The organism is Kangsaoukella pontilimi (assembly GCF_009830125.1).
GTDB classification, from domain to species: domain Bacteria; phylum Pseudomonadota; class Alphaproteobacteria; order Rhodobacterales; family Rhodobacteraceae; genus Kangsaoukella; species Kangsaoukella pontilimi.
The window spans coordinates 387785-442718 of record NZ_WUPT01000001.1 but is presented as its reverse complement, the minus strand read 5'-3'; the positions used below and the strand labels follow the sequence as shown (position 1 = coordinate 442718).

The 54934-nt window shown below is 64.5% G+C and carries 58 protein-coding genes (2 of these 58 cut by a window edge); 29 read left to right on the top strand and 29 right to left on the bottom strand.

The window, feature by feature from the left end; all coding sequences use genetic code 11:
• Positions 1 to 25 carry the 5' portion of a DMT family transporter gene (locus tag GQ651_RS02300; RefSeq protein WP_160762597.1) on the bottom strand. It extends 980 nt beyond the left edge of the window, so the window shows 25 of its 1005 coding nt (coding positions 1-25); it begins with the start codon at positions 23 to 25; its stop codon lies beyond the left edge, outside the window.
• 249 nt (positions 26 to 274) lie between these two features.
• Positions 275 to 1039, bottom strand: coding sequence for a cytochrome c family protein (locus GQ651_RS02295; RefSeq protein ID WP_160762596.1), 765 nt, complete (start codon positions 1037 to 1039; stop codon positions 275 to 277).
• A 61-nt stretch (positions 1040 to 1100) separates the two neighbouring features.
• Between GQ651_RS02295 and GQ651_RS02290 the strand changes: the two genes are divergently transcribed.
• The 7 genes from GQ651_RS02290 to GQ651_RS02260 are packed head-to-tail and all read left to right on the top strand — an operon-like array spanning position 1101 to position 5550.
• Positions 1101 to 1313 carry a DUF6494 family protein gene (locus tag GQ651_RS02290; protein WP_160762595.1) on the top strand — a complete coding sequence of 71 codons (213 nt, stop codon included), beginning with the start codon at positions 1101 to 1103 and terminating at the stop codon, positions 1311 to 1313.
• Entirely contained in the window at positions 1273 to 2421 is a 1149-nt protein-coding gene (locus GQ651_RS02285) for an Mrp/NBP35 family ATP-binding protein (protein WP_160762594.1), read from the top strand. Before GQ651_RS02290 ends, GQ651_RS02285 begins: the two co-directional genes overlap by 41 nt.
• Positions 2418 to 3128, top strand: coding sequence for a biotin/lipoate--protein ligase family protein (locus GQ651_RS02280; protein WP_319637291.1), 711 nt, complete (start codon positions 2418 to 2420; stop codon positions 3126 to 3128). Before GQ651_RS02285 ends, GQ651_RS02280 begins: the two co-directional genes overlap by 4 nt.
• 2 nt (positions 3129 to 3130) lie before the next feature.
• Complete coding sequence (locus GQ651_RS02275) at positions 3131 to 3496, top strand: hypothetical protein (protein WP_160762593.1); 366 nt, start codon at positions 3131 to 3133, stop codon at positions 3494 to 3496.
• A gap of 37 nt (positions 3497 to 3533) precedes the next feature.
• The gene (locus tag GQ651_RS02270; protein ID WP_160762592.1) at positions 3534 to 4004 is read left to right on the top strand and encodes a DUF6505 family protein; all 471 of its coding nucleotides are present in this window, start codon (positions 3534 to 3536) and stop codon (positions 4002 to 4004) included.
• Positions 4005 to 4047: 43 nt separating this feature from the next.
• Positions 4048 to 5004, top strand: a complete 957-nt coding sequence (locus tag GQ651_RS02265) for an NAD(P)-dependent oxidoreductase (RefSeq protein ID WP_160762591.1) — start codon at positions 4048 to 4050, stop codon at positions 5002 to 5004.
• Between the two features lie 3 nt (positions 5005 to 5007).
• Positions 5008 to 5550: a pseudouridine synthase gene (locus tag GQ651_RS02260; RefSeq protein ID WP_160762590.1), complete on the top strand. Its 543-nt coding sequence runs from the start codon at positions 5008 to 5010 to the stop codon at positions 5548 to 5550.
• A gap of 264 nt (positions 5551 to 5814) precedes the next feature.
• Here the strand turns inward: GQ651_RS02260 and GQ651_RS02255 are convergent, their stop codons facing one another.
• The 3 genes from GQ651_RS02255 to GQ651_RS02245 form a co-directional block, all read right to left on the bottom strand.
• A complete protein-coding gene (locus GQ651_RS02255; RefSeq protein WP_160762589.1) occupies positions 5815 to 7332 on the bottom strand; it encodes an NAD(P)(+) transhydrogenase (Re/Si-specific) subunit beta in 1518 nt (505 codons plus the stop codon).
• Positions 7333 to 7349: 17 nt separating this feature from the next.
• Positions 7350 to 8921, bottom strand: coding sequence for a Re/Si-specific NAD(P)(+) transhydrogenase subunit alpha (locus tag GQ651_RS02250; protein ID WP_160762588.1), 1572 nt, complete (start codon positions 8919 to 8921; stop codon positions 7350 to 7352).
• A gap of 106 nt (positions 8922 to 9027) precedes the next feature.
• Entirely contained in the window at positions 9028 to 9459 is a 432-nt protein-coding gene (locus tag GQ651_RS02245; protein ID WP_160762587.1) for a methyltransferase family protein, read from the bottom strand.
• 77 nt (positions 9460 to 9536) lie between these two features.
• On the opposite strand from GQ651_RS02245, the gene kynU reads away from it, so the two are divergent.
• Both kynU and GQ651_RS02235 read left to right on the top strand, forming a co-directional pair.
• Positions 9537 to 10730, top strand: a complete 1194-nt coding sequence (gene kynU, locus GQ651_RS02240) for a kynureninase (protein WP_160762586.1) — start codon at positions 9537 to 9539, stop codon at positions 10728 to 10730.
• Entirely contained in the window at positions 10727 to 11206 is a 480-nt protein-coding gene (locus GQ651_RS02235) for a GNAT family N-acetyltransferase (protein ID WP_160762585.1), read from the top strand. Before kynU ends, GQ651_RS02235 begins: the two co-directional genes overlap by 4 nt.
• On the opposite strand, the gene GQ651_RS02230 is transcribed toward GQ651_RS02235, so the two are convergent.
• From GQ651_RS02230 to GQ651_RS02200, 7 genes are all read right to left on the bottom strand, one after another.
• Positions 11179 to 11871, bottom strand: coding sequence for a D-lyxose/D-mannose family sugar isomerase (locus tag GQ651_RS02230; RefSeq protein ID WP_160762584.1), 693 nt, complete (start codon positions 11869 to 11871; stop codon positions 11179 to 11181). The genes GQ651_RS02235 and GQ651_RS02230 overlap by 28 nt on opposite strands.
• Before the next feature lie 31 nt (positions 11872 to 11902).
• The gene (locus GQ651_RS02225) at positions 11903 to 12445 is read right to left on the bottom strand and encodes a flavodoxin domain-containing protein (protein ID WP_160762583.1); all 543 of its coding nucleotides are present in this window, start codon (positions 12443 to 12445) and stop codon (positions 11903 to 11905) included.
• 70 nt (positions 12446 to 12515) lie between these two features.
• Positions 12516 to 13292 carry a gamma-glutamyl-gamma-aminobutyrate hydrolase family protein gene (locus GQ651_RS02220; RefSeq protein WP_160762582.1) on the bottom strand — a complete coding sequence of 259 codons (777 nt, stop codon included), beginning with the start codon at positions 13290 to 13292 and terminating at the stop codon, positions 12516 to 12518.
• Between the two features lie 132 nt (positions 13293 to 13424).
• A complete protein-coding gene (locus tag GQ651_RS02215) occupies positions 13425 to 13853 on the bottom strand; it encodes a GlcG/HbpS family heme-binding protein (RefSeq protein ID WP_160762581.1) in 429 nt (142 codons plus the stop codon).
• Positions 13854 to 13871: 18 nt separating this feature from the next.
• Positions 13872 to 16022 (bottom strand): malate synthase G, encoded by a 2151-nt coding sequence (locus tag GQ651_RS02210; protein ID WP_160763915.1) that lies wholly within the window; start codon positions 16020 to 16022, stop codon positions 13872 to 13874.
• Between the two features lie 114 nt (positions 16023 to 16136).
• A complete protein-coding gene (locus GQ651_RS02205; protein ID WP_160762580.1) occupies positions 16137 to 16283 on the bottom strand; it encodes a DUF2256 domain-containing protein in 147 nt (48 codons plus the stop codon).
• A 70-nt stretch (positions 16284 to 16353) separates the two neighbouring features.
• Entirely contained in the window at positions 16354 to 16560 is a 207-nt protein-coding gene (locus tag GQ651_RS02200) for a hypothetical protein (RefSeq protein WP_160762579.1), read from the bottom strand.
• 83 nt (positions 16561 to 16643) lie between these two features.
• Here GQ651_RS02200 and pepN point away from each other — a divergent pair, with 83 nt between their 5' ends.
• The 3 genes from pepN to GQ651_RS02185 all read left to right on the top strand — a co-directional run bounded on the left by pepN (position 16644) and on the right by GQ651_RS02185 (position 21628).
• A complete protein-coding gene (gene pepN / locus GQ651_RS02195; protein ID WP_227257935.1) occupies positions 16644 to 19229 on the top strand; it encodes an aminopeptidase N in 2586 nt (861 codons plus the stop codon).
• A gap of 213 nt (positions 19230 to 19442) precedes the next feature.
• Complete coding sequence (locus tag GQ651_RS02190) at positions 19443 to 20303, top strand: lysophospholipid acyltransferase family protein (RefSeq protein WP_160762578.1); 861 nt, start codon at positions 19443 to 19445, stop codon at positions 20301 to 20303.
• Between the two features lie 83 nt (positions 20304 to 20386).
• The gene (locus GQ651_RS02185) at positions 20387 to 21628 is read left to right on the top strand and encodes a hypothetical protein (protein WP_160762577.1); all 1242 of its coding nucleotides are present in this window, start codon (positions 20387 to 20389) and stop codon (positions 21626 to 21628) included.
• 2 nt (positions 21629 to 21630) lie between these two features.
• On the opposite strand, the gene GQ651_RS02180 is transcribed toward GQ651_RS02185, so the two are convergent.
• The 3 genes from GQ651_RS02180 to GQ651_RS02170 form a co-directional block, all read right to left on the bottom strand.
• The gene (locus tag GQ651_RS02180; protein ID WP_160762576.1) at positions 21631 to 22338 is read right to left on the bottom strand and encodes a transglycosylase SLT domain-containing protein; all 708 of its coding nucleotides are present in this window, start codon (positions 22336 to 22338) and stop codon (positions 21631 to 21633) included.
• Positions 22335 to 22937 (bottom strand): transglycosylase SLT domain-containing protein, encoded by a 603-nt coding sequence (locus GQ651_RS02175; protein ID WP_160762575.1) that lies wholly within the window; start codon positions 22935 to 22937, stop codon positions 22335 to 22337. Before GQ651_RS02175 ends, GQ651_RS02180 begins: the two co-directional genes overlap by 4 nt.
• 102 nt (positions 22938 to 23039) lie before the next feature.
• Positions 23040 to 23600 carry a type 1 glutamine amidotransferase domain-containing protein gene (locus GQ651_RS02170; RefSeq protein WP_160762574.1) on the bottom strand — a complete coding sequence of 187 codons (561 nt, stop codon included), beginning with the start codon at positions 23598 to 23600 and terminating at the stop codon, positions 23040 to 23042.
• Between the two features lie 130 nt (positions 23601 to 23730).
• Between GQ651_RS02170 and gatB the strand changes: the two genes are divergently transcribed.
• A complete protein-coding gene (gene gatB, locus GQ651_RS02165; RefSeq protein ID WP_160762573.1) occupies positions 23731 to 25242 on the top strand; it encodes an Asp-tRNA(Asn)/Glu-tRNA(Gln) amidotransferase subunit GatB in 1512 nt (503 codons plus the stop codon).
• A 207-nt stretch (positions 25243 to 25449) separates the two neighbouring features.
• On the opposite strand, the gene GQ651_RS02160 is transcribed toward gatB, so the two are convergent.
• The gene (locus GQ651_RS02160) at positions 25450 to 26040 is read right to left on the bottom strand and encodes a VPLPA-CTERM sorting domain-containing protein (RefSeq protein ID WP_160762572.1); all 591 of its coding nucleotides are present in this window, start codon (positions 26038 to 26040) and stop codon (positions 25450 to 25452) included.
• A 338-nt stretch (positions 26041 to 26378) separates the two neighbouring features.
• Here GQ651_RS02160 and GQ651_RS19005 point away from each other — a divergent pair, with 338 nt between their 5' ends.
• The gene (locus tag GQ651_RS19005) at positions 26379 to 26732 is read left to right on the top strand and encodes a DUF4177 domain-containing protein (protein WP_160762571.1); all 354 of its coding nucleotides are present in this window, start codon (positions 26379 to 26381) and stop codon (positions 26730 to 26732) included.
• Here GQ651_RS19005 and GQ651_RS02150 read toward each other — a convergent pair.
• Positions 26729 to 26986 (bottom strand): BolA family protein, encoded by a 258-nt coding sequence (locus GQ651_RS02150; protein ID WP_160762570.1) that lies wholly within the window; start codon positions 26984 to 26986, stop codon positions 26729 to 26731. The two genes, GQ651_RS19005 and GQ651_RS02150, sit on opposite strands and share 4 nt — an antisense overlap.
• 72 nt (positions 26987 to 27058) lie before the next feature.
• On the opposite strand from GQ651_RS02150, the gene GQ651_RS02145 reads away from it, so the two are divergent.
• Both GQ651_RS02145 and GQ651_RS02140 read left to right on the top strand, forming a co-directional pair.
• Positions 27059 to 27691 (top strand): DnaJ domain-containing protein, encoded by a 633-nt coding sequence (locus GQ651_RS02145; RefSeq protein WP_160762569.1) that lies wholly within the window; start codon positions 27059 to 27061, stop codon positions 27689 to 27691.
• Between the two features lie 156 nt (positions 27692 to 27847).
• Positions 27848 to 30061, top strand: coding sequence for a methyl-accepting chemotaxis protein (locus GQ651_RS02140; RefSeq protein ID WP_160762568.1), 2214 nt, complete (start codon positions 27848 to 27850; stop codon positions 30059 to 30061).
• Positions 30062 to 30110: 49 nt separating this feature from the next.
• Here GQ651_RS02140 and msrB read toward each other — a convergent pair whose 3' ends face one another.
• Positions 30111 to 30572, bottom strand: coding sequence for a peptide-methionine (R)-S-oxide reductase MsrB (msrB, locus tag GQ651_RS02135; protein WP_160762567.1), 462 nt, complete (start codon positions 30570 to 30572; stop codon positions 30111 to 30113).
• Positions 30573 to 30922: 350 nt separating this feature from the next.
• Between msrB and cobS the strand changes: the two genes are divergently transcribed.
• From cobS to GQ651_RS02115, 4 genes are read left to right on the top strand one after another with little or no spacing between them, the layout of a single operon-like run.
• A complete protein-coding gene (gene cobS / locus GQ651_RS02130; RefSeq protein WP_160762566.1) occupies positions 30923 to 31909 on the top strand; it encodes a cobaltochelatase subunit CobS in 987 nt (328 codons plus the stop codon).
• A 16-nt stretch (positions 31910 to 31925) separates the two neighbouring features.
• Complete coding sequence (cobT, locus tag GQ651_RS02125; RefSeq protein ID WP_160762565.1) at positions 31926 to 33800, top strand: cobaltochelatase subunit CobT; 1875 nt, start codon at positions 31926 to 31928, stop codon at positions 33798 to 33800.
• Positions 33801 to 33812: 12 nt separating this feature from the next.
• Positions 33813 to 35597, top strand: coding sequence for an aminopeptidase P family protein (locus tag GQ651_RS02120; RefSeq protein WP_160762564.1), 1785 nt, complete (start codon positions 33813 to 33815; stop codon positions 35595 to 35597).
• Positions 35598 to 35646: 49 nt separating this feature from the next.
• Positions 35647 to 35991, top strand: coding sequence for a DUF427 domain-containing protein (locus GQ651_RS02115; protein ID WP_160762563.1), 345 nt, complete (start codon positions 35647 to 35649; stop codon positions 35989 to 35991).
• A 75-nt stretch (positions 35992 to 36066) separates the two neighbouring features.
• Here GQ651_RS02115 and GQ651_RS02110 read toward each other — a convergent pair whose 3' ends face one another.
• The gene (locus GQ651_RS02110; RefSeq protein WP_406565441.1) at positions 36067 to 37734 is read right to left on the bottom strand and encodes a chloride channel protein; all 1668 of its coding nucleotides are present in this window, start codon (positions 37732 to 37734) and stop codon (positions 36067 to 36069) included.
• 209 nt (positions 37735 to 37943) lie between these two features.
• Here GQ651_RS02110 and GQ651_RS02105 point away from each other — a divergent pair, with 209 nt between their 5' ends.
• The 5 genes from GQ651_RS02105 (at position 37944) to GQ651_RS02085 (ending at position 43605) form a co-directional block, all read left to right on the top strand.
• Positions 37944 to 38393, top strand: coding sequence for an SgcJ/EcaC family oxidoreductase (locus tag GQ651_RS02105; RefSeq protein WP_160762562.1), 450 nt, complete (start codon positions 37944 to 37946; stop codon positions 38391 to 38393).
• 108 nt (positions 38394 to 38501) lie between these two features.
• Positions 38502 to 39719 (top strand): bifunctional alpha/beta hydrolase/OsmC family protein, encoded by a 1218-nt coding sequence (locus tag GQ651_RS02100; RefSeq protein ID WP_160762561.1) that lies wholly within the window; start codon positions 38502 to 38504, stop codon positions 39717 to 39719.
• A gap of 92 nt (positions 39720 to 39811) precedes the next feature.
• The gene (deoC, locus tag GQ651_RS02095; RefSeq protein WP_160762560.1) at positions 39812 to 40834 is read left to right on the top strand and encodes a deoxyribose-phosphate aldolase; all 1023 of its coding nucleotides are present in this window, start codon (positions 39812 to 39814) and stop codon (positions 40832 to 40834) included.
• 27 nt (positions 40835 to 40861) lie between these two features.
• Complete coding sequence (locus GQ651_RS02090) at positions 40862 to 43198, top strand: aldehyde dehydrogenase family protein (protein ID WP_160762559.1); 2337 nt, start codon at positions 40862 to 40864, stop codon at positions 43196 to 43198.
• Between the two features lie 44 nt (positions 43199 to 43242).
• A complete protein-coding gene (locus GQ651_RS02085; protein WP_160762558.1) occupies positions 43243 to 43605 on the top strand; it encodes a DoxX family protein in 363 nt (120 codons plus the stop codon).
• A gap of 52 nt (positions 43606 to 43657) precedes the next feature.
• Here the strand turns inward: GQ651_RS02085 and GQ651_RS02080 are convergent, their stop codons facing one another.
• The 6 genes from GQ651_RS02080 to GQ651_RS02055 all read right to left on the bottom strand — a co-directional run bounded on the left by GQ651_RS02080 (position 43658) and on the right by GQ651_RS02055 (position 49908).
• Entirely contained in the window at positions 43658 to 44116 is a 459-nt protein-coding gene (locus GQ651_RS02080; RefSeq protein ID WP_160762557.1) for an Hsp20 family protein, read from the bottom strand.
• A gap of 144 nt (positions 44117 to 44260) precedes the next feature.
• Positions 44261 to 44932 (bottom strand): trypsin-like serine peptidase, encoded by a 672-nt coding sequence (locus GQ651_RS02075; RefSeq protein WP_160762556.1) that lies wholly within the window; start codon positions 44930 to 44932, stop codon positions 44261 to 44263.
• Positions 44933 to 44964: 32 nt separating this feature from the next.
• Positions 44965 to 45819 (bottom strand): trypsin-like serine peptidase, encoded by an 855-nt coding sequence (locus GQ651_RS02070; RefSeq protein WP_160762555.1) that lies wholly within the window; start codon positions 45817 to 45819, stop codon positions 44965 to 44967.
• A 69-nt stretch (positions 45820 to 45888) separates the two neighbouring features.
• Positions 45889 to 47244 carry a glycolate oxidase subunit GlcF gene (gene glcF, locus GQ651_RS02065; protein ID WP_160762554.1) on the bottom strand — a complete coding sequence of 452 codons (1356 nt, stop codon included), beginning with the start codon at positions 47242 to 47244 and terminating at the stop codon, positions 45889 to 45891.
• Positions 47244 to 48386, bottom strand: coding sequence for an FAD-binding protein (locus GQ651_RS02060; protein WP_160762553.1), 1143 nt, complete (start codon positions 48384 to 48386; stop codon positions 47244 to 47246). Before GQ651_RS02060 ends, glcF begins: the two co-directional genes overlap by 1 nt.
• Before the next feature lie 76 nt (positions 48387 to 48462).
• A complete protein-coding gene (locus GQ651_RS02055) occupies positions 48463 to 49908 on the bottom strand; it encodes an FAD-linked oxidase C-terminal domain-containing protein (RefSeq protein WP_160762552.1) in 1446 nt (481 codons plus the stop codon).
• A gap of 103 nt (positions 49909 to 50011) precedes the next feature.
• Between GQ651_RS02055 and GQ651_RS02050 the strand changes: the two genes are divergently transcribed.
• A complete protein-coding gene (locus tag GQ651_RS02050) occupies positions 50012 to 50380 on the top strand; it encodes a hypothetical protein (RefSeq protein WP_160762551.1) in 369 nt (122 codons plus the stop codon).
• Here GQ651_RS02050 and GQ651_RS02045 read toward each other — a convergent pair.
• Positions 50377 to 51354: a sensor histidine kinase gene (locus GQ651_RS02045; RefSeq protein ID WP_160762550.1), complete on the bottom strand. Its 978-nt coding sequence runs from the start codon at positions 51352 to 51354 to the stop codon at positions 50377 to 50379. The two genes, GQ651_RS02050 and GQ651_RS02045, sit on opposite strands and share 4 nt — an antisense overlap.
• Positions 51339 to 52037: a response regulator transcription factor gene (locus tag GQ651_RS02040; RefSeq protein ID WP_160762549.1), complete on the bottom strand. Its 699-nt coding sequence runs from the start codon at positions 52035 to 52037 to the stop codon at positions 51339 to 51341. The genes GQ651_RS02045 and GQ651_RS02040 overlap by 16 nt, the downstream gene beginning before the upstream one ends.
• 191 nt (positions 52038 to 52228) lie before the next feature.
• Between GQ651_RS02040 and hisB the strand changes: the two genes are divergently transcribed.
• Both hisB and hisH read left to right on the top strand, forming a co-directional pair.
• Positions 52229 to 52816, top strand: a complete 588-nt coding sequence (hisB, locus tag GQ651_RS02035) for an imidazoleglycerol-phosphate dehydratase HisB (RefSeq protein WP_160762548.1) — start codon at positions 52229 to 52231, stop codon at positions 52814 to 52816.
• 41 nt (positions 52817 to 52857) lie between these two features.
• Entirely contained in the window at positions 52858 to 53496 is a 639-nt protein-coding gene (hisH, locus tag GQ651_RS02030) for an imidazole glycerol phosphate synthase subunit HisH (protein WP_160762547.1), read from the top strand.
• Here the strand turns inward: hisH and GQ651_RS02025 are convergent.
• Both GQ651_RS02025 and GQ651_RS02020 read right to left on the bottom strand, forming a co-directional pair.
• The gene (locus tag GQ651_RS02025) at positions 53493 to 53924 is read right to left on the bottom strand and encodes a hypothetical protein (RefSeq protein ID WP_160762546.1); all 432 of its coding nucleotides are present in this window, start codon (positions 53922 to 53924) and stop codon (positions 53493 to 53495) included. The genes hisH and GQ651_RS02025 overlap by 4 nt on opposite strands.
• Positions 53891 to 54280 carry a DUF2147 domain-containing protein gene (locus GQ651_RS02020; RefSeq protein WP_160762545.1) on the bottom strand — a complete coding sequence of 130 codons (390 nt, stop codon included), beginning with the start codon at positions 54278 to 54280 and terminating at the stop codon, positions 53891 to 53893. The genes GQ651_RS02025 and GQ651_RS02020 overlap by 34 nt, the downstream gene beginning before the upstream one ends.
• Before the next feature lie 143 nt (positions 54281 to 54423).
• Here GQ651_RS02020 and hisA point away from each other — a divergent pair, with 143 nt between their 5' ends.
• On the top strand, positions 54424 to 54934 hold the 5' portion of the coding sequence (hisA, locus tag GQ651_RS02015) for a 1-(5-phosphoribosyl)-5-[(5-phosphoribosylamino)methylideneamino]imidazole-4-carboxamide isomerase (RefSeq protein ID WP_160762544.1). The gene runs 209 nt beyond the window's last position; 511 of the gene's 720 nt are visible here — the first part of the coding sequence; its start codon is at positions 54424 to 54426; its stop codon lies off the right edge, out of view.

Sequence of the window (54934 nt, the reverse complement as noted above, 5' to 3'; positions counted from 1 at the left end):
TGATATTCGAACTGGAAAGTGGCATCTCGAGGCTCGCTGTTCTTCTCCAACCGCATTGCGGGCTTTCCCGTCGGGGTCAAGTCCTTCCGGCCGTTTCGAACATCACACAAACGGCTGCTCCGAACCGGCGCGACGCTGGGGCTCCGCCCCGGCCCTCCGGGCCTCCCAGGAGTATTTCAGAACAGAAGAAGGACAATTTGATTCAAATTTTCGCTTCGCCTGTTCGTAAATATCCCGGGGTGAATTGGCCGAAGGCCAAGAGGGGCAGCGCCCCTCAGTTGGACTGCACCGGCCGCCCGAGATCCTTGGGCTCGATCGTGGCAACGAAGGCGGTAATCGCTTCGACATCCTCGAGAGTGATCTCCACCTTGGCGACATGCACCTGCCGGTTCGGATCGAAGGGTTCGGTCACGCCTTCCACCTGCGTGAAGGACGGGTGTGGATTGTGGACGTAGAAGGCGCGGAAGAGTTCCGACCAGTTGCCCCGCGCCCTGAGTGCCGCAAAAGAGGGCGAAGACCCGATTCCGCCCATCCGGTTCCGGCTGTCGACCACGTGGCAACGCCCGCAGTGGAGCAGCGCCAGATCGCTGCCTGCACGCGTATCGCCGTCGAAAACCTCTTCCTCTTGCACAACCTTGACCACAATTTCGGTGAAAAACATCTGCCGCCCCTCGGGTGCGAAACTCTCGACAGCCGCCTGTCCCGGCGCGGAGTTCAGCCAGCCGAGAAAGGTTTCACCGCGCGGATCGCTCCCGGCGTCCAGGAGATAATCGGCGCCCCCTGCGTCGCGGAAGACGAATGCTCCGTCCCCGCCGGACGAGAGGCGCATGTCGGCAGGTCCCTCTGCGACGGCCGTCACGCGGATACGGTGCTTGAATCCGAAGCGCGGGAGGATCTGCTTGTCGAAGCCAAGCGCGATCAGCGCCTCCGGCATCTCGAGCGTCAGGTCGGCCGATTGCGCAGACGCGGGCGCCGGCGCCAGAATAAGGGCCGCGAGAAACGCGATGATCGCCCCGAATGGGATCTTGAACCTCGTCATGCGCCCTGAGAGTATCCGCGCCGGTCGGCGCGTGGCAAGCGCCACAAGGGAGGAGACCAACATGAGCGACGACGCATTCAACATGAGCCTCAGGAAATTCCTGAAGACCGTTGGCGTGACATCTCAGCGCGAGATCGAGGACGCGGTCCGCGCCGTGGCCGAAGCGGGCGACCTGCCGGCGGGCGCGGTCCGGGCAAAGGTCGTACTCAGCATTGACGCGCTCGGCCTGACTCATGAGGTCACGGGCGATATCGACATGCCGGGAGACAGCTGACGTGGCCACCGAAGACGCCGTCCGGGCGGCACTCGCCCGCATCGTCGATCCATCAAGCGGCACGGATCTGATCTCGGCCGACCGGGTGCGGTCGCTCTCGGTCAAGGATGGCAGGGTTAGCTTCGTGATCGAGGTCGACGCCACGCGGGGCGGCGCCATGGAGCCAATCCGGCAGGCCGCCGAAGCCGCCGTCAAGGCACTGGACGGTATCGAGAGCGTGACCGCCGTCATGACGGCGCATTCCGCAGCGGGTCAGGCACCGAAAGCGCCAGCGGCCAAGGGGCCGATCCCCGATCTCGGGCTGAAGGACTTCACGCCGAAACCGAAGGAACCCGATAAACCGGCAAAACTGCCCGGCGTCTCGCACGTGGTCGCGATCTCCAGCGGCAAGGGCGGTGTGGGCAAGTCGACCGTGTCGTCCAACCTCGCAGTGGCACTCGCGGGGCGCGGGCTGCGCGTGGGGCTTCTGGACGCCGATGTCTACGGCCCGTCGCAACCGCGCATGCTTGGCATTTCCGGGCGGCCCTCGGCCGCGGGCAACACGATCCTGCCGCTTCGGAACCATGGCGTGACGGTCATGTCGCTTGGCCTTATGGTTGAGGAGGACGAGGCGCTGGTCTGGCGCGGGCCGATGCTGATGGGCGCGCTGCAGCAGATGCTGGCGCAAGTGCAGTGGGGCACGCTCGACGTGCTTCTGGTGGACCTGCCGCCCGGCACCGGTGACGTGCAGATGACGCTCTGCCAGAAGACCGACGTGGCCGGTGCGGTCGTCGTTTCGACCCCGCAAGACATCGCCCTGATCGACGCGCGGAAAGGAATCGACATGTTCCGCCGCATGGGCACGCCGATCCTCGGTCTGGTCGAGAACATGTCGTCCTTCGTCTGCGACGGTTGCGGGAAAGAGCACCACCCATTCGGCCACGGCGGCGCGCGTGCCGATGCCGAAAGACTGGGCGTGCCGTTTCTGGGAGAAATCCCGCTTCACCTCGGCATCCGTATGGCCAGCGACGGCGGCGCCCCCATCGTGGCGCAGAAACCCGATAGCGAAGAAGCCGCTCCTTTCTGGGCGCTGGCCGACCGCCTGATCGAAGCGGGTGTCGCGCGGTGACCGACCAGCCGGGGCAGATCGTCTTTCCGCCGCTACTGACCGGCATCGCCGTCGCGGGCGACCCGGTAGCGGCGGCGCGCGAGTCGGTCGCAATTGAGGTCGAACCGGGATCGGTCTTCTACGGCACCGACGCGACCCGTCTCGAGGCGGCGATCGTCCTCGCGCCGGAAGAAGCTCTGGCCGACGCCCTGCCCGTCGCTTTCGCGGTGGCACTCGGGCTGAATGATGCCATCGGTGCCCTCGCCCCGCCCGAGGTGGCGCTGCACCTGGTCTGGCCGGACCGCATCAGGATCAACGGCGCGCTTTGCGGGCGGATGCGTGCCTTTGCCTCGACCGGCGATCCCAAGGAAGAGCCAGACTGGCTGATCGTCGCGCTCGACGTACCGCTTCTGACCGCAAGCGGCGTCGAGCCGGGAGAGACCCCGGACGAGACCTGTCTCTACGAGGAAGGCTGCGGCGACATCACCTCGCATGACCTGACCGACGCCTGGGCACGGCATATGATGAACTGGCTGCACATCTTCCTGACCGAAGGCTTTGCGCCCCTCCACGAGGAATGGCGCGCCAAGGCACATGGGCTGGGCACGGAGGTCACCTATCCCGAGCACGGCACCTTCATCGGTCTGGACGAAAAGGGCGGGATGCTCCTGAAGCGGGAAAGCGGCGAAACCGCTCTCGTCCCTCTCACGCGGCTTCTCGCCGTCTGACCATGACGCCCGCGCTGATCTATGCCCTGGCCGCCATCGGCCCCATCCTGGTTCAGCTCGCCCTCGTCCTTGGCGCACCATGGGGCCACCTGACCATGGGCGGGCGCTGGCCCGGGACGCTGCCGCCACGCATCCGCCCTTTAGCCGGCCTGCAGGCGCTGCTGCTCATCGCGATGACGACCATCGTGCTGAACCAAGCCGGTGTGACGGATTTCGGCTGGCCCGCGTGGGCGATCTGGCCGGTGCTGGCGATCACACTTCTCAGCACGGTCGCAAACTTCGCCACGCCCTCGCGGATGGAGCGGCTGCTCTGGGGTCCGATGACGGTCCTGATGTCGCTGTCGCTCATCTGGATGCTCTTCCTCTGACTTGCGCGCGCCCCGAATGCCGGGAATAGTCGCTTCCATGAATTTCGCCCGCGTCATCCGTCTCGACGATACCGACGACAACGTCTTCGAACGCCCCGCCGAAGCCGGCGAATGGGCGATCCCCGGGTCGTTCGAGTTCTCGAACTGGGAAGAGGCCGACCTGACCGGCAAGGCACGACAGGCCTTCGCCCATGGCTGGCTGGGCCTTGAGAGTTTCGGGCGCGCCTCGGTGGTCGCCGTAGCCCCGATCACCGAGGCCGAGGAGCATGCGCTGACCGAACGTCTCGCCGCCTATTTCGTCGAAGCCTGGGGCGCGCCCCATATCGACGCCGCCCGCCCCGTCGCCGCCGAGGAAATACGCCACATGGCCGAGATGTGCTCGGAGCAGGCGCAGAACGCGCTCATGGTGATCGAGCGGGAATTGACCGATGCGGGCGTGAAGGAACGCTTCCGCATCATTCCGCCGCAAGGCGCCTCGCTCGAAGCCTTCGCCGTGCATGGCGACTGACCGGCGCGGGCGCGGGCGTGGCGACCTTCCGAAGGAGACAGCAATGAAGGTCGGTTTCATCGGTCTCGGCAATGTCGGCGCAAAGCTCGCGGGAAGTCTTCTGAGGAACGGCATCGACCTGACCGTCCATGATCTGGATGCGTCCGCCGTGGCTGGTTTTTCCGAGAAAGGCGCCGCCACCACGGTTAGCCCCGCCGCTCTGGCAGCAAGGGTCGATACCGTCATCACCTGCCTCCCCTCGCCCGCCGCCTGCCGGGCGGTGGTGACCGGGCCGGACGGGCTGATCGAAACACTCGGCCCCGGCAAGACCTGGATTGAGATGTCCACAACCGACGCCGCCGAGATGGCCAGCCTTGCCGAAACCGTTCGGGCGACCGGCGCGGATGTGGCCGAATGCCCCGTCTCCGGCGGCTGTCACCGGGCGGCGACCGGCAATATCTCGATCTTCGCCGGAACCGACCGCGCGACCTTCGAGCGTATCCTGCCCCTCCTGACAATACTGGGCCGGCGCGTCCTCCACACAGGCGGGATCGGCACCGCGTCCAAGCTCAAGGTGATGACCAACTACCTCGCCACCGCTAACCTGCTCAGCCTTTGCGAGGCGCTCGCCGTCATGGGGGCCGAGGGGCTGGACCTCGCCACCACCTACGAGGCGATCCGCATCTCGTCCGGGACCAGCTTTGTCCACGAGACCGAGAGCCAGCTCATCCTGAACGGCTCGCGAAAGATCGACTTCACCATGGACCTCGTCCTCAAGGATATCGGTCTGTTTCAGGCGCTGGCCGATGCCTCCGGCGTGCCGCTCGACCTTTCGCCCAAGCTGATCGAGATCTTCGAGGACGGCGCCCGCCGCTACGGTCCGCGCGCGCAGTCCGACGACATCGTGAGGCGGCTGGAAGACGCCACGGGCCTGTCGATCACCGCCCCCGGCTTTCCCGCCGAACTGGTCGATGACGAACCCGAAGAGCGCGGGGCCGAGGTCACGCCTGCCCGAGGCTAGGCCATGGCCCGCGTCATCCTCTTCAACAAGCCGATGGGCGTGCTGACGCAGTTCACGGATGCCAAATCCCCGACCGAGCGCCCCACCCTGTCCGGCTTCGGTCTGCCCCCCGGCGTTTACGCGGCAGGGCGGCTGGACCGCGACAGCGAAGGGCTTCTGATCCTGACCGATGACGGGCGGCTTCAGGCGCGTATCGCCAGCCCCCGCGCCCGGACAGAGAAGACCTACCTCGTCCAGGTAGAGGGCGATCCCAACGACGCCGACCTTGCGCTGCTCCGCAAGGGCGTCACGCTCAAGGACGGCCCGACCCGCCCGGCGCAGGTCCGGCTCATCGACCCTCCCGACCTCTGGGACCGCGACCCGCCCGTGCGCTTTCGCAAATCCGTCCCGGACCGCTGGCTCGAGATCACGATCACCGAAGGCCGGAACCGGCAGGTGCGCCGGATGACCGCCGCCATCGGCCTGCCGACGCTGCGCCTTGTCCGCTGGCGCGTCGGCATCTGGACGCTTGACGGTCTTCAGCCGGGGGCGTGGCGGGAGGCTTGAACGCGGGGCGACACATTGGGTGTCACCCATCCATCACCGCCCCGACCATACCCGGACCAATCTCCGGGCGCGTCTCCTCCAGGGCTCCGCCCATTCGCACCTCGAAAGGTCCACTGGACCTTTCGCCACCTTCGGCGGACCGGTGCTCATTCTTCTTGGTTCAAATACTCGCCCGCGCGGCAGCGCATAAAGGAAAGGGCCGCTGCGTCAGCAGCGGCCCCACCGCGACGGGCGCAGCCCGGCGCAATCCCTCGTTGACAAGCCTCAGTCGAGCTTGGGCAGAAGACTGTCCACCGACGCCTTCGCGTCGCCGTAGAACATCCGCGTATTGTCCTTGTAGAAGAGCGGGTTCTCGATACCGGAATACCCGGTCCCCTGACCGCGCTTCGAGACGAAGACCTGCTTTGCCTTCCAGACTTCCAGAACGGGCATCCCCGCGATGGGCGAATTCGGATCGTCCTGCGCCGCCGGGTTCACGATGTCGTTCGAGCCGATGACGATGACCACATCCGTGGACGGAAAGTCCTCGTTGATCTCGTCCATTTCCAGAACGATGTCGTAAGGCACCTTCGCCTCGGCCAGCAGCACGTTCATGTGCCCCGGCAGACGACCCGCAACGGGGTGGATCGCGAAACGTACTTCCTTGCCCGCCGCGCGCAGTTTCTTGGTCATCTCGCTGACCGCCTGCTGAGCCTGCGCCACGGCCATGCCGTAGCCCGGCACGATGATGATGCTGTCGGCCTCGTTCAGCGCACTCGCCACGCCGTCGGCGTCGATGGCAATCTGCTCGCCCTCGACCGCCGCCTGAGGACCGCTCGAGCCGCCAAAGCCGCCCAGGATCACGCTGACGAAGGACCGGTTCATGGCCTTGCACATGATGTAGGACAGGATCGCACCCGACGAGCCCACCAGCGCGCCCACAACGATCAGGAGGTCGTTGCCCAGCGAGAAGCCGATGGCCGCCGCCGCCCAGCCCGAATAGCTGTTCAGCATCGAGACGACGACGGGCATGTCCGCGCCGCCGATACCCATGATCAGGTGATAGCCGATGAAGAGCGCAAGGATCGCCAGCAGGATCAGCGTCCAGCTGCCCGCACCCGACAGGTACATCACGAGGAACAGGACGGACAGCGCCGCCGCGGCCGCGTTCAGGATGTGACCGCCGGGCAGCTTCTTGGCGGCCGTGTCGATCTTGAAGGGCAACAGGCTCGAATTGCCCGAGAGCTTGCCATAGGCCACGACCGAGCCGGTGAAGGTCACCGCACCGATCCAGATGCCAAGGGCCAGTTCGACCCGCAGGATCGAGATTTCGACGCTCGATTTCTTGGCGACAAGCTGACCGAAGGACGACAGCCCGTCATGCACCTCTTTCGGCAGACCGATGGCGGTATAGCCGTCGGGTCCGACCGCGCCCAGCACCTGACCGTTCTGCGCGTAGATGTCCGAGATGAAGTTGATCATGATGTCGGCGTTGAAACCGACAAAGACCGCCGCCAGACCGACGAGCGAGTGCATGATGGCGACAAGCTCGGGCATCTGGGTCATCTCGACCCGAGTGGCAAGCTGGTAGCCGACCACGCCACCGGCGGCGATCAGAATGATGGACAGCCACCAGAGCCCGGCGCCCGGACCGATGAGCGTCGCCAGAACGGCGATCGCCATGCCGACGATCCCGTACCAGACGGCGCGTTTCGCGCTTTCCTGGCCCGAAAGACCGCCAAGGGAGAGGATGAAGAGAACCGCAGCGACAACGTAGGCGGCGGTGGTGAAACCGAATTCCATGTCTCAGCCCCCCTAAATCAAGATTTCTGGAACATGGCGAGCATCCGCCGTGTCACAAGGAAGCCGCCGAAGATGTTCACGCCGGCCATGAGGACCGCGAGCAGCGACAGGATGACGATCAGCACCGAGGACGAGCCGATCTGGATGAGCGCGCCGAGGATGATGATCGAGGAAATCGCGTTCGTGACGGCCATCAGCGGCGTGTGCAGCGAATGCGAGACGTTCCAGATCACCTGGAAGCCCACGAAAACGGCCAGAACGAAGACGATGAAGTGCTGCATGAAGCTCGCCGGTGCGACAAGGCCCACGGCCAGAAGCAGCGCCCCGCCAAGGGCCAGAAGGCCCACCTGGGTCTGGGTCTGCTTCTTGAACGCGGCCACCTCGGCGGCGCGTTTCTCTTCCGGCGTAAGCTCTTTCGGCTTTTCCTTCTTGGGCTGGGCCGCGATGGCCTGCGTCTTTGGCGGTGGGGGAGGCCACGTGATTTCGCCCGCATGGGTCACCGTCGCGCCCCGGATGACATCGTCTTCCATATTGTGGACGACCTGACCGTCCTTCTCAGGCGTCAGGTCGGTCATCATGTGACGGATGTTGGTGGAGTAGAGAAGCGACGACTGCGTCGCCATCCGGCTCGGGAAATCGGTATAGCCGACGATGGTGACGCCGTTGTCGGTGACGATCTTCTCGTCCTTGACGGTCAGTTCGCAGTTGCCGCCACGCTCGGCGGCAAGGTCGACGATGACCGAGCCGGGCTTCATCATCTCGACCATGTCCTTGGTCCAGAGCACCGGCGCATCCCGGTTCGGGATAAGGGCGGTCGTGATGACGATGTCCATGTCGGGCGCAAGCTCGCGGAACTTCGCAAGTTGGGCTTCACGGAATTCCGGGCTCGACGGGGCGGCGTAGCCACCCGTGGCGGCGCCGTCCTGACTGGCTTCCTCGAATTCCAGATAGACGAACTCGGCGCCCATCGACTCGATCTGTTCGGCCACTTCGGGGCGTACGTCGAAGGCGAGCGTGATCGCGCCCAGAGAGGTCGACGTGCCGATGGCGGCCAGACCGGCAACACCGGCGCCGACGATCAGTACCTTGGCCGGCGGCACCTTGCCCGCGGCAGTCACCTGACCGGTGAAGAAGCGGCCGAAGTTGTTGCCCGCTTCGATCACAGCGCGGTAGCCCGCGATATTCGCCATGGACGACAGCGCGTCCATCTTCTGCGCGCGGCTGATGCGGGGCACCATGTCCATGGCGATGACGTTGGCCTTCTGGTCCTTTGCGGTGTTCAGAAGCGCCTCGTTCGACGCAGGCCAGAAGAACGAGATAAGCGTCTGCCCCTCGCGGAGCGTCTTGGTCTCGTCCTCTGTGGGCGGCTGCACCTTGGCGACGACATCCGCCTCGGACCAGAGCCGCGCGGTATCGACAACCTCGACGCCCGCTGCGGCATAGGCGCTGTCGTCGAAACCCGCCGCTGCACCCGCACCTGCCTCGATCAGGCAGTCATATCCGAGTTTCTGAAGTTCCTTCGCGCTCGCCGGCGTCATCGCCACGCGCGCTTCCCCTGCCGCAAGTTCCTTGGGCGTTCCGATCTTCATGGGCATCCCCCGTGCTCTGTCCGGTCTTCGACCGTCTTGTTCGGGGGGCTATCTACCGGGCGAAATTATCTTTCACAAGCAAGTGACGAATTGCATACAATTGTATTCAGAACCAGCGTCGCGTTGCACGTGTGTAGGCTTCGAACTCTTCGCCGAATTTCTCAGCCATTCGGGCCTCTTCCGGCAAAATGAAGCGCCGTTCGAGGACGAGAAACAGCACGGGCAGCGACAATATGCCCGGAATGCTGCCCGTCCAGATGGCCACCCCGGCAAGGATCAGCACATCCGCGAGGTAAATAGGGTTCCGCGACTGGGCGTAGACACCCGTGGTGACCAGCGACTCCGGCGTCTGGTGAGGCACGATCGTCGTGCGGTGCTTCCTGAACTCGGCCGCCGCCGCAAGGGTCAGAACCAACCCGCTCGCGATCAGCGTCCAGCCGAGGGTCGTGGCCACATGCCCCCATCCCGGCCCTGTATAGATCGACAAGAGAACGAAGGCGGCCAGCCAAACGGGGGGATAATCGAGTGTCTTTTTCATAGGCGCCACTATTCCCGTGGCGGCAACGACTGTCCACGGGGATTGACCTTTGCTCGGGCGCGCGCGACCACACGGCCATGACCGATTTCGCAAAGACTCGCGCCTTCTTCGATCTGCCCGAGGGGATCATCTATCTGGATGGCAACTCGCTCGGTCCGCTGCCCTCCGCCGTGCCTGTCAGGCTGGATCATGTGATGCGCCTTGAATGGGGCGAAATGGTCATCACAGGCTGGAACCGCGCGGGCTGGATCGACATGCCGCGCCGTGTGGGCGACCGGATCGCGCGGCTGATCGGCGCAGCACCGGGAACGGTAGTGGTTGGCGACACACTCTCGATCAAGGTCTATCAGGCACTGGCTTCGGCGCTCGACCTTCGCCCGGACCGCCGCAAGATCGTGAGCGATTCCGGCAACTTCCCCACCGACCTTTACATGGCCGAAGGTTTGATCCGCAGCCTCGATCGCGGTCATGAACTGAGCCTCTCCGCGCCTGAGAACCTTGAGGCGGCCATCGACGAAGACACCGCCGCGCTTCTGGTGACCGAGGTGGATTATCGCACCGGACGCCGCCACGACATGGCTCGGCTGATCGCGAAGGCCCACCAGAAGGGCGCGCTGGTCATCTGGGATCTGGCCCACTCCGCGGGGGCGTTCCCCGTGGACGTCTCGGGGCTGGGCGCGGATTTCGCGGTGGGCTGCACCTACAAGTATCTGAACGCCGGCCCCGGCGCGCCCGCGTTCATCTATGTCGCGCCCGAGCTGGCGGACCGCGTCACTCCCGCCCTCTCGGGCTGGATGGGTCACGAAGCGCCCTTCGCCTTCGACCTCGATTATCGCGCGGGACATGGCATCGACCGGATGCGCGTCGGCACACCCCCGATTCTGCAGATCGCGGCACTCGATGCGGCGCTGGACGTCTGGGACGAGGTCGACCTTGCCGATGTGCGTGCGCAATCGGTCGCGCTGTCGGAGCGCTTCATCGCCGGGGTCGAGGCCGCCTGCCCCGATCTGACGCTTGCCTCGCCCCGCGACCCTGCCCGGCGCGGCAGCCAAGTCGCCTTCCGCTTCGAACATGGCTACGCCGCCATGCAGGCGATGATCGCCCGTGGCGTGATCGGAGACTTTCGCGCCCCCGACATCATGCGATTCGGGATCACGCCCCTTTACGTGGGCGCTGACGAGATCGACCGCGCGGTCGGCATCCTGGCCGAGATCATGGCGACGCGTGCCTGGGACGAGCCAGCCTATCACCGGCGCGAGGCGGTGACGTGATCCGGCCCTGGACGGCCGATGACACTGAACCAAGCTATGCCGTGTACGTGGATGCCGTCCTCAACGGCGCGGCCGGGCATTACACCGAGGCGCAGCGCCGCGCATGGGTGCCGTCCGAGCGGATGGAGGACTGGTGGCAACCGCGTCTGGCCGCCGACATCGCCTGGGTGTCCGAGGATGAGGACGGTCTGACCGGCGTGATCGCCATGCAGCCCGGCGGGCATCTCGATCTGTTCTTCGTGGTGCCACGCGCGCGGGGCGACGGGACCGCGACCGCCCTCTACGACCGCTTCCTGTCGGAGGTCAGAACGCGTGGCATCGGCTGCCTGACAACCCATGCCAGCGATTACCTGAAACCGTTTCTGGAGCGGCGCGGCTGGCGCACCGTCGAAGAGGAACTTGTCGACCGGTTCGGCGTCACGATCCGCCGGTGGGCGATGGCGCTTGATCAGGTGCCTGGAAGCCAGGTGTCATAGTCGCTGACCAAAAGATGGGTGGGTGCCACGTCCTCTTCGATGGCGGCGAAACGCCCGATCGGCTCGCGGAAGATGTTGTCGGTGACATCGTCATTGACGGTCGAGACCTCACCGATGAGCACGTCGCCCCCCTCACCCCAGAAGGCGTGCCAGTCTCCCGGCATCAGCGTGATGCTCTCGCCCGGCTCGAACAGGATCACCTCGCCCGGTGCATAGTCCCGCGCGATCCCGTCGCAGAGAACGGTGCCGCCCCGGTCCTCGGCACAGTTTCCGTCATCGTCCGAGCCGAAAAGCTGGATCGCCATGGTGGCACCGCCCCGGTTGATGATGTCCTCGGACTTGATCACATGGGTGTGCATCGGGCTGAGCTGATCCTGCCGGCTGATGAGCAGCTTCTCGGCATAGACCATGCCGCGCCCGCGTTCGAGGTCGGCAAGGCTGCCGTTCCGAAGCGTGAAGAGGAACAGCCCCATCCGGTCGAAATCGCCCTCACCGTAATCCGTGATGTCCCAGCCCATGCGCGCATCGATGACGCGGCGCGCGCGGTCTGCATTCGCCTTGAATTCGTCCGGGCTCCAGTTGGCGAAGGGCGGCAGAGTAAAGCCATGGCTGCGGATCATGTCATCCGCTGCCGCCATGATGTCATTGACCGTCGATCTTTTCATAATGCCGCCGCCTCACGTCCTGGTTCTGTCACTAGGTGCCAGCAGACAGGCCCGCCGTCCAGTCCCCGACCTTAGCCGCGACAGAATCCCAATCGGTATATTCCTTGTCTTCGCCCGGTACGGCCTCGGGGTCTTTCTTGGCTTCGATCCAGCGAAGCGCCCAATATTTCACAAAGCTGTAGTGCGCGTAGCGGAAGGCACCGGCCACATGCTCGACCCGGCCGGGGTGAAAGCCTGTTGCCTCGGTGAAGCGTCCCACGATGGCCGCAAGCTCTTCCCAGTCCTCCGCGGAATTTCCGGCTGCTCCGAGCGAGACCGAGATGAACAGCGTCGGCATGGCATTCAACGTGACCGCTCTGTGGCGCGCGAATTCCACCATGCTGTCCTGATACTGACCCACATGCACCGACGCGGCCAGAATGACCCCGTCGTAAGGCAACAGATCCATGTCAAAGGCGGCGTCGGCGGACAGCAAAGCCGTCTGGTGCCCGGCACGGATCAGTTCGGATTGAATGAATTGGCTAATCTTGAGGGTCTGTCCCTCGGTCGATGCAAAGACGATGGCAATACGCATGCTTTATTCCCTCCTTGTGAATGGAAGGACTTTGGCAGCGCCCGAGGCTGCGGGCCTTGATCCTGCGCAATCAGGCAGTCTTGAGCGCAACGGGGCGTTGCCCGGCCTGCCATGAGCGGAGCGCGGTGCCGAAAGCCTCGAAAAGCGGACGTGACACGGGATCGCAGGCGGCGCGATATTCCGGGTGCCACTGCACTCCCAATGTAAAGCCGGGCGCGTCCTCGACATAAATCGCCTCGGGCGTGCCATCGGGAGCATATCCGTCGATGACGACGCGCGGCCCCTTTTCCTTGATGCCCTGCCCGTGGAGCGTATTGGTGCGCACGACGCTCTTGCCCATGATCCGGTGGAACACGCCGCCCTCAGTGAAGGTCACATCATGGCGGAGCTCGAACTTCTCCTCCAAAGTCCCGTCGGGCGGCATCCGGTGGTTCATCCGACCCGGCAGGTCCCGGATTTCAGGGTAAAGAGAGCCCCCCATGGCGACGTTCAGTTCCTGGAAACCCCGGCAGATCGCAAGAATGGGCTGCCCACGCTCGACGCAGGAGCGGATCAGCGGCAGCACAAGCCGATCCCGGTTCCGGTCCATGGCCCCATGGGCCTCGGTATATTCCTCGCCATATTCCTCCGGGTGGACGTTCGGCCGCCCGCCGGTGAAGAGGAAGCCGTCGCAAACTCGTGTCAGGTCTTCGATATCCACAAGCGCAGGGTCCGACGGCACAATGAGCGGCACTGCATCACAGACGTCGCGCACCGCTTCGCTGTTCATGCGGCCGCCCGCATGGGTCTCGTACTGATCGTTGATCAGATGATGATTGCCGATGATGCCGACGACGGGACGAGCCATGGATTCGCGCTCCTTTCCGCCATGAATATAACGGTTCAGGCGGGAAATGGACGCCCCCCGAATGCACAAGCGGCTGTGCGGATGCGCAGAAAGCGCAGTCCGCAATCAGACACCTGTGCAAATGCCTCTTTCTCAGGCCTCGCCGACCAGCCCGGCGGACTCGACACCGGCCATGCCGGCGATCGCGTCATTGTCCGATGTATCGCCGGTGACACCGACGGCCCCCATGACGCGGCCCTGCTTGTCCCGGATCAAGATACCGCCCGGCACGGGGATCACCTTGCCGTCATAGGCACCGTTGAGCGCCGTCACGAAATAGGCCTGCGCCTCGGCCCTTGCATGGAGCGCGCTGCCCGACATGCCGGTCATCACCACGCCATAGGCCTTGCCGCGCGCGATTTCGAACCGGCCGGGGGAGGCACCGTCCTCGCGCTCGAAGGCCTTCACATGACCGCCCGCGTCCAGAACCACCACCGAAAGCGGCTTCAGCTCCATTTCACGGCCTTTCTTCAGCGTGGCCCGAATGATCGAGCGCGCCTTCGACATCGAAATTTCCGCCATATCCCCGTCTCCCTTTGCTCAGAGGCTCGCCTTCAGTTCCAGCCGCCGCCGGTGCAGCACCGGCTCGGTATAGCCCGAGGGCTGATGACGCCCCTCGAAGACAAGGTCGCGGGCCGCCTGAAAGGCGATGCCGTCGAACTCCGGCGCCATCGAACGATAGGCCGGATCGCCCGCGTTCTGGCTGTCCACCTTTTCGGCCATGCGCTTCATGATCTCCATGACCTCGTCCTTAGAGACGACATCATGGTGCAGCCAGTTGGCGATATGCTGGGCCGAGATACGGCAGGTCGCGCGATCCTCCATCAGGCCCACGTCGTTGATGTCCGGCACCTTGGAACAGCCGACGCCCTGATCGATCCAGCGCACGACATATCCGAGGATACCCTGCGCGTTGTTCTCGACCTCGCGGATGATCTGATCCTTGCTCCACTTCTGGAATGTCGCCAGCGGGATATCGAGAAGCCCGTCCACATGGGCGCGACGACCGGCAGCCTTTAGCGCCTTCTGGACGGCAAAGACGTCGACCTTGTGGTAATGCAGCGCATGAAGCGTCGCCGCCGTGGGCGACGGCACCCAGGCACAATTCGCGCCGGCCTGCGGATGCTCGATCTTGGCCTGAAGCATGGCCGCCATCTTGTCGGGCATGGCCCACATGCCCTTGCCGATCTGCGCCTTGCCGGACAGGCCGCATTCCAGCCCGATATCGACGTTCCGGTTTTCGTAGGCGGTGATCCACGCTTTGCGCTTGATCCAGTCCTTGCGGCTGAACGGCCCGGCCTCCATCGATGTGTGGATCTCGTCGCCGGTCCGGTCGAGGAAGCCTGTGTTGATGAAGGCCACGCGATGCTTGGCGGCGCGGATGCATTCCTTGAGATTGACCGAGGTGCGGCGCTCTTCGTCCATGATGCCCAGCTTCACGGTGTATTGCGGCAGGCCGAACGCCTTTTCCACGGCGGTAAAGATCTCGTCCGCGAAGGCGACCTCTTCCGGCCCGTGCATCTTGGGCTTCACCACATAGACCGACCCGGTCGCCGAATTGCGCGGGCCGCCATCCTTGGCAAGGTCATGCATCGCGATCAGCGTGGTGACGATCGCGTCCATCAGCCCTTCGAAGACTTCGTCGCCGTCGCGGGTCAGGATCGCCGGGTTGGTCATCAGGTGCCCCACATTGCGCACCAGCATCAGCGCCCGCCCCTTCAGGACCGCATCGCTGCCATCGGGAGCGGTGTAGGTCATGTCGGGGTTCAGGCTGCGCGTGACTGTCTCGCCACCCTTCTGGAACGTGTCGGTCAGATCGCCCTTCATCAGGCCAAGCCAGTTACGATAGGCCAGAACCTTGTCCTCGGCATCGACACAGGCGACCGAGTCCTCGCAATCCATGATGGCCGAGACCGCCGCTTCGAGCCGCACATCGGCCAGACCGGCCTGATCACGGCTTCCGATGGGATGCGTCCGGTCGAAAATCAGTTCCACATGCAGGCCGTGGTTGCGGAGAATGACGGCGTCGGGCGCCTTGGGGTGGCCGCGATAGCCCACGAATTTCGACGGATCGACCAGCGGCTGGTCGTCCACCAGAAGCTGCTCCTTGTTCACGTAATAGCGGCGCGCGTCGGCGTGGCTGGTGCCTTCCAGCGGGAAGGCCTCGTCCAGGAAGACGCGGGCCCGCGCCACGACGCGGGCGCCACGGCCACGGTTGTAGGGCCCGCTCGGCTGTTTCCCATCCGTGGCGTCGGTCCCGTAGAGCGCGTCGTAGAGACTTCCCCAGCGGGCGTTCGCGGCGTTCAGCGCGTAGCGCGCATTGGTGATCGGCACGACAAGCTGCGGGCCGGGAACCGAGGCGAATTCGGGGTCCGTGTCCTTGGTTTCGATCTCGAAAGCGTCACCTTCAGGCACGAGATACCCGATCTCGTACAGAAACGCCTTGTAGGCCTCGTGATCATGCGGCTGGTTCCGGTGCCGGATGTGCCATTCATCGATCGCCTTTTGCAGGGTCTCTCGCTTTTCAAGGAGCGCACGGTTGCGCGGCCCGAAGTCGTGCGCGAGCCCACTGAGCGCGGCCCAGAAATCAGCGGCGCTGACCCCGGTGCCCGGAAGTGCCTCGGTCTCGATGAAATCGGCCAGAACCGGCGCGACGCGCAGGCCCTCTTTCTCGGTCATGTCCATGCTCATGTCGCCCACTGTGTGCCATTGTATTCCGTCGCGCGGCAAACTAGTGCCGCGCGGGCTCAAGGACAAGCCTGCGTGGTAAAGGAAATTGACCAATATTGGCGCAAAAAGCGCCTGTCAGACCGGTTTTCCGGATTTAGAGCGTCGGCAACGCTCGGAACAGTAGCGCACCTTGTCCCAGACCTTTTCCCATTTCTTCCGCCATGCAAAGGGCTTGCCGCAGGTCGCGCAGAGCTTGGTCGGAAGGTGCGGTTTCTTGTGCATCGGTCGTTTCCGTACAAAAAAAGCGCCCGGACGGGGTCCGGGCGCCGACACTCACTAAAATACTGTGGTTTCAGCCGTCGCTTTCAACGGTTGCGCCGAGTCCGGGCACAACTTCGACCTGCGGGTCGGTCTCTTCGGGCGTGTTGCCGTTGGCTGCAAGCCAAACGACGAGGCCCAGAAGGAGGACGCCAGCAAAGGCAGCCACGAGGCCCATCCCGGCAAGCGGGGTCCTGTGACGTTCGGTCTGTTTTTCGACATTGGTATCGGGTGCCGACATGAGCGGTATCCTTTCCTTGTCTCGCTTCGTGTTCGGGGGGACAACGTGTGGAAACCGAACTGGTTCCGAATAGGTCGCCACGGATGAAAAGTTTGAAAGATACAGCCCCACGCACAACGCGCCTCGCCGACTACCGGCCATTCGGGTGGCGGGTGACGGAGGTCCACCTCACATTCCGCCTCGCGCCCGGCGCCACGCGGGTCCTGTCGCGCATCCGCTTCGCACCGCTTGACCATGCGCCCGCGCGGATGACGCTCGATGGCGAGGGGCTGACCCTGATATCCGCGCTGATCGACGGCGCGCCGGTCTCGCCTGACCTGACCACGGACGGCCTCACCGTCGATGTCCCGCCCGCGCCTTTCCTGTGGGAGGCCGAGGTCGAGATCGCGCCCGAGGGCAACACCGCGCTTGAAGGGCTCTATATGTCGGGCGGCATTTACTGCACCCAGTGCGAGGCCGAGGGGTTCCGGCGCATCACCTATTACCCCGACCGCCCCGATGTCATGGCTCCCTTCACCGTGCGGATCGAGAGCGATCTTCCCGTCCTTCTGTCGAACGGCAACCCCACGGGCTCTGGCCCCGGTTTTGCGGAATGGCACGACCCATGGCCGAAGCCGTCCTACCTGTTCGCGCTCGTCGCGGGTAATCTCGTTGCCACGTCGGCCAGTTTTCAAACCGCCGAGGGGCGCGACGTGGAGCTCAACGTCTGGGTCAGACCGGGCGACGAGGGGCGCACCGGCTACGCGCTCGACAGTCTGATCCGCTCGATGCGGTGGGACGAAGACCGCTTCGGCCGGGTCTATGATCTGGACGTGTTCAACATCGTCGCGGTGGACGACTTCAACGCGGGCGCGATGGAGAACAAGGGGCTGAACATCTTCAACTCGAAATACGTACTGGCCAGCCCAGAGACCGCGACCGACCGCGACTTCGAGGGGATCGAGGCCGTTGTCGCACACGAGTACTTTCACAACTGGACCGGCAACCGGATCACCTGCCGCGACTGGTTCCAGCTTTGCCTGAAAGAGGGGCTGACGGTCTATCGCGACCAGGAATTCACCTCCGATATGCGAAGCCGCGCCGTCAAACGGATCGAAGATGCGCTGCTCCTTCGCGCCGCGCAGTTCCGCGAGGATGCGGGGCCTCTGGCGCACCCGCCGCGACCCGACACCTATGTCGAGATCAACAACTTCTACACTGTCACCGTCTACGAGAAAGGCGCCGAAGTCGTGCGGATGCTGGCGAGCGTTCTGGGGCCCGAGACATTCGCGACCGGGTTGGAACTGTATTTCGCGCGCCATGACGGCCACGCCGCGACGATCGAGGAGTTTTTCGCCTGTTTTCAGGAGGTCGCGGGCGACACGCTGGACGGCTTCGCGCGCTGGTGGACCGAAGCCGGAACGCCCCGTGTGACAGTCTCGCGCCATTGGGACGGTGAGACGCTGACGCTGAGTGTGCGGCAGGAGACACTGGGCGGGCCCCGATGGATTCCGCTTGCCGTTGGCCTTCTGGGACCGGATGGCGAAGAGATTGCGCCAACCACCCTTCTCACCCTGAAAGACACCGAAGCGCATTGGCGATACGTGCCATCGACCGCAACGTGGGAGACGTGCAGCGCCCCGAACGGTCAGCCCAAGACCGATGGAGCTCCCCTCCCCTCGATCAATCGCGGCTTCAGCGCGCCGGTTCTTCTGGAGGCGGGGATGACGGATGCCGAGCGTCGGCTGATCTTCGGCCACGACACGGACCCGTTCAATCGCTGGGACGCCGGGCGCCAACTGATCCGCGCAGGCTTCATCGGGCTGGTGACCGAAGATCGTGAGCCCGACCCCGAGACGCTTGCCGCCATGGGCCGCGCGGTTCGGGACGATGCGCTTGACCCGGCGTTTCGCGCGCTTGTGATGGGGCTGCCCTCGGATGACGACATCGCGCAGACGCTGGCAGAGGCCGGACGCACGCCGGACCCCGACCTGATCGAGACCGGGCGGGAGCGTCTCCGCGAGGCGATTGCCGCGCTTCTGGCAGGTGACCTGAGGCGTCTATACGCCGACCTTGCCCCGGTCGGGCCCTACCGCCCGGATGCGGACGGCGCCGGGCGGCGGGCACTTCGATGCGCCGCTCTGTCCTGCCTGTCGGTCGTCGACGGCCCGGATGCAGCGCGGGCACTTTATTCGCAGGCAGATAACATGACCGAACGCCTCGCCGCGCTGTCTGTTCTGCTCCGCCTTGGGGCCGCCGAAGACGCGCTGGCGGATTTCCACGCGCGGTGGTCGAGGACGCCGGATGTGCTCGACAAGTGGTTCGCCCTTCAGGTCGGTTCGGTCAAAGGATCGCGCGCCGTGGAAACCGCTCTGCGCCTGACCCGGCACCCGGATTTCGACTGGCGGAGACCGAACCGCGTGCGCTCGGTCCTGGGCACGATGCTGCGCCACCACGCCGGGTTCCACAGCGCCGATGGCGCCGGCTACAAGGTCGCTGCCGACTGGATCGTCCGGCTTGACCCCGCCAATCCGCAGCTTGCCGCCGGTCTCACCAGCCCGTTCCAGACATGGCGGCGCTATGACGGCGACCGGCAGGGCATGATGCGGGATGCGCTTGAGCGAATCGCCTCGGCTGACGGGTTGAGTCGGGACACGAGCGAGATGGTGGGCCGCATCCTCGGAGGCTGAAGCGGCCTCGGGGTCAGCGCTGCGCAGCGCGACCATATCAGCTTTGCACCGCAAGGCCCCGTCAGCAGGCGCTTTTTCCACGCCAGGAACCCAGGTGCGGGGCCAGACGTTATTGGATCATCGGCAGAATTGCGCCGTGACGCATGAGGCACCCCGCGTTGGGTGGTAGACTGCCGTCATAAAACGATTGCGCTCGGTTTGTAGAGGTTGGGTATGAAAGAGCGTCTCGATCCCCTGATTGAAGAACGGGCCCCTTGGCTCTTCGGCACAGAACCCGGAATGCGCAGCTTGCGCGAAGGGCTGATGGGCCTTTTGGGTTATGAACGGACATTGGAGCTGGGGCGGCTTTACAAGGACTGGCCGACCGACCGGATCATGCACCATGTCGCCGGCCTTCTGGCACGGAATGTCGACGTCAGCGGCCTGGAGCACATTCCCCGGAACGGCCCCGCCCTGATCGTGGCGAACCACCCGACCGGCATCGCCGACGGCATCATGCTGCATCACGCGATCTGGCCCCTTCGACCCGACCTCTTCATCTATGCCAATTCCGACATTCTGAGGCTTCTGCCCCAGTTCGAAAGCCTGATCGCACCGGTCGAATGGCGACCCGAGAAACGCAGCCGCGCGAAAACCCGCGAAACAATGGAATATACACGAAAAGCCATTGAAAACGGCCGCTTGGGTGTCATTTTCCCATCCGGACGGCTGGCGAAACGGCGCGGCCTCGGCCTGCACGAGCGGGACTGGATGCCGTCTGCCGCGATGATCGCACGGAAATACGACCTGCCCGTCATCCCGGTGAATATCCGGGCGCGAAACTCTGCGCTCTTCTACCTTTTCGACCGCATACACCCGACGCTGAGGGACATCACGCTCTTCCACGAGACCCTGAACAAGGACCGTCAACCCTATCGTCTGACCGTGGGCGAGCCCGTTTCGGCCTCGGCCCTTCCAGCGAAATCCGAAGAAGGTATCGAGCTTCTGAAACGCACGACGCTGGCTCTTGGCGGCCGCCACGCCCCCGCTGTATCGCTTGTTCAGAACACGCGCATGCCCACTTGGGCACGCTGAAATCTGGCTTAAAGAACAGCAGACTGCCATAAAGTTGCCGAAAAAGACGTGAAAATGGCGTTAACCACCAGTGTGAGCGCGCCATGGCAACCGAGTTCATAAACGAATCGATATCCACCCTGACCTCGACACTGTCGGGGCCGGTCGTCGCTGCATTTTCGCTCACGCTTCTCGGCGCCCTGGCCGTCGGTCGCGTGAAGGAGTTGCGCCACCAGAGCGAGGCCGCAGAACGCCGTGACGCCATGAACGCGCTTCCCCGCGAATTGCTTCTGCCCGTGGTGCACCGCGACCCCGACCACCTTGCCCGCGCTGGGATCATCGACAGTATCAGCACACTGGTCATTGCCGGCGATTGGCAGGAATTGTCTGCACGTATCTCCAGATGGGAGGCTCGCCTTGAGGCGACGCCGGGTGGCGGACGCTATCATGACATTGCCATCGAAACCTGTCTCGCCGGACTTCAGAACCTCATCGACGAGGGCTCGCGGAAAAGCGTCGAAGACCTTGAGAAGGCGGAAATCTCGGTGGAGCGGTTTGTCGAGCGGCACCGCGAGACGCCCGATGATCATATCCTGGCCGTTCTGGCCGCGCGTGCGCATATGTGCGTGGCTGAAACCTGCAGCGCCGATTTCTGGCCGTCGTCCGAACGCGCCGCGGCATGGCGCCGGATGGCGCATCACTACCTCAGGGCCGAAGCCATTCTGTCCGACTATGACCCGGTGGCTTACATGTCGCCGCTTCTGGGCGGAACGATCTATCGCCTCGCCCTTGGAATGCCCGATGGCGGCGCGCGGCTCAGGCCGGCGTTCGAGGACTGGATCGATCTCGACCCGACCGATCCGGCCATCTATGCCCAGCATGGCGGCAACCTTCTGCCCGAACGCTTCGGCACGAGTGACGAGATCCGGCTCGAGGCGCTAAAGGCCGAGCGCCGCACGCGCGAAACCATCGGCAAGGGCGGGTATGCGCTATTCGCGATCCCGGTGATTGAGGCGGATGAAACGACCCGCCTTCTCTTCGAAGACGACATCCTTGCCGCCGGCCTGATGGACCTGGCACGCCTTTCGGGCACCCAGGCCGAGGTCAACTGGGCCGCCGCCTGTCTGGCGCGCGAAGCGCAGCACGGGTCCGAAGAGCGTCAGGCGATCATGGCCTCGGCCTTTGACGCGCTGGTCAAACGGCATCTGGGCGTGATCTATCCCCGGCTCTGGCACCAGCCCCTGCAGGATATCCGCGCCCGGCTGAAAAGCGTCTTCGACGCAGATCCGACCGGCCCCAAGCAATTCGTCGAGGTCACCACCAGCCGCCCGCGCGTGGCGGCCTGAGGCTATTCGGCTGAGGCCACGGGGCGTGCGGGAGGCCGTACCTCTTCAAGGCGGCGGCAATAGGTCTGCCGGCTGGTATAACGCTTCATGTCCCGCTGCATCCAAGGCGTCCGGATCGGACCCCAATCGGCGGCGACACCGCGCCAGCGCGTGTCCTTCACCGATATCGCCTCGTCACGCGGAACGGTGATGGCCATGATCCGGACCGCGCAATTCAGGTTGGCCGACGCGCGTTTCAGCCCCTCGCCCGTCTGCACACGGCAATCGCGGAACTCGGCTGTGGGCGGATAGATCTGCAAAAGCCCGAACCACCGCCCGTTGCCGCCGACCGCGCGTGGATTCCACGTACTTTCATAACGCGACAACGTGGACAAAAGCCCCACCCAGAAGGCCGCCCGGTCTTCGGGACCGTTCTCGGAATAGGCTGGGCACCACTCTCCGATATCGCGCGGCACCGTCTCGATCAGCGGCTGGCCGTGAGTCTCGACTGCCGAGAGCGCAACGCGCGTCCAAAGCTCGCCATTGCCCCGGTGCTCCCAGCGGGCGCGCGGCACGGACATCTCTCGATAGGGTGGCCGATCCGTGGCGACGGGGGCCGCCAGCGCCTCGGCCTCTGCCGCCTCCGGGAGGGCGCCCGGCTGCGTTTCCGCCAAGAGCGCACCCGCAGTCGCGAGCAAGGCCACGAGGGCGGCTGAAACGACGCGGGTCATTCGGTGCAGAAGGGCTGTGCCCGCGTACGGGCCTTGATATCCTCGCGTTTCCGCGACTGGTGGAACGGCCCCCAATCCGCCGCGACGCCGCGCATTCCGGCTGAGATGACGCCGTCACGCGGAACCGTCACCGCCATGATCCTGAGACCGCAGGCAAGGTTCGCCGCGCCGACCTTCAGCTCGGACGACGTCTGCGCCTGACAGCCGTAGCCGCGCGCCGTACCGGGAGAAATCTGCAAGAGGCCATGCCAGCGGCCGTCACCGCCCGACACATCGGGCCGCCACGTGCTTTCGTGCCGCGACAGAGCCGACAGAAGCGCGACCCAGAAGGCCTTGCGCTCGTCGCGCGTGGCGGTTTGGTAGCCGGGACAATAGGCATCGATATCCGCGGGCACCATGTCGGGAAGTGCCGCCCCGTGGGTGTCGAGGGCGACGAGCGCGGCGCGCGTCCAGCGCTCGGCATTGGGCGAGACGTCCCAGCCGACCTGAGGCCGGACGGCAGCCGCTTTCTCGGGCACTGTGACCTCCGGCGCGTCGCGACCGCAGGAGAATACGAACAGAACAATGGCGGCGGCGCCAAACAGTCCAATACGGGCCATGATTTCCTTCACGTGACTCGCCCCCGCGTCCAAAGAGCAAAGCACGAAAAACGCCCCGCGGCCAAGCCCGGGGCGTTTCATCAGTCGGTCAGGGTGGCGGATTTACGCCGCAGAGCGATAGTGCCGGCCCTCTTCCACCTCTTCGATGATCTTCGCCACGAAGGCGTCGAGGTCGTCGGGATTACGGCTGGTGATGATGCCCTCGTCGGCGACGACCGGCTCATCAACCCACTTCGCGCCGGCATTGATCATGTCGATCTTGATCGAGTGGTAGGACGTCATCTGGCGACCATCGGCAGCCTCAGCCTCGATCAGAAGCCAAGGCGCGTGGCAGACGGCTGCGACGATCTTGCCGGTTTCCAGGAACTCACGGATGAATTTAACCGCGTCCTTATTGGCGCGCAGCAGGTCCGGATTGATCTGACCGCCCGGAAGCACTAGCGCGGTGTAGTCGGCCACAAGCGCCTGATCGAGCGTCTTGTCGACAGGCACCGTGTTGCCCCAGTCGTCGCCGTCCCACCCCTTGATCTGACCGTCCTCGGGCGAGATCACGTGAACTTCGGCGCCGGCGTCGCGCAGCTTTTTCAGCGGCACTTCCAGCTCGGACTGTTCGAAGCCATGGGTCGAAAGAATGGCGATTTTCGCATCATTTATCTTCGTCATTGTATTCTCCTTACTCGTTCACACAGTTCACTGACCCAATGGTTTCGCGCTGGACTTGTTCCGAACGATCAGCCTTGCGGGGTGCGGCTGGAGCGCCTAGAAACCGCACGGATATTGCGGAGCCGAACCCATGCTGGATCTGACCTACGAGTCCCCGAAACCGAAGACCATCGCCGGCGCGACCGGCGATTGGGAGCTTGTGATCGGGCTTGAGGTTCACGCGCAGGTCGCCTCCCAGGCCAAGCTCTTTTCCGGCGCCTCTACGACGTTCGGTGCCGAGCCGAATTCGAATGTCTCCTTTGTGGACGCGGCGATGCCGGGCATGCTTCCCGTCATTAACGAATTCTGCGTGGCACAGGCGGTGCGTACGGGGCTCGGGCTGAAGGCGGCGATCAATCTCTGGTCTGCCTTTGACCGGAAGAACTACTTTTATCCCGACCTGCCGCAGGGTTATCAGATCAGCCAGCTTTACCATCCCATCGTGGGTGAGGGCGAAGTGCTGGTGGACATGGGGCCGGGCGTGGCGCGCATGGTTCGGATCGAGCGCATCCACCTAGAACAGGATGCCGGCAAGTCGATCCACGACATGGACCCGCATATGTCCTTCGTGGACCTGAACCGGACGGGCGTCGCGCTGATGGAGATCGTCAGCCGCCCCGATATCCGCGGCCCGGAAGAGGCCGCCGCCTATGTCGGCAAGCTGCGCCAGATCATGCGCTATCTCGGCACCTGCGACGGCAACATGCAGAACGGCAACCTGAGGGCGGACGTGAACGTTTCGGTGTGCCGTCCGGGGGATTACGAGAAATATCAGGCCACGCAGGATTTCAGCCATCTCGGCACGCGCTGCGAGATCAAGAACATGAACTCGATGCGCTTCATCCAGCAGGCCATCGAATACGAGGCGCGCCGTCAGATCGCCCTGATCGAAGACGGCAAGGAAGTGGTGCAGGAAACCCGACTCTACGACCCCGACAAGGGCGAGACGCGGTCGATGCGTTCGAAGGAAGAGGCGCATGATTACCGCTACTTCCCCTGCCCCGACCTTCTGCCACTCGAGATCGAGCAGGGCTGGGTCGACGATATCGCGGCCTCGCTGCCTGAACTGCCGGACGCCAAGCGGGAACGCTTCGTGACCGATTACGGCATGACCGAATACGACGCGAGCGTTCTGACCGCCGAGGTGGAAAGCGCCGCGTTCTTCGAAGAAGTGGCCAGGGGCCGCGACGGAAAGCTCGCCGCCAACTGGGTCATCAACGAACTCTTCGGGCGGCTGAAGAAGGAAGACCTGTCCATCGCGGACAGCCCCGTGTCGGCGGCGCAGCTTGGCGGCATCATCGAGTTGATCGGCAAGGGTGACATCTCGGGCAAGATCGCCAAGGACCTGTTCGAGATCGTCTGGACCGAAGGCGGCGACCCGGCGGCCATCGTCGAAGAGCGCGGCATGAAGCAGGTGACGGATACCGGCGCCATCGAGGCCGAAGTGGACCGTGTGATCGCCGAGAACCCGGCTCAGGTCGAAAAGGCCAAGTCGAACCCGAAGCTGGCAGGCTGGTTCGTCGGTCAGGTGATGAAGGCGACCGGCGGCAAGGCGAACCCCAAAGCGGTCAACGATCTGGTCGCGGCCAAGTTGGGCCTGTGACGGCTGTTTGAGCCGGGACGGGGCGCGTCCACCTATTTCACCGTTTTTATGATATGCTTGGCTCGGGCTGCGTCACGCGGTCGGGCTGCGCATTGTCGCGCGTGTCATCTGACAATGATGTGCACGGAACACACCTGATATTCAGACATGCGGAAAGGCGGCCCCGACTGGGACCGCCTTCCGTGTGAGGTACAGGTAAGCGCTAGCTTACGACTTCTTCCGGCGGCGCATCATGGCGAGACCGCCAAGACCACCGAGGAGAAGGAAACCAGCAGCCGGGACCGGAACAGCGGTCGCGGTCACGGTGAAGTCGATGAACGGACCGATGTCGTCATCGGTGTTGTTGAAGATGCCGTCCCATTCGAAGGCATATTCCACCGATTCACCCGCACCCAGCGAGAAGGTACGGTTAAGGTCCACGTTGTCCACGACGCCGAAAGACGTTGACGTTCCGTCGAACCAAACGTCGATGCCGCCGGTGAAGCCGTAGTTACGCGGCGACTGATCGATGTTGCCATCCACAAAGGTCACCTGAGCGTCCGTAGACGTGGTGTTCTGCAGAAGGAACGTGATCGTTCCCGGACCGTCAGCAATGTCGATCGCTCCGACACCATCATCGGCGTAAAAACGAGCGGCGAAGGTCGCGCCATCGGTAACTTCAATCACGTTGTTGCCGATGAAGTAGCCGTCGCCGCCCTCGTCGACACCATTTTCGATGATGCTCACCGATGCAGCAGAAGCCGCGAACGGCAGAAGAGCCGCAACGCTCGCGCCAAAAATAAATTTCTTAAGGTTCATGATAACCCCCTTTACCTCACAGTTTACTCGTAACCCAAACGGATGAACTCCACTCAGGCTCCCTCCGAAGGTAGCGGCTTTGGCCGGGTTTCGCCACAAAAATTAACGAATTCCGTCATATTTTTCGGACACTTCAGGAACAACTGCGCTCGAAAGGCGGTATTGTTTCCTATTGGTCGCCAATTCGGGCAAGGATCGCCACTTTTCCCGGCAATGTGTGAACAGGTCGTAAATGGTGGTCGGACGGACAACCGGAGCACGAATCGTGTTCTTTCCACTGTTCAGACTTTTCGCGGCAGCCTAAAACACCCCGAGGGTATGCGATCAAGGAGCGACAGGTGCAGGCATTCGAATACAAGGTCGTCCCCGCCCCCGACCGGGGCAAGAAGGCGAAGGGCGTGAAGACGACCGAAGACCGGTTTGCGCTGGCGCTGACGGAGAAACTGAACGAGATGGCCGCGGAGGGCTGGGACTACGTGCGCGCTGAAACGCTGCCTTGTGAGGAACGGAAGGGGCTGACCGGCACCGTCACGACAGAGCAGAACGTCCTGATCTTCCGTCGCCGGGCACATGGCAGCGAGCGCGTTGTGTCGACACCCCTCTCCCTTGGCGAGGCACCCGCGGCGCCGACGGGGCGGCGCGAGCCGGCCGTCTCGCGACCAACGGCGCCGATGGCAGAGCCCGGCGCCTAAGCTTCGATTTCTATGGCGAGCGCGTGGATGCGTGCCACCAGGTCCTTGCCGAGTGCTGCGTGGATCGAGCGGTGCCTTTCGATGCGCGACATGCCTTCGAAACTGTCCGAAGCGATCCGCACCCGAAAGTGGCTCTGCCCACCTTCCTGATACCCGGCATGCCCGCGGTGCTGCTCACTTTCATCAATGATTTCAAGACTTTTTGGCTCCAGACCCGCCTCGAGCCGTTCCCGCATCATATCTGCCACCAGCATTTTTTCGCCCTGCCCTCTTCAATCTTGCCGCCGAGACGGTAAACTCGCGGGTCCGAGTCGGAAAGGCCCCCTGTGATGAAAGAAGATCCCTTCGGTTTCGATATCCGCGTTTCATCGGACAAGAAGAAGCGGTCGCGCACACGCCGCGGCATGTCCGGCGCCTTCGAGACGTCCACGCGGGTCTGCGAGCATCCGGGCTGTCAGGAGACGGGACAGTATCGCGCACCGAAATCCCCCGATGACCTCGAAGAATTCTACTGGTTCTGCAAGGACCACGTTCGCGAGTACAATTTGAAGTGGAATTTCTTCCAGGGCTCCACCGAAGAAGAATTCGCCGATCGCATGGACAAGGACCGCGTCTGGGAGCGCGAAACGAAGCCTTTCGGCAAGCGCGGCGACGAACAGCGGGCCTGGGCACGCCTCGGCGTCGACGACCCGCACCAAATCCTGGGTGAGAACGCGACGCGGAACCCCGGCAAGGGCATTACAGGGACCCGCCGCCTGCCCTCGACAGAAAGGCGCGCGCTCGACATTCTCGAGGCTAAGGATCACTGGACCAAGGCCGAGATCCGCAAATCCTACAAGGCGCTCATCAAGGTCCTGCACCCCGACATGAACGGCGGCGACCGGAGCCACGAAGAGCAGCTGTCGGAAGTCGTCTGGGCCTGGGACCAGATCAAGGATAGCCGGAACTTCCAGACCTGAGTTCATGCAACAGTAACCGCTTGTGCCGTAGCAGTCTCGCGACTGATACGGAGTTGCTGCATGTCGGGATGGACAATTCAGAAGCAAATCAAGGCTTTGGCCGGAATCGGGCTGGGAATCGTATTGCTTCTTTCCCTGATCGCCCTGGTCTCAGCAATGAGGCTGTCCACCTTGTTTCAGGACCTTAACGGCTCGTCGCGATCCGTGGCTCATGCGAACACGATCCTTGAGGATGCCATCGAAACCGTCGCAGCCGGGCGGGAATACATGCTTGTCCCGTCTGAAGAAGCGCATGACGCCGTTCATGCAGAGGTCGCGGAAATCCGTGATTTGCTGGCACTTCTGAGAGAAGAAGGTTCGGGCGCCGATGTCTTCGGAAATATCGAGGAGCTTCTTAGCAGTCTGGACGCCGTCGAGGGTACGTTCGACCGCGTGATCGCCGCACAGGAACAGGTGGAATCCGCGTCGGCGCGCATGGACGCCGCCGGTCTCGCCACCCGTGCACAGCTTTCGGCTCTCATGGAATCATCTTTCGAGAACAGCGATGCCGGCGGCGCATTCTATGCCGGCCGTGCGCAGGAGAGACTGCTTCTGGCGCGTTTCTACATGAAGGAGTTTCTGCTGTCGGGTCTTGAAGAGGATTTCGAGGAGGCGGAGAGCTGGCAAAAGGCCGCCACGACCGAGCTGGCACGCCTCGACTTCATCATTTTCGCCGAGGACCGCAAGGCAATGGCGAACGAGGCCAAGGCGAAACTTGCCGAGTTCTGGGCGGCTTCTCTGGATGTGCGCGCCGCGCATGCCGCCCGGGTGGCGGATCAGAATGAATTCCTTGCCCTCGGTGAAGGTGTCGAGCTGCTGGTCGAGCGCGCCGCCGATGCCCTGACGTTGGAACAGACTAATGTCGCATCGGCGGGCGTAGGCCAGGCGCGGACGACGATGGTCCTTCTCGGCATCGCGGTCGCAATTTCCATCGGCACACTGATCTTCTTTAGTCGCCAGATCAGTGCGCTGATCGTCTCTGGGCTTGAATCGGCGATGGGGGACATGCGGAGTCTTGCTGGCGGCAATCTCGATCTGGAAATCGGGCGCAAGGACGAGGAAACCGAGCTGGGCGAGATGGCGCGCACGCTTGAGACGTTCCGGCAGACCGCCAAGAAGTCACAGAGACTCGCCGAAGAGGCGAGGGCCCGCGAGGTTCAGGAGGCCGAACAGGAGCGCGCACGCCAGAAGTCCGAGAGCGAGGCACGCGCCGCCCAGCGCGAGGCGCGGGAGCGGGAGCGCAAGGAAATCATGGCCTCCCTTGCCGACCGGCTGGGGAGTGTCGCAATGGCCGCCTCTCGGGGGGATTTCTCGAAACGTGTGTCCGGTTCTTTCGGCGACCCCGATCTCGACAGCGTGGCCCGTGCCATGAACGAGATGATGGAAAAGGTCGAGCGTGGCGTGACCGATACTGCGCGCGTGCTGGACGGGCTCTCGAAGGGGGACCTGACGGCGCGCATGATGGGCGGCCACGAGGGCGTGTTTGCCAAGCTTGAGAAAACCCTTGGCGAGACCTGCGCGACACTGTCGGAAATGGTTGGCGAAATCCTCGATCAATGCGAGGAAATCGGCGTAAACACCGAAGAAATGCGCAATCAGGCGGGTAATCTGGCAAAGAGGGCCGAAACTCAGGCCGCCGCGTTGGAGGAAACCGCGGCCGCTATGGAAGAGATGGCGGCGACCGCCTCGTCCAGTGCGGAAACAGCCAGCGACGCGACGAATGTCAGCCGGCGCGCGCTCAGCAGCGTCGCCGAAGCCGGAACAGTGGTGTCATCGGCCGTCGAAGCGATGGGCGACATCCGCTCGGCCTCGGACCGCATCGAAGAGATCGTCTCGGTGATCGACGGGATTGCCTTCCAGACCAATCTTCTGGCTCTCAACGCGTCTGTCGAGGCCGCGCGCGCCGGAAGCGCGGGCAAGGGCTTTGCCGTCGTTGCGACCGAGGTCCGCGCATTGGCGCAACGCTCGAGCGAAGCGTCGAAGGATATCAAGGAATTGATCGAACAAAGCGCGGCACAGGTGGCGCGCGGTGTGGGGCTTGTGGAAAAGACCGGTGTCACACTTGAGGACATCGTGGCCAGCGTGCGCGAGATGGGCGACACGATGGAAGGGCTGACGTCGGCCGCGCGGGAACAAGCCGTGGGCGCCCGCGAAGTGACGGGCGCAGTGACCCAGATGGATACGATCACGCAGCAGAACGCCGCTTTGGCCGACACGAGCCGCGCATCCGCTTCGCAACTTAACGACAAGGCCCTGGCTCTCAAGGCGCTTGTCGAACGTTTTACCTTGTCGAAGGATCAGAATTCACGCGCGCCGATCGCAGCCGAGTAACGGGACCGACCTGTCGGTTCGCCCGATCCCGAGAGCCTTCTCCAGGCCGTCAGGCAGCCTGAAAGATCAAAGCGACGCCGTTCAGACAATGACGTTTCCCGGTAGGCTGCGGACCATCGTCGAAAACATGGCCGAAATGGCTGCCGCAGCGCCGGCAGTGCACTTCGGTCCGGACGCGCAGAAACTTACGGTCTGGTTTTGTCCCGATTGCGCCCGGCAGCGATTGCCAGAAAGACGGCCAGCCTGTCCCGCTGTCGTATTTATGCTCAGACGAATAGACGGGCAGATTGCATCCTTTGCACCGATAGACGCCTGCGGCGTATTGCTTGTCGAGCGGACTAGACCGCGGTTTTTCCGTCCCCTCCTCGCGCATCACCTTGTATTCGAGAGCGGTCAGCTTCTGCCTCCATTCACGCTCGCTTCGCTCAATCTCAAAGCTTTCCGCCCATGCCGGACGCAGCGCGACGACGGAAAGAGCCGCACTGGACAAAAGGAAGTCGCGTCTTTTCATGGCTCATCTTTCTTCTCGAGTGAACGACTACTGCTGTCCTAGCGAAAAGCGCGATCACCGCGAAAACACGTTCCTGCGATCTCTCACGCCGCGCGCGCCGCACGTTCGCAAGTCACCCGCGATTGCGGGAAATTGATGCGCATTGTTCACATAGTCGCGACAAATGGCTGCGAATTGGGTGAAATGCTTGGCCGGTCCTTCCGTTTGCGCGACAAAGTCTCCGGACATTGCCGCGACGGTGCCGTTGCCTGCCGGGTCGTTTGGCACCTGCCGGGCTTGAACAAGCATTGATTCTCGTGCAGGCACGCGCGAAAGCCGCGCGCGAGCGCAATTGATGGTAGGGGTTTGATATGGATTTCAGGCGCATCGACATTGACGCCAAGCCGTCCGAGGAAATCGACGTCCGCGAGGTGTTCGGTATCGACTCGGACATGAAGGTGCGCGGCTTCTACGAGCGCAACGAGCGCGTGCCCGAGATCGACACCACCTACAAGTTCGACCCCGACACCACGCTCGCCATCCTCGCCGGGTTTCAATACAACCGCCGCGTCCTGATTCAGGGCTATCACGGCACCGGCAAGTCGACCCATATCGAACAGGTCGCGGCCCGGCTGAACTGGCCCTGCGTGCGCGTCAACCTAGACAGCCACATCAGCCGGATCGACCTGATCGGCAAGGACCAGATCAAGATCGACAAGGGCATCCAGTTCACCGAGTTTCAGGAAGGCATCCTGCCCTGGGCGCTGAGAAACCCGACCGCCATAGTCTTCGACGAATATGACGCGGGCCGCGCGGACGTGATGTTCGTGATCCAGCGGGTTCTGGAAGTGGACGGCAAGCTGACGCTGCTGGATCAGAACGAAGTCATTGATCCGCATCCCTATTTCCGCCTTTTTGCGACAGCGAACACGGTCGGTCTGGGTGACACGACGGGCCTGTATCACGGCACGCAGCAGATCAACCAGGCCCAGATGGACCGCTGGTCGCTGGTGGCGACGCTCAACTACCTGAGCCACGATGCCGAAGCTGCGATCATCCTGTCCAAGGCGCCGCACTACAACACCGAGAAGGGCCGCAAGATCATCAGCCAGATGGTCAGCGTGGCCGATCTGACGCGCAAGGCGTTCATGTCCGGCGATCTGTCCACGGTGATGAGCCCGCGGACTGTGATCTCCTGGGCGCAGAACGCCGAGGTGTTCCGCGATGTGGGTTATGCGTTCCGGCTGTCCTTCCTGAACAAGTGCGACGAGCTCGAGCGGCAGACGGTCGCCGAGTTCTATCAGCGCTGCTTCGACGAGGAACTGCCCGAAAGCGCCGCAAGCCTGACGCTGGCCTGAGGGGGACGGGAGCGCCATGGCGCAGAACGACAACCCCGCAGACCCGTTCAAGAAGGCGCTGGCCGACGCGACCAAGGTCCTTGCCGAGGATCCCGATCTCGCGGTCAGCTATTCTGTCGATCCGCCGGGGATGTCGGGCGAAAGCGTGCGCCTGCCGCAGATCACACGCCGCATGACCCGCGAAGAGGTCATGCTGGCCCGCGGGACTGCGGACAGTTTCGCGCTTCGCCGCAAATATCACGACGAGAACACGTTCCGCCGCTACGCACCCGAGGGCCAGATGGCCCGCGACATCTACGAGGCCATGGAAATGGCCCGATGCGAGGCGGTGGGTGCCCGCGACATGCCCGGCACGGCCGGCAATATCGACGCCAAGATCGCGCATGAAGCCGCGCGGCGCGGCTATGCCCAGATCAAGGACGCCTCCGAGGCGCCACTTGCGGTTGCCGCAGGCTATCTGGTCCGGCACCTCGCCACGGGCAGGCCGCCGCCGCCGGGCGCCGACAATGTCATGGAGCTCTGGCGCGGATTCATAGAGGAACAGGCCGGCGGCACGCTGGACGGGCTGAAGGCGGCGCTGGCCGACCAGTCGAATTTCGCGCGCTTCACGCGCCAGGTCATCACCGATCTCGGCTATGGCGACCAGATCGGCGACGACCCCGATCAGGATGACCCGGACGCAGACGAAGACGCCGAGGATCAGGCCGAAGAGCAGGAGAATCCCGACGCGCAGGGCAACGAGGACGGACAGTCCGAGGACGCCTCCGAGGCCTCGGCGGAGCAGAGCCAGGATGCGCAGGACGACCAGTCCCAGGCGCAGGTGTCGATGGACGACCTTGCCGACACGGAACTCGGCGAAGAGGCAGAGATGCCCGACGGCGATGCGGAAATGGACATGCCTCCGCCGATGCCGATCAGCGACGCCGACCCGAACTATACCGTCTACAACGCTGAATTCGATGAGGAAATCAAGGCCGAAGACCTTGCAGAACCGGCCGAGCTGGAACGGCTCCGCGCATATCTCGACCAACAGCTCGATCCGCTGAAGGGCGCGGTCGGACGGCTTGCCAACAAGCTGCAACGCCGTCTTCTGGCGCAGCAGAACCGCAGTTGGCTGTTCGACATGGACGAAGGCATTCTGGACGCCGCCCGCCTTGCGCGCATCGTCGCGAACCCTACCGTGCCGCTCGCCTACAAGCAGGAAAAGGATACCGAGTTCCGCGACACCGTGGTCACGCTGCTTCTGGACAATTCCGGCTCGATGCGCGGACGGCCGATTTCGATCGCTGCGATCTGCGCCGACATCCTTGCCCGCACGCTCGAGCGCTGCAACGTCAAGGTCGAGATCCTCGGCTTCACCACACGCGCGTGGAAGGGCGGGCAGGCCCGCGAGAAATGGCTTCAGGACGGGCGCCCACAGTTGCCGGGCCGCCTGAACGACCTTCGCCACATCATCTATAAATCCGCCGACGCGCCGTGGCGCCGGGCGCGTCCCAATCTGGGTCTGATGATGAAAGAGGGGCTGCTTAAAGAGAACATCGACGGCGAGGCCCTGGAATGGGCGCATCGCCGGCTGACGAACCGCCGCGAGGCGCGCAAGATCCTCATGGTGATCTCGGACGGCGCGCCGGTCGACGATTCAACCTTGTCGGTCAACCCCGCGAATTTCCTCGAAAAACACCTGCGCGACGTTATCCGCATGGTCGAGCGCAAGAAGGCCGTCGAACTGATCGCAATCGGCATTGGCCACGACGTCACGCGTTACTACCAGCACGCCGTCACAATCACGGATGTCGAGCAACTTGCCGGCGCGATGACCGAGCAGCTGGCAGCGCTTTTCGAGTCCGACCCGAACAAACGCCGCCGCGCCATGATGCGCCGGACCGGCTAAACGGGGCCGCGCGTGTTTCAGAGCTTTACGGCGACAACCTCTCCCGATCAGGGACCTCGGCGGCTCGCGCGCCTTAGGGAGGCCATGGCCGAGGCCGGTGTCGATGCCTTCATGGTGCCCCGCGCCGACGCGCATCAGGGCGAATATGTCGCCCCCTGCGACGAGCGGCTGGCATGGTTGACGGGCTTTACGGGCTCGGCCGGTTTCGCGATCGTGACGGGGGACACGGCCGGCGTCTTCGTGGATGGCCGCTACCGTGTTCAAGTCCGTGCACAGGTGGCCGATGTCTTCACACCCGTCGACTGGCCTGAAACAAAGCCCGGCCCCTGGCTTCTCGAACACCTGGCCGATGGCGCGGTGCTGGGCATCGACCCGTGGCTTCATACCCGTGACGAGATCGACCGACTTGAGCAGGCTCTAAAGGGCCGGATCACGATCCGCCCGGTAGAGAACCTCGTCGACCGCATCTGGCCCGACCGCCCCGCCCCGCCTGTGGGCAAGGTACGCAGCCTGACCACCGAACAGACCGGCGAGGGCTCGGTCTCGAAGCGCGAGCGGCTGGCGAAGGTGCTGAAGGACGCCGGCGAGCGGGCCGCGGTGCTGACCCTGCCCGACAGCATCTCTTGGCTCCTGAACATTCGGGGCAGCGACATTCCCCGCAACCCGGTGGTACAGGCTTTTGCCATCCTGCATGACAGCGCGCGCGTGTCGCTCTTTCTCGATCCGGAAAAGGTCGCGCCCCTTGGCCCCGACCCGTCCATCGACGTGGCGCCCACGTCGGATTTCGAACCCGCGCTCCGCGCACTGAACGGTCCGGTCCGCGTTGACCGAAGCTCGGCCCCCCTTGCTGTCTCGCACGCGCTGAACGAGGCCGGCATCGACATCGCCTGGGATCAAGACCCCTGCATCCTGCCGAAGGCGCAAAAGACCGAGGCCGAAATCGCGGGCACGCGCGAGGCGCATTTGCGCGATGCCGCCGCGATGATCGAATTCCTCGCCTGGCTCGACACCGAAGCGCCCCAAGGCGGCGTGACGGAAATCGACGCGGCCAAGGCTCTCGAAGGCTTTCGGCGCCAGACCAACGCGCTTCTCGATATCTCCTTCGACACGATTTCGGGCGCGGGTCCGAACGGCGCCATCGTGCATTACCGCGTCACCGAAGGCACCAATCGCCCGCTCAAGCCGGGCGAGCTCTACCTCGTGGATTCGGGCGGGCAGTATCTGGACGGGACCACCGACATAACCCGCACCGTTGCCATCGGCCCCGTGCCGGACGCGGCGCGAGACCCGTTCACCCGCGTCCTTCAGGGCATGATCGCCATCTCGACCGCCCGCTTCCCTAAGGGCGTCGCGGGCCAGCACCTCGATGCGCTGGCGCGGGCGCCGCTCTGGAGGGCGGGACTGGACTATGATCATGGCACCGGACATGGCGTGGGTGTTTATCTGAATGTCCACGAGGGGCCGCAGCGCCTGTCCCGCATCTCGGATGTGGCGCTGGAGCCCGGCATGATCCTGTCGAACGAGCCGGGCTACTACCGTGAAGGCGCGTTCGGCATCCGGCTGGAAAACCTGATCGTGGTGAAAAAGGCCGAGCCCCTTGGCGACAAGCGCGACCATCTCGACTTCGAGACGCTGACCTGGGTACCCATAGACACGCGGCTCGTGATCCCGGACATGCTGGCCCCGTGGGAGCGGGACTGGCTGAACGCCTACCACGCCGAGGTGGTCGAACGGGTCGCCCCCCGCCTGTCCGATTCTGCGCGAAACTGGCTTCTCGCCGCCGCCCGCCCTATCTGATAGACGGAGCACAAAGGCGTCAGCCTCATTCCCAATTCAGGAGACCGTCATGGCCGACCATATCAAGATCCGCCCCGCCACAGGCACCTGGTCCGTCCGCGCCGGCGGCGCCGTCCTTGGCGAAAGCGATAACGCGCTGGAACTGACCGAAGGCAGTTATCCGTCCGTGATCTACTTCCCCCGTGAAGACATCGCGATGGAGTTTCTCGACAAGACGGACCACTCCACCACCTGCCCCCATAAGGGCGAGGCGAGTTATTACTCGATCGTCACCAAATCCACGACGCTCGAAAACGCCGTCTGGAGCTACGAGACCCCCAAGGACGCCGTCTCGGACATCGCCGGGCACCTTGCCTTCTACACGGGCGACCTCGTCACCGTCGAAGAAATCTGACCGGGTTTCTTCTGTTCGCAAATACACCGGGGGAGGCTCCGCCAGGAGCCGGGGGCGGAGCCCCCATTCCATCCGTCAGCTATGCTCTTCCGCCGCCGTCGCCGCCAAGGCACGATTATAAGCGCGCAGCGCATCAACGTGGAACAGCGCCCCGTGGATCTGCGGCGGCTCGCCTTCGGCGCCCATGGTGACGACGGGCAGGAACTGGCGGTTGGTTGTCTCGAAGACCGGCAAGGCGGTCTCCAGCGTCGCGTTCCGCTCGACCCAGTGCCCCGCCTCGATCGCCGCCCAGATCGCGTCATCGGGTGCCGCGCGCGGATCGTCCGGCGTCCGCATCACGTTGGCCACGCGGAACATCGCCAGAAGATAAGCCTGCGGTCCTTTTGACAGGTGGATATTTCGCCTCTCAAGCTGCGTCAGGAAGAAGGACCGGTCCACAAGACGCGACGCCACCGAGGTTGAAAGCGATACCGCCACCATCACCGCCAGCCCCGTCTGCCAGTCGCCGGTCAGTTCGAAGACGATCAGCGTGGTCGAGATCGGCGCGCCCAGAACCGCGGCCGCCACCGCGCCCATGCCTGCAAGGGCGTAGAGCGTCTCGGAGCCAGACACGTCGGGGAAGATACTGGTCGCCACCTGCCCGAATGCCAGCCCCAGAAGTGCGCCCACCATGAGAGAGGGTGAAAAGACCCCGCCCCCCATCCGGCCCGCCATCGTGATGGCAACGGCGGCCACCTTGAGCACGCAGAAGACGACCGCTTCGTGCAGAACAAGCGAGCCCGTCAGCGCGGCGGATGTCGTCTCGTAGCCGACGCCGATGATATGCGGAAACCAGATCGCCAGCGCGCCCAGCATCGCACCCGCGATTGCCGGGCGGACGAAGCGCGGCATTCCGGTCCGGCGCCGGACATAGCTGCCAAGGTCGTCGGCCCAGAAGATCGTCCGCATCATCAGCACCGCGACCAGCCCCGAAACAAGACCCAGGATCAGGAAGGCCGGAAGCTCGACATAGAAGGCAAGCGCGCCTTCTTCGACCAGCGTGAACTCGGTCACGCCGCCGAATTCCAGCCGGTTGATGACGGTGCCCGCCGCACTGGCGATGACGATGGGCGCGAAGGCGTGGACCGCGAAATGCCTCAGCACCACTTCGAGCGCGAAAAGCGCCCCGGCGATCGGCGCGTTGAACGATGCCGACACCGCCGCCGCAACAGCGCAGCCCAACAGGTCTCGGCCCGTGATCCCGTCGGCCCGCATCCTGTCGGACACCCAGGTCGAGATCACTGCCGCCAAGTGCACGACCGGCCCTTCCCGTCCCGTCGATCCACCGGTTCCGAGCGTGATCATCGACGCCGCCGCCGAGGCCAGCCCGGCCTTGCCCTCGACCCGGCCGTTGTTCAGCGCTGCGCCTGCGATGACGTCGGCCACCGAGCGCACCTTCCCGTCATCGGTGAAGCGGTTCAGGATCAGCCCGACCACCAGCCCCCCGCAGATCGGAATGATCAGGATCAGGTACCAGGGCAGCGTCTCGGCGAAGGAATGGATCAGCCGGACGTCGTCCGTTCCGTAAAGAGTTTCCTGCAGGAAGTTGATTCCCTTGCGGAAAAACAAGGCCGCAAAGCCAGCGGCGACACCGATCACGAGGGCGATGAACCAGAACTGTATCTTGCCCGGGCCGTCCCTGCGCAGGACGTGCCAGACGTCCCCGCAGCGCATCAGAAGCGCGGTCGCCTGTTCCCTCAGCATCGCGTGTCGGGGGCGTTCATGGCCTGATCCCGTGGCGTCCACCGTTTTCCTTGCCCGACCGGACCCGCCATGCCCGGCCAGACCCCGCGCCGCCCGTCCGAGGCACGGTCTCTAAGTCCTGTTAGGTCACCGATATGGCAAGGAAAAGGGCGAAATCCCTGTGGCGCCGGGATAAGGTCAGGGTTGTGTCCTCACCGCCGGAGTCTCCGATGCCCGTATCCGACCCGAAAGAGTTTCCCGCCGCCTTCCGCGACGCGTGGATGGCCCGCGACGGTGACGCCATCGGCGCGCTTTTCGACGAGGACGCCGATTTCGTGAACGTGGTGGGTATCTGGTGGGAGGATCGCCCCGCCATCGCCCGCGCCCACGGCTATGCACTGAAGAGCTTCTTTTCCGAGACCCGACTGACCCTCGGCCGCGTGAAGGTCCGGCAGCTCGGGGCCGATCATGCACTTGTCCACGCGCGTCTTAGGCTGAGCGGCCAGCGCGCCCCAGACGGCAGCGTGGCCGAGAGCAGAAGCACGATCCTGAGCTTCGTTCTGGCCCGGCATGACGACGGCTGGCTGGGCGTCTCGGCGCAGAACACCGACATCGTGCCGGGCGCCGAGACCCTCCGCGCCGGTCCGGACGGTCTGACGCCCGAAGACTACCGCCGCTGACCCGCCCCTCTCGGCGCGTCACGCTCGCGTGACAAAGCTGTCACAAGGCTTGCGCCGATGGGGGACAGCCTACAGGTTCGACTGGCACGTCCGGCCAGGAGACCACCGATGAGCACCGAACGATTCACCTTCGAGGGGCACGCGGGCGATGCGCTGGCCGCACGGCTCGATATGCCGGACGGGCCTCTTCTGGCGACAGCGGTATTCGCCCACTGCTTCACCTGCGGCAAGGATATCTCGGCGGCCCGGCGTATTGCGGGGCGGCTGGCGTCCATGGGCATTGCGGTTCTGCGCTTTGACTTCACCGGGCTTGGCCATTCGAAAGGCGAATTCGCTAACACGACCTTCACCTCGAATGTTGACGACCTTCTCCGCGCGTCCGAGGCACTGGCCCGGCGCGGCATGGCACCCAGCCTGATGATCGGCCATTCGCTCGGCGGGGCTGCGGTCCTGAAAGCGGCGGGTCAGATCGACAGCGTCGGCGCGGTCGTCACCATCGGCGCGCCCTTCGACCCGGATCACGTCACCCACAATTTTGGCGATGCGCTGGACCGTATCCGCTCCGACGGCAAGGCAGAGGTCTCGCTCGCCGGCCGGCCGTTCGTGATCGGACAGGACTTTGTCGAGGACGTTGCCGGCGCAAAGCTTTCCGATGCGATCTCGGGTCTCAAGAAAGCGCTTCTGGTCATGCACGCCCCTCGTGACGAAACCGTCGGCGTCGACAATGCCACGCGTATCTTCATGGCTGCCAAACATCCAAAAAGCTTCGTGACGCTGGACGATGCCGATCACCTGATCTCGTCGGCCCGCGATGCGGAGTACGCCGCCGAGGTCATCGCCGCCTGGGCCGGCCGGTATCTCGATCTCCGCCCGCCCGCGCCGCCGCCGGGCGCGCCCGAGGGAATCGTGCGGGTGTCCGAGGCGGATGCAGACGGATTTCTTCAGGACATCTCTTCGGGGCCGGACCACCATATTCTCGCCGACGAGCCCAAGGCCTATGGCGGGACGAACCGTGGTTTGACGCCCTATGGTCTGGTGTCTGCGGGACTTGGCGCCTGCACGTCCATGACCATCCGCATGTATGCGCGCCGCAAGGGCATGGCGCTGACCCATGTGTCAGTCGATGTGAGCCACGACAAGGTCCATGCACAGGACGCCACTGCGGTTGCGGGCGCCGTCAAGATCGACACGTTCCGCAGGGTGGTCCGTCTGGAAGGCGATCTCAGCCCCGAAGAACGCGCGCGCCTCATGGAGATTGCGGATAAATGCCCCGTCCACAAGACGCTGGAAGCCAGCGCACATGTGGAAACCACGCTCGCGGAGTGACGGGACGTTCCAATATTTGACCAAGTGGTCAATCTTGATTATTGCGCGCCCTCGTGCGACGGTTTTCCGACGCTGCCACCCGAGGCCCGCACATGCCCGATACATCCAACCATCCGACCCGCGAGGGCACCGGCACCGCGCGTGGCGGTGACGCCCACCTGCCCCAGCTTCACGAGCCGAGGAATGCCGGCATGGCGCTCGACATGGACTGGGTCCGCGCCGCGCAGGCCAACACCTCGGCCATCGAGCGCCGCGCGGCGACGCTGCCGGGCCGGCGCTCGGTCAAGAAAGAGTATCAGGCCGCGTGGCTTCTGAAGGCGATCACCATGATCGACCTGACGACGCTGGCCGGTGACGACACAGAGGGCCGCGTGCGGCGACTCTGCGCCAAGGCGGCCCAACCGGTGCGGCAGGACATCCTCGACGCGCTCGGGATGGGTCCGATCACCACGGGTGCGGTCTGCGTCTATCACGACATGGTGGAAACCGCCGTCGACGCGCTGAAAGGAACGGGCATCCCGGTCGCCGCCGTCTCGACCGGCTTTCCGGCTGGCCTCTCGCCATTGCCGCTGCGCGTGGCCGAAATCAGGGAAAGCGTGAAGTCCGGTGCGCAAGAGATTGATATCGTTATCTCACGCCGCCATGTCCTGACGGGAAACTGGCAAGCACTCTATGACGAAATGGCCGAGTTCCGCGCGGCCTGCGGCGATGCCCATGTGAAGGCGATCCTCGCCACGGGCGAACTGGGCACGCTCCGAAACGTCGCCCGCGCCAGCCTCGTTTGCATGATGGCGGGTGCCGATTTCATCAAGACATCCACTGGCAAGGAAGGCGTCAACGCCACGCTCCCCGTCAGCCTTGTCATGATCCGGGCGATCCGCGCCTATCACGAGGCGACCGGCTTCCGCGTCGGCTACAAACCGGCAGGCGGCATCTCCAAGGCGAAGGACGCGCTGACCTACCTCGCGCTCATCAAGGACGAGCTGGGCGACCGCTGGCTGCAGCCGGACATGTTCCGCTTCGGGGCCTCCAGTCTTCTCGGCGATATCGAACGTCAGCTGGAACACCACGTCACTGGCCGTTACTCGGCCGGCTACCGCCACGCGATGGCCTGAGCGCAACGCAACGCAGGAACACGACACATGAACGTCCGGGACATCTTCCACAGCATGGACTACGGCCCCGCCCCTGAAAGCGCGTCCGAGGCGATGGACTGGCTTGCCAGTCACAAGGGCATGTTCGGTCATTGGATCGACGGCGGCTGGACGAAAGCAGGCAAGACCTTCGACAGCCGCAACCCCGCGACCGGCGAGACGCTGGCAAAGGTCAGCCAGGCCAGCCAGAAGGACGTCGATGCCGCTGTAAAAGCGGCGCGCAAGGCGCAGAAATCGTGGGCCAAAGACGCCAAGGCGCGCGCCCGCGTCCTCTATGCGCTAGCGCGTCTGATCCAGAAGCAATCCCGCCTCTTCGCCGTGCTTGAGACCCTCGACAACGGCAAGCCGATCCGCGAGAGCCGCGACATCGACATCCCGCTGGTCGCGCGGCACTTCTACTATCACGCAGGCATGGCGCAGCTTATGGAGGACGAGTTGCCCGACCGCGAAGCGCTTGGCGTCGCGGGCCAGATCATCCCGTGGAACTTCCCTCTTCTGATGCTGGCATGGAAGGTCGCGCCAGCGCTCGCCATGGGGAACACCGTCGTTCTGAAGCCCGCAGAATACACCTCGCTCACCGCGCTCCTTTTCGCCGATCTCAGCCGCGAGGCGGGCGTCCCGCCGGGTGTGCTGAACATCGTGACGGGCGACGGCGCGGTCGGCCAGATGATCGTCGATCACCCCGATATCGACAAGATCGCCTTCACCGGATCAACCAGCGTTGGCCGAAAAATCCGCGAAGCGACAGCGGGTTCCGGCAAGAAGCTGACGCTGGAGCTTGGCGGCAAGTCGCCCTACATCGTCTTCGACGATGCCGATCTGGACAGCGCTATCGAAGGGCTGGTGGACGCCATCTGGTTCAATCAGGGACAGGTCTGCTGCGCGGGTTCGCGCCTGCTGGTGCAGGAGGGCGTGGCCGAGAGGTTCTACACCCGCCTCCGCGCCCGCATGGACAAGCTCCGCCTTGGTGACCCGCTCGACAAATGCATCGACGTGGGCGCCGTGGTCGATCCGGTGCAGTTGAAAACCATCACAGATCTGGTGGATGGGTCGGACGGCGAGGTCTACCGGGCCTCTACACCCCTGCCCGAAGGCGGGTGTTTCTATCCGCCGACCCTGATCACCGGGCTTCAGCCAGCCGACCGGCTGATGCAGGAAGAAATCTTCGGGCCCGTCCTTGTGGGCACAACCTTCCGCACCCCCGCCGAGGCGGTCGACCTGGCCAACAACACGCGTTACGGGCTCGCCGCGACGCTCTGGACCGAGAACGTGAACCTTGCCCTCGACATCGCGCCAAAGCTGGTGTCGGGCGTCGTCTGGGTGAACGCAACGAACCTCTTCGACGCCGCCGCCGGTTTCGGCGGTGTCCGGGAAAGCGGGTTCGGACGCGAAGGCGGCTGGGAAGGACTTCTTGCCTACACAAAGCCGCGCAAGCCCCTCAAGAAGATCGACAAAGTCGACCCCGCCGCCGCGCCGGAAAAGGCTGAGGCGGACACGCTCGACCGCACGGCAAAGCTCTATATCGGCGGCAAGCAGGCGCGTCCCGATGGCGGCTACTCCCGCGCTGTCTGGTCGCCTAGGGGCAAGCTCCTCGGTCATGTCGGCCTTGCCAACCGCAAGGACCTGAGGAACGCCGTCGAGGCGATGAATGCCGCCAAGGGCTGGTCGACGACCACCGGACATCTCCGCGCGCAGATCCTTTATTACATCGGTGAAAACCTCTCGGCCCGCGCCGACGAGTTCGCGTCCCGGATTGACGCCATGACCGGCAAGCGCGGCGGCAAGGCAGAGGTTTTGGCCAGTATCGACCGGCTGTTCACCTGGGCGGCCTGGGCCGACAAATACGACGGGCGCGCCAAAGGTGTGCCGATCCGGGGCATCGCACTCGCCATGAACGAGCCCGTGGGCAAGATCGGCGCCTTTGCAGCCGATGACAGCCCCCTTCTGGGGCTCGTCTCGATCATCGCGCCCGCGATGGCGATGGGCAACCGGATCACCGTCATGGCGTCCGAGCCCTATCCGCTGGCCGCCACGGATTTCTACCAGGTGCTCGACACCTCGGACGTGCCGGGCGGCGTGGTGAACATCCTGACCGGATCGCATTCCGAACTGGCCGCGCAGATGGGCGGGCATATGGACCTAGACGCGGTCTGGTCGTTCTCGTCTTCGGACCTGTCGGCGGTGATCGAGCGCGAGGCGGCGGGTAACCTGAAGCGAACCTGGGTCAACCATGGCCGCGCCCGCGACTGGGCAGAGGCCGACAGTGCGGCTTTCCTCTCCGCCGCGACCGAGGTGAAGACCATCTGGGTGCCCTACGGCGAGTAACCCTGCGCCTTGTCAGACCGGCGGGGCGTCTTAGGTCCCGCCGCATGATACAGAACATGCCCCTCACGCTTCTTCGCGCCGGCCTGACGCTGGCTTTCCTGTATTTCGGGCTGACCAAGCTACTCGGCACGCCGTCGGCGGTGGCGCTCTACGAGGCGCTCGGCATGGGGCAATGGATCAGATACGTGACAGGCAGCGTCGAAACGCTTGGCGCGGTGGCGCTCTGGGTGCCGGGCGCGCAGGCCCTTGCCGCCCTTGCCCTGACGCTGACCATGGTGCTGGCGATATTCGCCATGCTGGTCTTCATCGGAGGCGCGTGGTGGCATCTGGCGCTGTTGCTGGTGCTGTCGGCGCTCGCCGCCTATGCCTACCGCGGGCAGCTTGCGGCGCTTGTCAGCCGGGCATGAAAAACGCCCGGAGGATTGACCTCCGGGCGCGGTAACTCGTCAATAAACAAGCTTAGTGAGCTTCGACGGCCTTGGCCTCGACCGTGTCGCCTTTGGCGATCTCGATGCGGCGCGGTTTCAGCGCCTCGGGCACTTCACGGACAAGGTCGATGTTCAGCATACCGTTGGTATGGCTGGCACCGGTCACGCGCACGTGGTCGGCCAGTGCGAAGCGGCGCTCGAAGGCGCGGTTGGCGATGCCGCGATGCAGATACTTGCGGCCGTCGTCTTCCTTGCTCTTCTTTGCAGTCACGATCAGCGCGTTCTCGCGGACCTCGACCGACAGGTCGTCTTCGGCAAAGCCGGCAACGGCGATCGAGATGCGCCAGGCATCGTCAGCGGTTTTTTCAATATTGTAGGGCGGATAGGACGGGGCCGATTGGGTATCGGTCAGAACCCGGTCCATGAGGTCGGCAATCTGGTCGAAGCCGACGGTTGCACGATAAAGCGGTGCAAGGTCAAACGTACGCATAAGCGTCATCCTCCATTGAGCGACAACTATGTGAGCCCTCCCGTCACGGGCAGGGCGGTTTCTGCTGCCGGACCCGGTTACCGGCGTCCGACAGGGCATAGATGGGAAGCGATCAGAGGGGCTTCAAGGGGTCTTTGGCGCCTGTCAGTCCAACCGGTGCAGCATCGGTGCCAGCCGCAATTCCAGCGCGCTCGCCTGCCCGACCGGAAGCGAACCAATCTGCGCGCGGCTGGTCAGAACCGCAACGATTTCGGGCGCTCCATTGCCTGCGCGGATGACCGCACCGCCGCTTTCGCCCCCCGCAACGCGGCAGGCGATCGTCACCAGAGCCTCGACCCCGGGCACGACCTGACAGGGGCGCAGAACCGGCGCATCCTGATCCTTTTTCCAACTGACCAGTGTCAGATACTCGCCCGGCTCCGGCGGACGGCCCAAGGCAAGCGGCGGGTTCACCCGTTCCGGCAGAGCACGCGCCAGTCGGACGACGGCGATATCGAAGGGAAACCGCCAGCGCTCGCCCTCGCGTGCCGGGGCGTATAGCGGGTGCCGGACCACGTCGACCACCGCCATGCGTCCTGCATCGCGCGGCCATCCGGGCCGGAAGAAGAGCTGCGGCGCGTCCCCCTGACGGACCTGATCCGGGCGGACGCAATGCGCCGCAGTCACCGCCACATCGGGGCGCACCAGCGTCGCAGAACAGGTGCCGGACACGCCCAGACGCTCCAGCCGCCCCGCACTGGCCGAAAGGTCCTGCGCGGGGGCATCGGCAGGAAGGAGCAAAGCCAGAAGGCAAACGGCAATGGCCCGGAGCAACATGTCGGAAACGCTGTCCGAGCGTGCGGCACGCGTCAAGGTTTCAGGAATTTCGCCCCGCCGCCGCTGTTCAGGCCGCCGCCGCCTCCGGTCAGGCCTGAGCCGATACGGCCCGGCACGACCCGCCGTGCTGTTGTTACAGCGACCGCACTTGCCGTGCCGGGCGTGTTCATCATCTCCATCAGCTCCGCCAGCGGCCGCTCTAGGTTTGTCCCGATCGAGACAGGCCGTCCCCGGATCATCGCCTTGGCCGAGACGACCGAGACGATCCGCGGTTCACCCGCCACCTCGGTAAAGATCGGCGCGCCCGAAGAGCCGAAATCCACGTCACAGGACAGGATCAGGCTTCCGCTCTGGCGCGCCAGAACGTGACACACCTCCTGCAGGGACGGCGTGTCCGCACGGTCATGGGCATAGGACACGACACCGACCGAGCTGCCCTTGCGCGGGCGATCGGCGGTGGCGAAGGGCTGGACATTGGCCAGCCGGATGGGGCTATCGAGCTTGAGAAGCGCGATGTCATTGGCCACGCGCAAATCGCTTTCGGGGCCGGTATATTCATAGCTCGGGTGGGCGATCGCCCTCCGGACCCCACGATAGGCCGAGGCGCGCCCGTTGCGCCACCCAGCGAGGAACTGGATCTCATTGGGGGCAACAAGGTCGCCGGACCGGTCATAGATGCAATGGGCCGCCGTCAGGACGAGGTCGGGCGCCACGAGCGCGCCGGTGCACATACCGCTCCGCCCGATGTTCAGCCGCCCCACGCCTTCCCAGCCGCGCGCCTCGTAGGCAGTCATCAACGTGGTTAGGCTCGACGCCTCCTCCGCTTGTGCAGCGGCAGGGACGCCAAAGAAAAGCGCGGCCAGAGCCGCCGTCAGGAACCGTCGCATTGCCTACCTCTTTTTCACTCAGCATCAGCCTAAGCGCGAGGTGCGGCAAGAATTTGGCGGCGACGGCACCTATTTGAGGATCGGAATCGTGGTATTTTTGCGCCCGTCCGTCACCGCCGGCTTGCCCTGCCCCGGCTCCCAGCCTTCCAGCGCGGGCGGCTTCGGCCCGCCGGTGGCCCAGTCCAGAAGCTCGACCGTGTGGACGATGGGCACATCGGTGCCGGACCCGATCTGCATCATGCAGCCGATATTCCCGGCGGCGATGATGTCGGGCGCCTTGGCCTCCAGCGTGCGAACCTTCCGCGCCTTGAGCTTGGCCGAGATCTCGGGCTGCATCAGGTTGTACGTCCCCGCCGATCCGCAGCAGAGATGCGGGTCAGCAGGCTCGACCACCTCGAATCCCGCTTTTTTCAGAAGGTCTTTCGGGAAGGTCTTGATCTGCTGCCCGTGCTGCAGCGAGCACGCGGCATGATAGGCGACGCGGATGCCCTTCGGCGCACCTTCCGGCAGGTCGAGCTTCATCAGCACTTCCGAGATGTCGGCGGCAAGGTCGCTGACCCGCGCGGCGTCCTCGGCCAGCGCCTCGTTGCGGAACATGTGGCCGTAATCCTTGACAGTGGTGCCGCAGCCGCTCGTGTTGATGACCACCGCGTCGAGGCCTTCGCTCCTGTCCTCGGCCATCCACGCCTTGATGTTCTTGGCCGCCGCGGCGTGGCTTTCGTCCTCTTTGCCCATGTGATGGACCAGCGCCCCGCAGCAGCCCATTCCCTCGGCGATCACCACCTCGGCCCCGAAGCGGCGCAGAAGCCGGATGGTCGCGTCGTTGATATCGGTGTTGAGCGCCCGCTGCGCGCAGCCCGTCATGAGCGCCACGCGCATCCGCTTTTCGTCCTTGGGTTCAAAGGTTTGCGGATCGTCGTTGCGGCTGACCGGCGGCACCTTCTTCGGCGCCATGGCCAGCATTGCCTTCAGCCGCGCGTCGGGCATCAGAAAGGCGAAGGGCCGACCGATCTTGGCCCCCAGAAGCGCGACACGAAATCGCGTCGGATAGGGCAGGATGCGCGCCAGCGTCCAGCGGAGCACCCGCTCGAACAGGGGCCGTTTGTAGGTCTTCTCGATATGCGCGCGGGCATGATCGACAAGGTGCATGTAATGCACACCCGACGGGCAGGTGGTCATGCAGGCGAGGCACGACAGGCAGCGGTCGATATGCTTGACCGTCTTCGCATCCGCGGGCCGGTCGTTCTCCAGCATGTCCTTGATCAGGTAGATGCGTCCGCGGGGCGAATCCAGCTCGTCGCCCAGCACCTGGTAGGTCGGGCAGGTCGCCGTGCAGAAGCCGCAATGCACGCAGGAGCGCAGCACCTCATTCGACCGGGCAATAGCCGGGTCCTTCAGTTGCTCTTCGGTAAAAGTTGTCTGCATCAGCCCATCAGCCCCGGATTGAGAATGCCGCGTGGATCGAATTGCGCCCTCAGCCCCTCGGCCAGCGCCTTGAGCGGCGCGGGCTCGGGCTGGAAGACGTCAAGCCGCGCGCGGGTCTCTTCCGAGGCCCTCACCAACGTCGCGTGCCCCCGGAAGTCGCCAAGTCTGGCGCGGAGGTCGGTGCCCTCGGCCACAAGCAGCCAGACAAGACCCCCGCCCCAGTCGAACAGGACCCCTTCCGCGCCCGCGCGCGATGCGATCTCGGGCGCATCGCCCGGCTTGACCGACAGGCGCCAGACGTCGCCCGGTTTGCCGGCAAAGCCCTCGACGTCGCGCACCCAACGCCAGCCGTCGGTCACGCCTTCGCCGCCCTCGCTCGCGCGGCGCTCGACGGTCGACTGTCCGAAAGGTTCGAGCACCTCCTGCAGCCTCGCCGCGCGATAGGCGACCGAGCTTTCGAAGCCCTCGATCCGGATCATGGTCACCGGATCGCCGGCCATACCTTCGGGCACATGGGCCGCGCCCGACACCTCGAAAGGCGAACGGAGCGCCGCCGCCATCGCCGCCACGGCCCGGTCCGGGCTGAGCCCCTCGATCAGCAGCGCCGCCGCAGCGGCAGGACGCGGCAGTACCTTGAAGCTGACCTCACTCAACACGCCGAGCGTGCCCATGGCGCCCGACATCAGCTTGACCAGATCGTAGCCGGTCACATTTTTCATTACGCGGCCGCCGTTCTTCACGACATGACCGCCGCCATCCACGAAGCGGACCCCGATCAGGCTGTCGCGGCAGGCGCCCGCCTGCACCCGGCGCGGGCCAGAGACGTTCGCGGCAACGACACCACCTATGGTCGGCTCGCCTGTCGTTCCCAGAAGCTTGCGGTGGTCCATCGGCTCGAAGGGCAGCATCTGCCCCTCGGCGGCCAGCGCCGCCTCTACCTCTGCCAGAGGCGTGCCCGCCTTCGCCACGATGGTCAGCGCGCCCGGTTCATAAAGCGTGATGCCGCTCAGCCCCGCGACCGACAGGACCTCGCCCTGAACAGGCTTGCCGATGGGCCGCGTGCCGCCACCCACGACCCTGAGGGGGCCGCGCGCTCCGGCGATCGCCTCGGCCAGTTCTTCTTCGCTCTCTGGAGTAAGCACGCCCTGTCCTTCGCCTGTTCTAAAATATCCTCGGGGGTGAATGGGCCGTCAGGCCCAGAGGGGGCAGAAAGCCCCCTCAGGCGGCCTCCGCCCGCGCCCGGCGTGCCTCGCTGGCGTCCAGCGGGAACACCTTGGCGGGGTTCAACAGCCAGGCCGGATCGAACACGTCCTTCACACGCATCTGCGCTTCAAGGTCCACGGCTGCGAACTGAACATGCATCAGGTCGCGCTTTTCGATCCCCACACCATGCTCGCCCGTCAGACACCCGCCCACCTCGACGCAAAGCTTCAGGATCTCCGCCCCGAAAGCCTCGCAGGTCTCCAGATCGCCGGGCTTGTTGGCATCGAAGAGGATCAGCGGGTGCATGTTGCCGTCTCCCGCGTGAAAGACATTTGCCACGTCGAGGCCGAACTCCTTCGACATCTCGCCGATCCGCTTCAGCACATGGGGCAGCGACGAGACGGGGATCGTACCGTCGAGGCACATGTAGTCGTTGATTTGCCCCATGGCGCCAAAGGCCGACTTCCGCCCCAGCCAGATGCGCGCCGCCTGATCGGCATCCTCGGCTTCGCGGAACTCGACCGGATTGTGCTTCTGCGCGATCTGCCGGATCAGGCCCAGTTGTTCGTCGATTTCCGCGGGCGATCCCTCGACCTCGACGATCAGAAGCGCCTCGCAATCGGGATAGCCCGCCTTGGCGAAGGCTTCCGTCGCACGGATACAGGGGCGGTCCATGAACTCGATGGCCACCGGCAGCACGCCCGCCTTGATGATGTCGGACACGCATTCGCCCGCCACTTCGTTCGAATCGTAGCCGATCAGAACCGGCCGCGCGCCTTCAGGCTTGGGAAGGATGCGAAGGGTCGCCTCGGTGACGACGCCCAACTGTCCTTCCGACCCGCAGATCAGCCCCAGCCAGTCATAGCCGCCCGCATCCATATGCGCGCCGCCGATCTCGACCACCGTGCCGTCCATCTGGACCATGGTCACGCCCAGCAGGTTGTTGGTTGTCACCCCGTATTTCAGGCAATGCGCCCCGCCCGAATTCATCGCGATATTGCCAGCGATGGCGCAGGCCAGTTGCGAGGACGGGTCGGGCGCATAGAAGAATCCATCCGCCTCGACGGCACCGGTAACGCTCAGATTGGTGCGCCCCGTCTGCACCCGGATAAAACGGTTGTCGTAGTCGGTCTCCAGCACCTCGTTCAGCCGCGCCACGCCAAGGATCACCGAATCCGCTGTGGGCAGCGCCCCGCCCGCGAGCGACGTTCCCGATCCGCGCGGCACCACCGGCACGCCCTCGGCATGGCAGATCTTCAGAATCGCCGAGACCTCTTCGGTGGACGAGGGCAGGACCGCGCAGAGCGGCGGGCATTTGTAGGCCGTGAGCGCGTCGCATTCATAGGCCCGCGTTTCCATCACGTCCGAGATCACAGCGTCTTTTGGAAGCACTTCTTCCAGACGCGCAATGATCCGCGACCGTTTGGACAGGACGCCTTGGTTCGGGGCCGGCATCTCCATTTCGCGTTCCTTTCTCAAATATTGGTAATTTTATATAACCAATTTTGCGGAAAGACAAGAAAATGTGACCCGATACTGCCCGAAATCGGGGTATCCGGTCCACATGCCCAATTCTGTCATATCGAAAATTCTTGCCCTCGCCGTGGTTACCCTGCCCCTCAAGGCAGCAGCAGACGATGCCGAAATCGTCGCGGCCGAGGCGCGGTCCTCCGGCTCGGGCTGGACGTTCACGGTCACCCTTCGCCATGGCGACACCGGCTGGGACGATTATGCCGACGGCTGGCGCGTGGTCGATGCAGGGGGCGCGGTGCTCGGCACCCGCACCCTTTACCACCCGCATGTCGATGAACAGCCGTTCACCCGCTCGCTTTCGGGTGTCGCGGTCCCCGACGGCGTCGACACGGTCTATATCGAGGCGCGCACGAATACCGACGGCTGGGGTGAGGCGCGGTTTCCTGTCGGTCTGAACTAGAAACCGATCGCGAAACGGGCGCCCCGGCCCTTTTGCCCCGGCGCGAGTGTGATGTCCGCGCCCTGCGCTCTCAGCATGGTCTCGACCACCGCCAGCCCCATGCCGGTCCCGCCGGTGTCGCGGCGCGTCGTGAAGAACGGCTCGAAGACCCGCGCCTCGTTCCCCTCCGAGATGCCCGGCCCGTCATCCTCGACGAAGAGCGTCGCCCGGCCGTCCGCCTGGCTCGCCCTCAGCACGAGGCGGGAGGCCCCCGCGGCGATGGCGTTCTGGGCCAGATGACCTACGGCGATATCGAGGCCTGAGAGCGCGATGGGCAGCGCAACCTCGCCCCCATCGACGGAGAAAGCCAAATCGGGAAAGCGCTCTCGCCACGCGGCAAGCCCATCCGACAGCCGCGAGGTTCCGCGATGAGCGGGCGTCCGGGCAGCCACGACCTGACGCGCGGCGGCCAGAAGCCTCTCGGCGCGCGCTTCGGCATCGAGGATCGTGCGCGCCAGGTGCCGGGTCTCGTCTGAGGCCGTGTCGTCGCCCTCCAGAAGTTCAGCCGCGCCCCGGATCGCAGTCAGCGGCGTCTTCAACTCGTGGGTCACGTGGTCGGTATAGCTGCGGACCGCCAGCTCGCGCGCGGTCAGCGTCTCGGCCATGTCGAGGACCAGCTCCGCCACCTCGCTGATTTCGGGCGTGCCCGCCCGTCCCAGGGCGAGAACCGGACTGCCGGTCTTGATCGCGGCGGCCTGTGCGCCGAGCGCCCTGACCGGCGACAGGATCAGCCGCCAGAGCAGATAACCGAGCACGAGCGTCGCCGCCCCGGCCCCGAGAACCACAATCCCGACGGCCCAGCGCCGCCCGGTTGCCGGGGTCAGAAGCTCGACTGCGAAAACACCCAGCACCGGCAGGACCAGAACCGCCAGAAGCGACCCGCCAAGGACCAGCGACAGGGGCGGCCGCCATTTGCGTCTCAGGCGGGCGCGCATGATCCCATCCTCAGGCCGACACCGTGCAGCGTCTCGATCGCGTCGCCACAGCCCGCCGCCGCCAGCTTGCCCCGCAGGTTCCTGAGATGACTGTCGAGGGTCCGGTCGCTGACCGGCATCCCCTCGCCCCAGACCCGGTCGACAAGGCGCGGGCGGCTGAAGACGCGCGAGGGCTGGCCCATCAACTCGCTCAGGATCGAGATCTCGGTCGCGGTCAGCGCGACGGGCGCGCCCGATACGAGGCAGAGATGCTCTTCCGGGCGAAGTTCCAGCGCCCCGTGGCTGAGCGCCACCGGCGCCGCCTTGCCCGTCCCCGAGCCCGCGCGTTTCAGGACGGCGCGAATGCGCGCGACCAGTTCGCGGGGGCTGAAGGGCTTCGTAACGTAATCGTCGCCGCCGATTTCGAGCCCGACGATGCGATCCACCTCGTCGTCGCGGGCGGTCAGGAAGATGATCGGCACGTCGCTCGTCGTGCGGACGGCGCGGCAAAGATCAAGCCCGTCGCGTTCGGGCAGACCGATATCGAGGACGACGAGGTCTGGCGCATCGGCGCGCGCCGCCCTCAACCCCTCGGCCCCGTCGCGGGCGAACCGCGCCTGAAATCCGGCGCGGCCAAGCGCGATCCTCAGCATGTCGCGAATCTGGGGGTCATCGTCGACGACCAGGATCACCGGCTCTGTCATGCGGCCTCTCTCTTCATCGCTTGCATCCTTGCAGCACCTTTCTCACACGTCATCCCCTAGCTTTTCGGCGCATGTGCGTTGTGCAGACCCCGTGCAAAGGCACCACAGGCGAGGTGGGTTGATGCATCCGCCTCTTCCCCTTCGCCCGCCCGCCCGCCTATAAGCGCCCGACCCTTGAGAGGAGCCCGGCCATGCGACGTGCCGAGATCACGCGGAAGACCGCAGAAACCGATATTACCGTCGAGATCGACCTCGACGGGACCGGCCGGTACGACAACCGGACCGGCGTCGGCTTTTTCGATCACATGCTGGACCAGCTTGCCCGTCACGCGCTGATCGACATGACGGTGCGTGCGACAGGCGATCTGCACATCGACGACCACCACACGGTCGAGGATACGGGCATCGCGCTTGGTCAGGCCTTGGCACAGGCGCTTGGCGACAAGCGGGGCATCAGGCGCTATGGCGAATGCCACCTGCCCATGGACGACGCGCTGGTGCGCGCGGCACTCGATCTGTCGGGGCGTCCGTTCCTGGCCTGGGACTTGGCGCTGCCCACGGCCAAGATCGGCACGTTCGACACCGAGCTGGTGCGCGAGTTCTTTCAAGCGTTTTCGACCCATGGCGGCATCACGCTCCACGTGGATGCGCTGCGCGGCGTGAACAGCCACCACATCGCGGAAGCGGCCTTCAAGGCCGTCGCCCGTGCGCTGCGCGACGCGGTCGAGACCGACCCGCGCAAGGCGGACGAGATCCCGTCGACCAAGGGCGCGCTCTGAGCCGGCGCCCCGAGGCGGCATTGCCTGACAGAAGGTAGACCATGCTGACTGTTCTGATCGATTACGCGGCGGGTAATCTTCACTCGGCGGAAAAGGCGTTCCAGCGCATGGCGCGAGAGACGGATGCGGGAGACGTGATCGTCTCGGACAAAGCCGAGGATATCGCCCGTGCCGACCGTATCGTCTTGCCGGGCGACGGGGCTTTTCCAGCCTGCATGACCGAATTGAAGGGCCAGAGGGGCCTGTTCGACGCGCTCGTCGAAGCGGTCGAGGTAAAGGCCCGTCCGTTCCTCGGCATCTGTGTGGGCATGCAGCTGATGGGCCGCGCAGGGCACGAATACGAGACCACCGCCGGCCTTGGCTGGATCGCGGGCGAGGTGCGGCGGATTCAGCCCGCGGACCCCGCGCTCAAGGTGCCCCACATGGGCTGGAACGATCTGGTGATCGACAGCCCTCACCCGGTGCTCGAGGGGATCGAGACGGGTGACCACGCGTATTTTGTCCATTCCTACCAAATGGAAATGGCCGATCCTACAGAATTGCTGGCGCATTGCGACTATGGCGGGCCGGTCACGGCCATCGTCGGACGGGACACGATGGTCGGAACCCAGTTTCACCCCGAGAAAAGTCAGGCAGCGGGCCTCAGGCTGATCGCGAACTGGCTCGCCTGGCGGCCCTAGACCGACATCGAGGCGCAGAAGAAGAACGCGCCGATCAGCGAGATAACGGCGACGACCGCCAGAAGAAGACCGAACCAGAGCGCCGTCGCCGGCCGCCGGTCCGCGGCTATGGCAAGCGGAATGACGGACCCGAGCGTCGCAAGGATCAGGATGAAGAAGGTCGCATTGGCGAAGGCCGCGCTGTCACGAAACGCCGCAACCGTCATCGCGAAGATCACGAATGCCCCCATGGCCACCAGGAGCGGCGCAAGAGGCAGCGCCCAGAGACCGAACCTGTACTGGGTGCAGACGTCCGACCCCAGAAGCGGCACCGCGGCCGCGATGAGCGAAACAAGATAGACGATGGCGGCGCCCTTGAAGCGCCGCCGCCATGGGTTGGTTTGGCCGGAGGGGCTTATTGAACTTTCGTCCAGCTTTGGGCGCGGCAAATGACCAGAACGCAGCCCGAGACTTCCAGATTGCGGCCAGAAAGCTCCATCTTCGAGTTGTAGGTCTTGTCGCGGTCCGGCGCCCAGATCTTGCCGCCCGAATAGGCGCCATTGCCCTCGGCGGTCATGCCCCAGATCATGCGCTTGCCGATATTATCGCTTTCGATGGCGTCGCCCGAGCCGTTGAAGGCTGCGCGGATCACACCGCAGATCTCGCTGCCGCACTGATAAAGTTCGACATGGCCGTAGTTCCCGTCATCGCCGGGCTGGGTCTTGTAGAGGCCGAGCACCGGATCGGCCAGCGCGGGCGTGGCAAGCGTGATGGCCAGAAGAGCGGCCCCGAGTTTCTTGAACATGCAAATGTCCTCCCTGTTTCTCGGCGTCAGCTTTCGGGCCTCGTCATGCGTCGGGCAAGTGTGACGTTGGGTCCCCTGCCCCTTGCGGGCCGTGCGACGTTGGGGCAAACGGTCGGCGCAAGCGAAAAACCGGGACCGCGCAGATGATCCTCTACCCAGCCATCGACCTGAAAGACGGCCAGTGCGTGCGCCTTCTGAAGGGCGACATGGACAAGGCCACCGTGTTCGGCGACGACCCCGCCGCGCAGGCCATGCTCTTTCAGGATGCCGGCGCCGAGTGGCTGCACCTCGTGGACCTGAACGGTGCTTTTGCGGGCCATCCGGTGAACGGCGCCGCGGTCGAGGCCATTCTGGAGCGCGTCTCGATCCCGGTGCAGCTTGGCGGTGGCATCCGTGACATGGGCGGCATCGAGGCGTGGCTCGACAAGGGGCTTTCCCGCGTCATCCTCGGCACAGTGGCTGTCGAAGACCCCGACCTCGTGCGCGCTGCAGCCAAAGCCTTTCCGGACAAGGTGGCGGTGGGGCTGGATGCCCGCGCGGGCAAGGTCGCGACGCGGGGCTGGGCGGAAGAGACCGATCTCGACGTGATCGACCTTGCGAAAAAGTTCGAGGACGCCGGCATCGCCGCGATCATCTACACCGATATCGACCGTG

Excerpts from the sequence above, each read along its gene's own strand:
- GQ651_RS02295 (WP_160762596.1), bottom strand. The coding sequence starts at position 1,039 with ATGACGAGGTTCAAGATCCCATTCGGGGCGATCATCGCGTTTCTCGCG.
- GQ651_RS02290 (WP_160762595.1), top strand. The coding sequence starts at position 1,101 with ATGAGCGACGACGCATTCAACATGAGCCTCAGGAAATTCCTGAAGACC.
- GQ651_RS02285 (WP_160762594.1), top strand. The coding sequence starts at position 1,273 with ATGAGGTCACGGGCGATATCGACATGCCGGGAGACAGCTGACGTGGCC.
- GQ651_RS02275 (WP_160762593.1), top strand. The coding sequence starts at position 3,131 with ATGACGCCCGCGCTGATCTATGCCCTGGCCGCCATCGGCCCCATCCTG.
- GQ651_RS02270 (WP_160762592.1), top strand. The coding sequence starts at position 3,534 with ATGAATTTCGCCCGCGTCATCCGTCTCGACGATACCGACGACAACGTC.
- GQ651_RS02265 (WP_160762591.1), top strand. The coding sequence starts at position 4,048 with ATGAAGGTCGGTTTCATCGGTCTCGGCAATGTCGGCGCAAAGCTCGCG.
- GQ651_RS02260 (WP_160762590.1), top strand. The coding sequence starts at position 5,008 with ATGGCCCGCGTCATCCTCTTCAACAAGCCGATGGGCGTGCTGACGCAG.
- GQ651_RS02255 (WP_160762589.1), bottom strand. The coding sequence starts at position 7,332 with ATGGAATTCGGTTTCACCACCGCCGCCTACGTTGTCGCTGCGGTTCTC.
- GQ651_RS02250 (WP_160762588.1), bottom strand. The coding sequence starts at position 8,921 with ATGAAGATCGGAACGCCCAAGGAACTTGCGGCAGGGGAAGCGCGCGTG.
- GQ651_RS02245 (WP_160762587.1), bottom strand. The coding sequence starts at position 9,459 with ATGAAAAAGACACTCGATTATCCCCCCGTTTGGCTGGCCGCCTTCGTT.
- kynU (WP_160762586.1), top strand. The coding sequence starts at position 9,537 with ATGACCGATTTCGCAAAGACTCGCGCCTTCTTCGATCTGCCCGAGGGG.
- GQ651_RS02230 (WP_160762584.1), bottom strand. The coding sequence starts at position 11,871 with ATGAAAAGATCGACGGTCAATGACATCATGGCGGCAGCGGATGACATG.
- GQ651_RS02225 (WP_160762583.1), bottom strand. The coding sequence starts at position 12,445 with ATGCGTATTGCCATCGTCTTTGCATCGACCGAGGGACAGACCCTCAAG.
- GQ651_RS02220 (WP_160762582.1), bottom strand. The coding sequence starts at position 13,292 with ATGGCTCGTCCCGTCGTCGGCATCATCGGCAATCATCATCTGATCAAC.
- GQ651_RS02215 (WP_160762581.1), bottom strand. The coding sequence starts at position 13,853 with ATGGCGGAAATTTCGATGTCGAAGGCGCGCTCGATCATTCGGGCCACG.
- GQ651_RS02210 (WP_160763915.1), bottom strand. The coding sequence starts at position 16,022 with ATGAGCATGGACATGACCGAGAAAGAGGGCCTGCGCGTCGCGCCGGTT.
- GQ651_RS02205 (WP_160762580.1), bottom strand. The coding sequence starts at position 16,283 with ATGCACAAGAAACCGCACCTTCCGACCAAGCTCTGCGCGACCTGCGGC.
- GQ651_RS02200 (WP_160762579.1), bottom strand. The coding sequence starts at position 16,560 with ATGTCGGCACCCGATACCAATGTCGAAAAACAGACCGAACGTCACAGG.
- pepN (WP_227257935.1), top strand. The coding sequence starts at position 16,644 with ATGAAAAGTTTGAAAGATACAGCCCCACGCACAACGCGCCTCGCCGAC.
- GQ651_RS02190 (WP_160762578.1), top strand. The coding sequence starts at position 19,443 with ATGAAAGAGCGTCTCGATCCCCTGATTGAAGAACGGGCCCCTTGGCTC.
- GQ651_RS02185 (WP_160762577.1), top strand. The coding sequence starts at position 20,387 with ATGGCAACCGAGTTCATAAACGAATCGATATCCACCCTGACCTCGACA.
- GQ651_RS02180 (WP_160762576.1), bottom strand. The coding sequence starts at position 22,338 with ATGACCCGCGTCGTTTCAGCCGCCCTCGTGGCCTTGCTCGCGACTGCG.
- GQ651_RS02175 (WP_160762575.1), bottom strand. The coding sequence starts at position 22,937 with ATGGCCCGTATTGGACTGTTTGGCGCCGCCGCCATTGTTCTGTTCGTA.
- GQ651_RS02170 (WP_160762574.1), bottom strand. The coding sequence starts at position 23,600 with ATGACGAAGATAAATGATGCGAAAATCGCCATTCTTTCGACCCATGGC.
- gatB (WP_160762573.1), top strand. The coding sequence starts at position 23,731 with ATGCTGGATCTGACCTACGAGTCCCCGAAACCGAAGACCATCGCCGGC.
- GQ651_RS02160 (WP_160762572.1), bottom strand. The coding sequence starts at position 26,040 with ATGAACCTTAAGAAATTTATTTTTGGCGCGAGCGTTGCGGCTCTTCTG.
- GQ651_RS02150 (WP_160762570.1), bottom strand. The coding sequence starts at position 26,986 with ATGCTGGTGGCAGATATGATGCGGGAACGGCTCGAGGCGGGTCTGGAG.
- GQ651_RS02140 (WP_160762568.1), top strand. The coding sequence starts at position 27,848 with ATGAGGCTGTCCACCTTGTTTCAGGACCTTAACGGCTCGTCGCGATCC.
- msrB (WP_160762567.1), bottom strand. The coding sequence starts at position 30,572 with ATGAAAAGACGCGACTTCCTTTTGTCCAGTGCGGCTCTTTCCGTCGTC.
- cobS (WP_160762566.1), top strand. The coding sequence starts at position 30,923 with ATGGATTTCAGGCGCATCGACATTGACGCCAAGCCGTCCGAGGAAATC.
- cobT (WP_160762565.1), top strand. The coding sequence starts at position 31,926 with ATGGCGCAGAACGACAACCCCGCAGACCCGTTCAAGAAGGCGCTGGCC.
- GQ651_RS02115 (WP_160762563.1), top strand. The coding sequence starts at position 35,647 with ATGGCCGACCATATCAAGATCCGCCCCGCCACAGGCACCTGGTCCGTC.
- GQ651_RS02110 (WP_406565441.1), bottom strand. The coding sequence starts at position 37,734 with ATGCTGAGGGAACAGGCGACCGCGCTTCTGATGCGCTGCGGGGACGTC.
- GQ651_RS02105 (WP_160762562.1), top strand. The coding sequence starts at position 37,944 with ATGCCCGTATCCGACCCGAAAGAGTTTCCCGCCGCCTTCCGCGACGCG.
- GQ651_RS02100 (WP_160762561.1), top strand. The coding sequence starts at position 38,502 with ATGAGCACCGAACGATTCACCTTCGAGGGGCACGCGGGCGATGCGCTG.
- deoC (WP_160762560.1), top strand. The coding sequence starts at position 39,812 with ATGCCCGATACATCCAACCATCCGACCCGCGAGGGCACCGGCACCGCG.
- GQ651_RS02090 (WP_160762559.1), top strand. The coding sequence starts at position 40,862 with ATGAACGTCCGGGACATCTTCCACAGCATGGACTACGGCCCCGCCCCT.
- GQ651_RS02085 (WP_160762558.1), top strand. The coding sequence starts at position 43,243 with ATGATACAGAACATGCCCCTCACGCTTCTTCGCGCCGGCCTGACGCTG.
- GQ651_RS02080 (WP_160762557.1), bottom strand. The coding sequence starts at position 44,116 with ATGCGTACGTTTGACCTTGCACCGCTTTATCGTGCAACCGTCGGCTTC.
- GQ651_RS02075 (WP_160762556.1), bottom strand. The coding sequence starts at position 44,932 with ATGTTGCTCCGGGCCATTGCCGTTTGCCTTCTGGCTTTGCTCCTTCCT.
- GQ651_RS02070 (WP_160762555.1), bottom strand. The coding sequence starts at position 45,819 with ATGCGACGGTTCCTGACGGCGGCTCTGGCCGCGCTTTTCTTTGGCGTC.
- glcF (WP_160762554.1), bottom strand. The coding sequence starts at position 47,244 with ATGCAGACAACTTTTACCGAAGAGCAACTGAAGGACCCGGCTATTGCC.
- GQ651_RS02055 (WP_160762552.1), bottom strand. The coding sequence starts at position 49,908 with ATGGAGATGCCGGCCCCGAACCAAGGCGTCCTGTCCAAACGGTCGCGG.
- GQ651_RS02050 (WP_160762551.1), top strand. The coding sequence starts at position 50,012 with ATGCCCAATTCTGTCATATCGAAAATTCTTGCCCTCGCCGTGGTTACC.
- GQ651_RS02045 (WP_160762550.1), bottom strand. The coding sequence starts at position 51,354 with ATGCGCGCCCGCCTGAGACGCAAATGGCGGCCGCCCCTGTCGCTGGTC.
- GQ651_RS02040 (WP_160762549.1), bottom strand. The coding sequence starts at position 52,037 with ATGACAGAGCCGGTGATCCTGGTCGTCGACGATGACCCCCAGATTCGC.
- hisB (WP_160762548.1), top strand. The coding sequence starts at position 52,229 with ATGCGACGTGCCGAGATCACGCGGAAGACCGCAGAAACCGATATTACC.
- hisH (WP_160762547.1), top strand. The coding sequence starts at position 52,858 with ATGCTGACTGTTCTGATCGATTACGCGGCGGGTAATCTTCACTCGGCG.
- GQ651_RS02020 (WP_160762545.1), bottom strand. The coding sequence starts at position 54,280 with ATGTTCAAGAAACTCGGGGCCGCTCTTCTGGCCATCACGCTTGCCACG.